The following is a 57,671-nucleotide window of genomic DNA, read 5'->3' as shown; positions in this document are numbered from 1 at the left end:
GTGAGGTAGCGGGGTTCACGGATGTTCCGAGTCCTGGTTCCCACCCGGGACGCAGGACCGACCCCTTCCTCCACTCCAGGCTGGTACGGCGCACCGCGGCGATCCTGATCCCGTGGCGACATTCGACGCGGCTGCGCGACGCTACGGGCCGGCGGCCGTACGGAGGCGACCGCCACGGCTGACCGGCCGGTGGGGTGGAGAGCGGGCCCACCTCCACCGTGCACCGCCTGCTCTCTCCGCGGCCAGGCCGTTGGGTTCAGCCGGGCATGGGGTGGTGCGCCCGGGCGAACTGCTCCACGACGGCGGCGCAGAAGGCAGGCAGGTCGGCCGGGCCGCGGCTGGTGACCAGCTGCCCGTCGACGACCACCTCCTGGTCGGCGACGACCTCCGCGCCGGCGTTGCGCAGGTCGGTGCGGATGCTGGGCCAGGACGTCAGGCGGCGACCGCGCACGGCGTCGGCCTCCGCCAGGGTCCACGGGCCGTGGCAGATCGATGCGACCGGTTTCCCGCTGGCCATGAAGTCCCTGACGAACTGCACCGCGTCGCGGTCCATGCGCAGCTGGTCGGGGTTCATGGTGCCGCCGGGCAGGAGCAGGGCGTGGTAGTCGTCGACGGAGGCGTCGGCGACCAGGCGGTCCACAGGGAAGGTTCCCGCCGCGTTGAGGTCGAACTGGCGGGCCTGGATCTCGCCGGGATGGAGCGAGACGATCTCGGTCTTCGCCCCTGCGCCCTGCAGCGCACCGCGCGGCTGGTCGAGTTCCACGCGCTCGACGCCGTCGGCGGCCAGAATCCCCACCCGCATCCCCCGCAGTTCCTGTGTCATGATGCGGCTCCCTTCACGAGTCGCTGGTTGTACGACACGAGTGGCAGGGACACCCGGCAGGGCCCGTCCGGATCCCTTTCCCGGACCGGGGACTGCAAGGCGCGGCCGAGGGTGCCCCGAGCGTGTATGCGCGCGCGACCAGCCGGAGCTGCCGTCCGGGTGGAGGACGACTTCGGTCCAGCCGTCGTCGCGGGCGTCGAGGTGCTGGTATCCGTCTGCTGCCTTGTTCATCGACACGCGCATCGAGGACTTCCTTCACCCTCTCGGCGCGCAATCCCTCATCTGCCTGCCCGAAACGGCATTCCGAATCCGAGGCCGTTGCGTGGGAGAAATCAGGCGTGATTTTCCCGGCCCAGGAGACCAGCCGCGCTGAGAGGGCAATCGCGAATCCTCGAGCATCTGCGGCGCGACCCCGGCCTCGACAAAGGCTCCCGTCTCCTTCCGGCCCCCGCCCGGCATGTCAGTTCAGATCGGTGACATGCACCGGGGCGCGACCGCTACAGCAGCCGGTCGAACACCGCGGTCACGCTGTCCCAGTGGCTGGTCTGCGGGTTCTTGACATCCGGGTACATGATTTTGAACGTCTCGGCGAGGGCGACGCTGAGACCGCCGATGATCTCGGGGTAGCGCTCTTCGGTCTCGTGGGTGGGTGTCCTGTCGAGGGGAGGGTGCGCGGCGAGCTGTTCCACGATCGGCTTCAGCTCGACCTCCTCGTCGAGCCGCCGGAACCGGTGGATGCTCTCCTGGAGGCCCTTGGTGATCGGTAGGTCCCACGGTTCGACGGTATCCCGGCCGTTGGCCTTGGCCGACGCCTGGCCGACGACCAGGAGGTCGTAGAGCTTGGCGTCGACGAAGTCGCCGTACCGCTTCAGGTCGTTCTTGTCCACGTCGAGGCCTGCGGCGGCGCGGAAGAACCTCTCGAACTTCGACACACCCATCACGGTCATGCCTCTCGCCTCCTCACCGGGAACCGGACGGCGTCGTTCGCTCCCGCCGGCGCCGCCATCGGCTGTTACCGGTCGAGATTCGCAGAGCCCGCCTGCTGAGCGCCTCCGCACCCGAGGCCGAAAAAGAACACCCCCTCCTACCCTGGCAGAGCAGCATGGAATGCGCAGGCATCCCCCGGTCAGCCGTACGGCCGTCCCTCTCGAACGCTCTCGACGCCGAACGGGCCGACCGGGCCGACCGGAAACGCGACGGCGGAAAAGCCGGCCGCGCCCCACAGGCACGGCGCCCTGACGCACATCCGGCAGACCGGCGACGGTGTCCCCTTTGCCGTGGCGGAGGCCGTCCGCACTTGTGCTCGGAGGTCCACGGAGCCCGCCGTTTTTCCGCCCGTCGGGAGCAGGCAGGGTGTGGCCCGGAGAAGGCGGAGCCCCTCACCCGTGCCACCCTGGAAACCCTGGCCGAGCGGCTCACCAGGGGTGAGGCGGAGGACCTCGCGTCCGAACTGCCCAAGCCGCTGAAGGAACCGCTGGTCTCTCCCACTCCGGAGGCCGAGCCCTTCGGACTCGACGAGTTCATCAATCGGGTGAGCAGGCGAGCAGGGGTGAGCCCGGACGAGGCCCGCGAGGGCGTACGGGCGGAGCTGACCACCCTGAGGGACGCGGTCAGTGATGGCGAGTTCCGCCACGTAATATCCCAGCTGCCCCGGGACTTCGAGGCTCTCGTCGGCGCCCCGGGCTAGAAGGAGCCATGACCGACGAGGTCGGCGCCACCATCGAGGACACGGAACCGGCCGTACTCACGGCGGCCACCGTCACACTGGTCGAGGGGCGGACGTTTTGCGTCTCGGGCAAGAGCCGGCCGCTTGAGGTCGATCACCAGAGTGCCGGCGCCCGCATCGGCCGCCCCCTCGACCGCCACACACAGTGCGGCGAGGCGGGTCGACGGGGACCGCAGCGAACCACCCATTCCGACGACGAGCGGGCGTGTCATCCTGTCAACTCCTTCAGAGCATCTCCAGGGGCGTGGGCCCGCTGGGTGGCGGGAACGCCTCGTCGAGGGCGTCGAGCGCCTCGGTGGGAAGGTGGAGGTCCACCGCGCCGCGGTTCTCCCGAACGTGGTCGGGTGATCCGGAACGCGGGATCGCGGTCACCCCCTGTTCCAGCACCCAGGCGAGTGCCACCTGGGTCGGCGTGGCTCCGAGGGCCCGGGCCACGGCATCCAGTGCCTCGACCTTCAGGAGCCGCCCCTGCTCGATCGGGGAGTAGGCCATGACCGTCACCCCGGCCTCGCGGCACCAGGGGAGAAGATCCCACTCGATGCCGCGCCGGGAGAGGTTGTACAGCACTTGGTCGACGGCCGAGGCGTCGCCACCGGGGAGGGTGGTCAGCTCGGCCATGTCGGCCACGTCCAGATTGCTCACGCCCCAGTAACGGATCTTCTCCGCCTCCATCAGGTCGGTGAATCCCGCCAGGGTCTCCTCGAGTGGCCACCGTCCCCGCCAGTGCAGCAGGTACAGGTCCAGCCGTTCCGTACGGAGCCGCCGCAGGCTGCCCTCGCAGGCAGCGACGGTGCCCTTCCGGTCGGCGTGGCCTGGCAGCACCTTGCTGACGAGGAAGACCTCCTCCCGGCGTCCGCGGAGGGCCTCCCCGACGAGTTCCTCGGTTGCGCCGTCGCCGTACATCTCCGCCGTGTCGACGACGGTCATCCCCAGGTCCACGCCCAGCCGCAGTGCGGCGATCTCCTGTTCACGCCGGGCCGGGTCCTCGCCCAGGTACCAGGTGCCCTGCCCGAGCGCCGCGATCTCCTCACCAGAGGGGAGCGCGATCGTTCTGGCCGATTCCGCAGACATCTCGGGCCTCCCGTCTGCCGCGGATCCGTGTCACGCGCACCCGCACCGGGTGCCCAGGTCCGCGCCTCCCAGACAACCGTGTCGCATGCGCCGCCGGGAGGTCAGGAGGGGCGAGCGGACTGCGCCGAGAGCTCGCCGGGACCGGGTGCGCGATCCCGCAACGCGACGACCACCGACACAACGGCGCCGCAGGAGAGGACCGTCGCGAAACCGATCATCGCGGTCTGCACGGCGAAGTGCCGCAGGGCGATGCTGAACAGGACGGAGGGCAGGCCCATTCCCAGGTACGCGACGACGAAGAACACGGCGAGGACCCCCGCGCGTGAGGCGGGCTCGGCCACTGAACCGGCACGTTCGACGCCTCCCTTGAACAGCAGCCCGGAGCCGGCTCCCGACAGGGACACGGCGACCAGGTAGAGCCAGAGCGCCGGATGGTGGAGGGCGACGGCGCACAGGACCAGCCCGACCGGGAAGACCACTGCCCCCACGGTCAGGAGCCGGGGCAGTGGGAGGCGGCCCAGCACCAGCTGGGCGGCCGCCGCGGAACCGAACATGAGGAAGGCCGCCAGGCCGACCACGAGGTGCGAGTCGGTGTGCAGGGTGCCGTGGAGCACGCTCGCCCCGAGGGAGGAGATCAGGCCGAGGATCGCGAAGGCGAAGGCGCCCAGCGCGCCGGCCGCGCCGAACGCCCGCCGGCCGCCGGGGCGCAGGACGAACCTGCTGGACGGTTGGGCCGCGGGCAACTCCAGGTCCACGGTCTCCGGGGTGCACAGCACCAGCGCCAGGCACACTGCCATGGCGAGCGTGAAGATCGCCTGGGCGGTGATCAGGGGCGCGGGAAGCCACTCGGCGGCGGCTCCGGCGACCAGGGGCCCTGAGGCCAGGCCGCCGAGGTTGGCGGCGGTGGCCACGATGCCGGGCAGCACCGAACCCGTCCGTTCCGGACGGACCTCGTGGTGGAGGTCGTGCAGGTACGTCGTCGCGGTCGAGGCCATCAGCCCCAGTCCGACACCGTTCAGGATCCTGCCCGCGATCAGCCCCGGCAGGTCCCGCCACACGATCAGTACGACCGACGCGACGATGCCGACCAGCAGCGCCGGGACGATGATGCGCCTCCGGCCGAGCCGGTCCGACAGGTGCCCCAGCCCTAGGAATGCGGCCGCTGCGCCCACGACCATCGAGGCGTACGCCACCGTGACCGTGGTCGCGCCGAAGTGGTCCCGAGCCTCGTACAGCGGCCACAGCGGGGTCGGCGCGGTGCCGAAGGCCATCAGCACGGTGAAAGCCACCGCCACGAACCAGAAGCCGGTCGTGTGCGAGGCACGGCGCCGGGCGGGGGCGCGGGGCGGCAGGTCGGCGGGAGCGGGTGCTGGAATCCGGTGGGTCGGGTCGTCGGGAGCGTCGGCTGTGGGACGGCTCAGCGGCGTCGGAACGGCAGGCAGGGGTACCCCTCCTCGGGCGGAAGCGGATGGCGCTTTCCATCCTCCTCACCAGCCAGAATCAGTGCCAACGAATGTTTTTGCTGGGCTCCAGCAATGCGAGTGATACTTCTGCTGTGGAGCTACGTCAGCTGGAGCACTTCATCGCGGTCGCCGAGGAGCTGAGTTTCACTCGTGCCGCACGCCGGCTGCACGTGGTGCAGTCAGGGGTGTCCGCCGCGATCCGCTCCCTGGAGCGCGAGCTCGGCTGCGCGCTGTTCGAGCGCACGTCGCAGCAGGTCCGGCTCACCGGGGCGGGCGCCTCGCTGCTGCCGGAGGCTCGGGCCACCCTGAACGCCGCCCAGGCCGCCCAGGACGCCGTACGCGCCGCACAGGACACGCTGCGCGGCACGGTGAACGTGGGGGCCATGGCCTCGGTCGAGGTGGTGGACCTGCCTGCGCTCCTCGGGCAGCTGCACGCGCGGCATCCGGCGATCGACGTCCGGCTGCGGCTGGCGACGGCCGGCTCGGCGGGACTGGCGCAGGCGCTGCTCAGCGGGGACCTTGACGTGGCCTTCCTGTCGCTGCCCGAACGCAAGCCCGCCGGGATCGACGCACGGGAGCTGGCCACCGTGCCGCTCGTCCTGGTGGTGAGCGCCGCCCATCCGCTCGCGCAGCGGGGAAAGGTGGTACTTGCGGACCTCGCGGGGGAGCCCTTCGTGGACTTCCCGCCGGGCTACGGCAACCGCGAGGTGGTCGACCGGGCGTTCGCGGCAGCGGGCGTCGCACGCCGGGTGGCACTGGAAGTGCCCGACATCGACATGGGGGCGGCACTGGTCCGGCACGGTCTGGGCATCGCCTTCCTGCCCGCGTTCGCCGTTGCCCGCACCCCCGGCCTGCACGTCCTGGACGTCCACGGCACCGTGCTCCGCTGGAGCATGCATCTCGGCACGTCGTCGACCCGGCGGCCCAGCTCGGCTCTGCGGGCGCTGCTCGACCTGGTCGACCTCCACGTCATCGCACTGTGACGCCCGGGCCGCGGCCCGGGCCTTCGTGTGCGCCTCACGCCATGACGGCCGCGAGGGACCGGCGATCCGCGGGTGTCACCCGGCGGGTTTCATGGCCTGGGAGAAGTCCGTTCCGAGCTGCGCCATCAGGTCGTTGAACTCCTTCTCGCTGATCGCCTCGCGGAGCACGGCCAGTACGGTTCGCACACCCCGGTCGGCCTCCTCCTCCTTGAGCATGGTGCGTTCGGCCACGCGCCGCACGCTGTCCTTGTGGCCGAACCGCTCGATGCGATCCGTGGTTCCCCGGCGCACCGCCTCCGCGAGGCCCTCGGGGAGCTCGGTGACCAGGTCCCTGGCCTCCCCCGGGCTCAGCCTGTGGGCCAGCGTCTCGAGCGTGGCCCAGGTCAGGTCCCCCGCCTCCTCCCGGCCCAGTCCGGTGCGCTCGGCGACGGTACGGACGAATTCCTGCTCATCCATGGGTCGTCCTCCTTCGCTGCTGTGTTGCGACGAACGGCGCGGACGCCCTGCAAGCCTGCCACGCCGGCCCGGCCCGCGCCCGCCCACGGACGGCGATGACCACGACTGCCCCCAGCCTGCCGTGACATGGGACCGGATCAGCACGTGTGAGCGGGTCCGGGCGTGGAAACCCGAGGGGTCCCGACTCCAGGGAGGCGTCATGGACGCCCATGTCACTGCCCAGGCAAGCCCCATCGCCACGGTCAACCCGTACACCGGTGAAAGGGTTCGTGAGTTCCCGGCGCTGAGCGACGAGGACGTAGGGCGCGCGATCGACGCGGCGCACCGCAGCTTTCCAAACTGGCGTGCCCGGTCGACGGCCGACCGGGGGGCCCTCGTGCAACGCGCCGGCCGGCTCATGAGGGAGCGCAAGGAGGAACTGGCGCACCTCCTGACCCTTGAGGTCGGCAAGCTGATCAACTCGAGCCGTGCAGAGGTCGACCTCGCGTCCGACATCCTCACCTACTACGGAGAGCACGGCCCCGAGCTGCTGGAAGAACGACCCCTGCCGGTGCCCGAGGGCACGGCCGTGCTGGTGAACGAGCCGCTCGGCGTCCTTCTCGGCGTTATGCCGTGGAACTTCCCGCTGTACCAGGTCGTCCGATTCGCGGGTCCGAACCTCGTCCTGGGCAACACGATCCTGCTCAAGCACGCGAGTAGCTGCCCCCAGTCCGCACTGGCACTCGAGCAGCTGTTCACGGATGCGGTTGTGCCGACCGGGGTCTACACCAATCTTTTCGTGCGGGGCAGAGACGTCGGGAACATCATCGATGACTCTCGAGTGCAGGGAGCGTCACTGACCGGAAGCGAGCGGGCGGGCGTGAGCTTGGGCGAGATCGCCGGCCGCAATGTCAAAAAGTCCGTCCTCGAGCTGGGTGGCAGTGATCCCTTCGTCGTGCTGGACGATCACAACCTCGAGCGCACCGTGTACGCCGCGTTCCTCGGCCGGATGGGCAACACCGGGCAGTGCTGCGTGGCGGCCAAGCGCTTCATCGCCCTTGCCGACGTCTACGACGCCTTCGTCACCGGGCTGCGTGACCGGATGAGCGAGGTGCAACCGGGAGATCCGGCCGACCCCGCCACCACGCTCGGCCCGCTGTCCTCCGAGGCCGCGGCCGAACTCCTGATGGAGCAGGTTCGTGACGCGGTGGACAAGGGAGCCACGGTGGTGCTGGGCGGCGGGCGGCCCGACCTGCCGGGCGCCTTCGTCGAGCCGACTCTTCTCACCGACGTCACACCGGACATGCGGGCCTACCGGGAAGAGCTCTTCGGCCCCGTCGCCACGGTCTACCGGGTCGCCGACGAGGACGAGGCCGTGGCGCTGGCCAACACCTCTCCCTACGGCCTGGGAGGCGCGGTCTTCGCCGCCGACCCGGAACGTGCTCGCGGAGTCGCGGACCGGCTGGAGGCGGGCATGGTATGGATCAACCACCCGACCGCGTCCCGACCGGAGCTGCCCTTCGGCGGCATCAAGCGCTCCGGCTACGGGCGCGAACTCGGCGACGTGGGCATCGTGGAATTCGCGAACCGCAAGCTCGTGCGCTACGTGGACGCCGACGCCCCGATCGAAGAAGTGCTGGGCTGACCTACGACGCCACTGCAGCGCTGCTGACACCACTCCCACAGGAGTTCCAGCGAGGCGTCAGCCGGGCCCGCCCAGCACGATCTTCCACACTCGGGTCGCCACCTGGAGGTTCAGCCGGTCCTCGACGTTCGCGAGGTCGTTGCCGCTGATGTCGCGGATGCGCTGGAGCCGATAGCGCAGCGTGCTGCGGTGGATCGCGAGGGATTCCGCGGTCTCGTCGTAGTTGCCGCCGCAGTCGAAGTACCGGGACAGGGTCTCCACCAAGGTCGCGTGGTGCCGGGAGTCGTAGTCGATGAGCTGCCCGAGCCACTCCTGTACGAACGTCTCCAGTTCCCGGTAATCGTTGCCGGGTCCCAGGATGCGGTAGAGGCCGAGCTCGTCGAAGAACGCCGTGCCGTAGCGCTCGCGGGAGTGGCGGCGCACGTCCAGGGCGCGCTGCGCCTCCTGGTAGTGGTGGGGGATGTCGTTCAGGGAGTCGGAAGGGGCGCTCACCCCGATCGTCCCGGACCGTGTTCCGGTCTCCCGGGCGAGCGCCTCGTACAGCGAGCGGGCGTGCGGCCTGTCGTCGGCGACCAGGACGACGTGGTCGGAGCGTCGGGTCAGCAGCGAGCGCATGCCCACGGCAGAGGCCGCCCGCCCCACGGTCTGTGCGAAGGAATCGTCGGCGGTCCGGTTCGACCACTGCACCACGACGACGTAGTGGCTGCGGTGCAGGTCGTGTCCGACTGCCTCGGACCGGGCGTAGGCGCTCGCCTCGTCCGTCCCTGCCAAGAGGTCGTCCACCAGCTCGCGGTGCAGCCTCAGCTCCACTTCCGCCAGATTGCGCAGGTGCGTCAGCTCCGGGGCGAGTGACGCGGCAGCGTGTTCCAGCGCGAGCACGGTGTGCTCGTCGGCCTCGTCCCGGGCATCGACCAGGGCCAGCACGCCCAGGATCTCGCCGTGCGGGCGGATCAGGGTGATCAGCCGGTCCCTTATCCGCACCGGCCCGGCCTGACGGGCGACGGCGTACAGCATTTCGTCCTGGCGCACTGGGTCCGGTTCGGGATAGGGGACGGGGCGGCTGGGGCCGGTCCAGGACCTCAGCCGACCGAAGCGGTCCTCGACCAGCACAGGTAGTCCAGTGAGCCCGTGCAGTGCGCGGGTGACAGCTTCCTCGCCGCCACCCGAGGCAGCGACGCCGGCCATGAGCGCGTGAACGGCTCGCTCGTAGCCCAGCTCGGCCACCACAGAGATCAGCTGCCGCTGGAGGGCTGTGCGTTCGTCCCTCAGTCGGTGCAGCTCCAGCGCGTCCTCGCGTCGGCGGCGATGTGCGAAAGCGACTGACAGTGCGGCAGCGGTGTGCCGGACGAGCGTGGCGAGCAGGGATCGCTCGGCCTCGGTGGGCCGGGAGCGGGACGTCACCACGAGGTAGCCGTGGAGTCCCTCAAGTCCGCGTAGCCCCAGGGCCCGACCCCAGGGCCTGCCGGGTACGGTCACGTTGCCGTCCTGCCCGGCCAGCTCCCGCACCCTCCGGCTCACGGCCGAGGCAGGCATCTGCCCGTCCCTTGGACTGGGGACCAGGTCGCCGCCCACATTGAGGTATCCGGCCTCGGCACTGTATGGCCCCGCGGCGGCTATGTGGTCCATGGCCAGGCGCAGAATCTCGACTTCGTCCAGAGTGCCGAACAGGGCGCGGGAGAGCGCGACCAGTTCGTGCAGGGCATGGTCGGCTGGGGTTCGAGCGGGCGGGCAGGGCCCTCCGCGCGCGGCCGTGGGGTCCCGCCCGGCGCTGCCCCGCGGAAGGCTGCCCTTCCGGTGGGAGTAGCGGTGGTGCAGGCTGGGCGCCTGACTGCCGACCATGGGACCACTCCGTCCCTCGAAGCCCTCAGAGAACCGCGCGGCATGTCGCGTACCCGCTCACGGGCCGGCTACCCGAGATGTGTGGATCCTTTCTCGCGTACTCGTGGGGCGACCGGACCTGTGCAAGTCATTACCCGCACCCGGGCGAGGGCGGAGTGCGGCGTCAGCCGCCGGCCACGGCGCGCACCGCCTCCTCGACCGGGGTGGACCCGCTGATCAGCTCGAGGATGCGCCCGGCGGTCCTGGGCTCGTGGAGCAGGGCTGCGAGCACCGCAGCCACGTCGTCGCGCGGCACCTGGCCGCGGTCGGTGTGCTCGGCGAGCGTGACGCGGCCGCTACCGGGGTCGTCGGTGAGCATCCCCGGGCGCAGAATCGTCCAGTCCAGTCCCGGACGGGAGGCGATGTCGGCGTCCGCCTCGCCCTTGGCCTTCAGGTAGGCGGCGAACACCGGGTCGGTGCCGGGCGGCGGCGGACTGTCCACGCCCATCGCGGAGATCACCAGAAAGCGGCGCATCCCGGCGCGCTCGGCCGCGTCGGCGAGGAGGATGGCCGCGTTCCGGTCCACCGTCTGCTTGCGGGCCGCGCCGCTGCCCGGTCCGGCGCCCGCGGCGAACAGTGCCGCGTCGGCGCCGCTGAGGTGGCCGGCCACCTCGTCCACCGAGGCGTGCTCCAGATCGCACACCACCGGTTCCGCGCCGTCCGCGCGCAGGTCGTCGGCGTGGTCCGGGTTGCGGATCAGCCCTGTGACGTTGTCGCCGCGGGCCGAGAGCAGCCGGGTCAGCCGGCGCGCGATCTTGCCGTGTCCACCCGCGATCACCATGTGCATGGGGTCATTCTTGCCACACGCGACCGCTCAGGCCGGGCTGCGGGACTGCCGCGGCAGGTCGCGTCCCGCGGTTGCCGTAAGGCCGGCGTACTCGCGCACCGCGCTGGTGTGCGAGACCACCCGGCCACCGGGTCGCGCCGCAGGTGCTCGGGGAATCGCGATCGCGATTCTGTCGTCAGGAGCGCGCGAGCCGGGCCGCGAGATACGGTGCGGTGGCGCTGCGGCGGGCCCTCGCCACCTTGGCCGGCGGACCCGCCGCGACCACCCGCCCGCCCGCGTCGCCGCCGCCCGGACCGAGGTCGATGACCCAGTCGGCGGTGGCGATCGTGGCCAGGTCGTGCTCGACGACGACGACCGTGTTGCCGGCGTCGACGAGCCGGTGCAGTTGGCGCAGCAGTAGCGCGATGTCCGAGGGATGCAGCCCGGCCGTCGGCTCGTCGAGCAGGTAGAGCGCGTGCCCGCGGCGGGCCCGCTGCAGTTCGGTCGCCAGTTTGATGCGTTGCGCCTCACCGCCGCTGAGTTCCGTCGCGGGCTGGCCCAGCCGCAGGTACCCCAGTCCCACCTCGCGCAACGTCTCCAGACTGCGGGAGGCGGCCGGGGCGGCGGACAGGAACTTGGCGGCGGCGTCGACGGACAGCGCCAGTACTTCCGCGATGTTCTTGCCGCGGTAGGTGACCTCCAGCGTTTCGGTGTTGTACCGGGCGCCTTCGCAGGTCGGGCACGGCGCGTAGGTGCCGGGCAGGAACAGCAGTTCCACCGCGACGAATCCTTCGCCCTGGCAGGTCTCGCACCGCCCTTCGGGCACGTTGAAGGAGAACCGCCCGGCCGAGTAGCCGCGCGCCCTGGCTTCGTCCGTCGCCGCGTACAGCTTGCGCACCGCGTCGAACATCCCGGTGTACGTGGCCAGGTTGGACCGGGGAGTGCGGCCGATGGGCCGTTGGTCGACCCGGACCAGCCGGTCGAACGACTCGACCCCCGACGCGTCCTGGACGTCGACCTCCAGCTGCGCCTCGTCGGGTTCCTCGGGCACGAGTCCGAGGTGGCCGCGGACGACCTCGGCGAGCACCTGCGTCACCAGCGTCGACTTTCCGGAACCGGACACGCCCGTCACCGCCGTCAGTACGCAGAGCGGTACGTCGACGGACACGTCACGCAGATTGTGGCGGGAGACCCCGCGCAGGTGCAGCCAGCCGTGCGGTGTGCGCGGGCGGTGATCGAGCGGCTGGGCGCGCCCGAACAGGTACTGGCTCGTGGCCGACTCCCGGACCCGCTCGAGACCGGCGACCGGGCCGCTGTACAGCACGCGTCCGCCGCCCTCGCCCGCGGCGGGGCCGATGTCGACCACCCAGTCCGCCCGCCGTACGACGTCCATGTCGTGCTCCACGACGAACAGCGAGTTGCCCGCCGCCTTGAGGCGGTCCAGCACGTCCAGCAGCGGTTCCGCGTCAGCCGGGTGCAGGCCCGCGGAGGGTTCGTCGAGGACGTAGACGACGCCGAACAGCCCCGAGCGCAGCTGGGTGGCGATCCGCAGGCGCTGCGCCTCGCCTGGCGACAGGGTCGTCGAGCGGCGCCCGAGGCTGAGATATCCGAGGCCCAGGTCGAGCAGTACGTCGACCCGCGCGACCAGATCGCCGCAGATCCGGACCGCGACCTCGGTCGTCTCCCCGGATCGGGCGGTCGAGGTGGTGGCGTCGGCCTCGGACCGCCCCGCGACGGGCCGCAGCAGCGCCAAGACCTCTGTGAGCGGCATCGCGTTGATCTCGGCGATGGAACGTCCCGCGAAGGTCACGGCGAGCGCCTCGGGCCGCAGTCCGCTGCCGTGACACGCGGGGCAGGGCACACTCCTGACGAACCGGAGCGCCCGTTCGCGCATCTTCTCGCTCTTGGAGTCGGCGAGGACGTGCATGACGTGCTTGCGGGCGCTCCAGAACTTGCCCTGGTAGCCGTAGTCGACGCGGTCCTCCTCCGGCTCGATGTACACGGAGGGCTGCTCGTCCGTGTACAGCAGCCAGTCCCGGTCCTTCTTCCTGAGCCTGCGCCACGGTCGGTCGATGTCGATCCCCAGGCCGCTCACGACACTGCGCAGGTTGGCGCCCTGCCAGGCGCCCGGCCATGCGGCGATCGCCCCCTCGCGGATGCTCAGCGAGGGGTCCGGGACGAGCAGGTCCTCGGCGACGTCGTGCACGACGCCCAGTCCGTGGCACTCCGGGCAGGCGCCGGCCGCGGTGTTGGGGGAGAACGACTCGGCTTCCAGCCGTGCGGCGCCGGGCGGATAGGTGCCGGCGCGGGAGTACAGCATGCGCAGCAGATTGGACAGGGTGGTGAGGGTGCCGACCGTCGAGCGCGAGCTGGGCGACCCGCGTCGCTGCTGCAGGGCCACAGCCGGTGGCAGTCCGGTGATCTCCTGCACGTGCGGTGCGCCGACCTGTTGCAACAGTCTTCGGGCGTACGGTGCCACGGACTCGAAGTAGCGCCGCTGGGCCTCCGCGTAGAGCGTGCCGAACGCGAGCGAGGACTTGCCCGAACCGGAGACGCCGGTGAAGGCGACCATCGCGTCCCGCGGAATGTCGACATCGATGTTCCGCAGGTTGTTCTCACCGGCGCCCCGGACATGCACGAAGGGGTCGGTCGCGTCCCTGTTCACCGTTCCTGATTACCTGATCGCGCCGGGAACCGCGCGACAGGCGCCGTCACCGGGCCCCGCTCCCGGGAAACCTTCGAGAGTGCTTCGCCGTTGATCCGTATGTGGGCGTGAAGGGGAGCCCCGCCGCGAGGCGACCGCCCTTCGCGCCCACTCTCGATCCGCCCCGGCCGGGGACCCCCGAACCAGTCGAAGTCTTCGCCTGTCCCCTGCCTGCGCACCTCCGGGCAGGACACCGAAGCGGGGTGTCCGGTGGCGCGGCGTGCGGTGCCGCCCGGGGTGGCGGCGCGGAGCTGGTGTTCGTGGTGGCGCACGCAACCGTGTGCCCGGTGGTGGGGCAGGTCCTGCACGGCGGAGCACGAGGAGACCTGACCGTACCGCCTGCACCTGCTGGCAGGGGCCAGCGTGTCACGCGGCGTCGGCGTTACCTCGGGGGCATCCTGTGACCACGTGCGATCGCGGGGGCAGCCGGCGATAAGGAGTCATGCGTGTGTCGTCTCAGGACGTTACGGTCGTGGCTCTTCTGGCGGATCCGGATGCGCCGACGGAGATCGCGCAGCGCATGGCCCAGATGCTTCCTGATCGGCTCGCCGACAGGTCACAGGGACGACGGTTCGACGTCGAGGTGGTCAGTGAGCCCTTCACAGCAGGGACCGAGGACCTGCCCACATTGACGCGCCGGATCATGGACCGCGGAAGTGAGGGGAACTGGGACATCGTCGTGGCCCTCACCGACCTTCCCCTGCACTCACACGGGCGCAAGCTCGTGGTGGAGCTGAGTCACGAACACGGCTTGGCGCTGCTGTCCCTTCCCGCGCTGGGGGGCTTCCGGCTGCAGACCAGGGCCCGGCAGGCCGTGGAAGAAGCCGTGCTCAGTTTGGCGGGCCCGCAGGCCACTGGGCCTGAGGGCCCTCCGGGAAGTCAGCCGCTGCGGGGGCCCTTCATCGGTCGTCTCGCGCCCATCCATCCGGGCCAGGTCGGTGAGGAGGAGATCGCCGATCTCCGGTACGTCGTCAGTGGGCCGCGCGGTTACCTGAGGGTGCTCGGCGGTATGGTCCGCGCCAACCGGCCGTGGCGCTTGGTGCCGGGCTTGTCGAAAGCCCTGGCGGCCGCACTCGCCACGGGAGCAGTCGCCACTGTGAACTCCACCATCTGGAACCTGGCCACCTACCTGAGCACGCCACGCCTAGTGATCGCCATGGTCGGGTCTGTCGGTCTCATGATCGGCTGGCTGATCGTGGACGCGAACCTGTGGCATCGAACGGATGAGGTTTCGCCGGAGGCGAGGAAGAGGGCCGCTCTCTACAACGCCTCGACGATCGTGACCGTGGGTATCGGGGTGATCGTCTGCTACGTGGGTTTGATGGTCATCAACGTGGTGTGGGCGCTGTTCATCCTCAACGACCGGGTGTTCGCCACCACGACACGAACCCCGCTGCACACCACGGAGTACTGGACCTTGTCCTGGTTCGTCGCTTCGGTCGCCACGGTGGGCGGCGCGCTGGGATCAGGCCTGGAGAGCGACGAGGCGATCCGGGCAGCCGCCTACTCCAAGCGCGAACAGGAGCGTCGCAGCGTGCTGCAGGACGACCACGGTGACTAGCGGGTGACCTCAGTCGGAGATGTGCCGTCGGTTGCTGATCGTCCGGATCCGGAGATTCCGCTGATCGGTCGGTGCGTGGTTGTTTCGCCTCGGGGGCTGACGGGGACCCGGAGGCAATGCCGCCGGAGCGCCGAAGCTCCGCCTGGCGGGCCGGCGGCACATGGTCGGTCCATCTCATCCGGGTGCACGGCCCGCAGAGGCGTGCCGGAGCCACGGACGCCGTCGCAGCATTCCGAGAGTCAGGCTCCTTGCGCCCTCTCCATCTCCGCCATGCCGCGACATCAAGGGAAGTCACCATGAAAGCAGCGGTATATGAAGGACCGCGAACGGTCACAGTGAAGGACGTACCGGACGCGAAGATCGAACACCCCTGCGACATCATCGTCAAGATCACCACCACCAACATCTGCGGTTCGGACCTGCACATGTACGAGGGCCGCACCTCGTTCGAGTCCGGCCGCACCCTGGGGCACGAGAACATGGGCCAGGTCGTGGAGGTCGGACCGGCCGTCCGCAAGGTCCAGGTCGGCGAGTACGTGGTCCTGCCCTTCAACATCGCCTGCGGCTTCTGCAAGCAGTGCGAGCAGGGTCTGACCAACTACTGCCTGACCATGCAGCCGGAACCCGCCCTCGCGGGAGCCGCCTACGGATTCGCCGACATGGGCCCCTACCAGGGCGGCCAGGCGGAACTGCTGCGCGTGCCCTACGGCGACTTCAACGCGCTGCGTCTGGGCGAGGACGCCGCCGAGCGGCAGACCGACTACGTGATGCTCGCCGACATCTTTCCCACCGGCTACCACGCCACCGAGATGGCCCACGTCAAACCGGGCGACCAGACCATCGTCTTCGGGGCCGGTCCCGTCGGGCTGATGGCGACCTACTCCGCCCTCCTCAAGGGCGCCGGCCGCGTCTGGACGGTCGACCACCAGCCCGACCGGCTGCGCAAGGCGGAGGAGATCGGGGCCATCCCGATCAACACCGCCGAGCAGAACCCTGCGGAGGTCGTCAAGGAGGCCACCCTCGGTCTGGGCGCCGACAACGGCTGCGAATGCGTCGGCTACCAGGCACACGATCCCCAGGGACACGAGGACGCCAGCCTCACGCTCAACGGCCTGATCGACTCGGTCAGGTTCACCGGCGACATCGGCGTGGTGGGCGTGTTCCTGCCCCAGGACCCCGGCGGCGCGGAGGCCCAGGGCGAGCTGGAGGCCCAGGGCAAGGTGCCGATCGACTTCGGGAAGATGTGGTTCAAGGGCCAGCACATGGGCACCGGGCAGGCTCCGGTGAAGAAGTACAACCGCGCCCTGCGGGATCTGATCGCCGGCGGGAAGGCGAAGCCGAGCTTCGTCGTCTCCCACGAGCTCAGCCTGGACGAGGCCCCCACCGCCTACGAGCACTTCGACGCCCGTGACGAGGGCTGGACCAAGGTGGTCCTGCATCCCAACGGACACGGCAACGGCCACAAGCGGTAAGAGATCCGGTGCCGCCGTGCCCCCTGCTTCCCTCGGACCGGGGGTGGCGATCTGCCCGTCCGCCGGACGGGGCTGGGGGCAATCGCCGCGCTCCGGCCGGACCTGAACCAACAACGATTGCCCGCGCTCCGGCCTGGAGGACGGACGGCGGACGCTCAGCAGTGTCCGCAGTGGCAGCACCACCTCCAGCGGCTGCGGCCGCCAGCCAGCGGGCCGTGGGGGAGGCTTCCTTGCACGAGGGCTGCCGCACCTCAACCAGGCCGACGCGACCCGGCAGGGCGTTCCGGCCAGGCGGACACCTGTGACGTGGCTGCGGGCCTTCGGGGAGGTCGTGCGATCCGGGCTCAAGATCGAGGAGACGCGGCTGGAGCCCCTGCTCGCGCTGCGCGCGGCCGCTGGGGTGGCGATCGTCGTCGGGCCGGCGCTGTGGCTGGTCTCCCCTGCGTATGCCGCGTCCGCCGCCCTCGGCGCCTACTCCGCGGGTGGGGCCACCTTCCAGCGCAGCTGGCGTCCACGCAAGGTGGTCGCGCTCGGCGCGGGCGCAGGTCTGGCGCTCAGCACCTTCGTGGGCTACCTGGCGGCGGGGCGATTCGTGACGTTCCTGCCGCTGCTGGCCGTATGGGCCTTTGCCGCGGGAATGGCGTGGGCCGTCGGATCGACTGCTGGGATCGTCGCAGCGACGACCGTGGGCAGCATGATGGTGACCATCACCTTGCCCACGAGCATCGGGCGAGCCCTGGAGCACGCCGGGATCATCGCACTCGGGGGCGTGACGCAGGCCGTGCTGATCTTGCTGTTCCCGATCCGGCGTTGGGGCGCGCATCGTGACGCGCTCGCCGACGCTCTGGCCGCAGTGGCGGACTACGCCCGCCGGTTGCGGCACGACCCGACCGCCCCGTTCGACCCGGAGCCGTTGATGACGGCCCGGGACGCGGCTGCCGTGACGCCGTCACAGGCCCGCACCCGTCCCCCCGTCCTGCACGGCCCCCGGGGACTCGCCGAGCGCATACGGCCGGTGGTCGCGGCGCTCGCCGACCCGGACGTGGGCGCCCCGGCGGAGGGACCCGGGCGGGACCGCGCGCGGGAGTTGCTCGACGCGGCCGCCGACGTCCTGGATGCGGCCGCTCGTTCGATCCGACGCGGCACTCCCGCCGAGGTGCGGCCCGGGAGCATGGACGTCCTGCGCGTCGACGAGGAGCACGAGGTGCTGGAGGGCCCCGCGCGGCAAGCCGCCGAGCGGCTCGTGGAACTGCTCGGCGAGGCGTTGGAGATCGCCGGGTGCGGCTGCGCGCCCGGGAGGACGCCCACGCCGCCCGGCCTCGCCGGCGCCCAGTTTTTGATGCGCCCGACCATGCTCCGGTTGGTCCCGGTCCTCGTCCGGACGGTCCGCCGTGAACTCCGCCGGGACTCGCCCATATTCCGGCACGCCGTCCGCCTGGCGGCGGTGGCCACGCTCGGCTATCTGATCGCCGCCCGGCTACCCCTGGGCCACGGCTACTGGGCACCCATCGCCTCGGTGATGGTGATGCGGCCGGACTTCCACCGGACGTACGCGCGTGCGGTGGCCCGTCTCGCCGGGACCCTGGCGGGGGTCGCGCTCGCCACCGGCATGGTGCGGGCCCTGGGCCCGGGCGCCCACGTGTCCGGCGCGCTGGCGGTGGTCTCGGCGGGCCTGTCGTACACGCTGATCCGGACCGGCTACGCCTACTCCCAGTGTTTCACTGCCGCGTACGTCGTCTTCCTGCTCGGCATGGGCGGCCAGGCATGGGAGCAGACGGTCCCCGAGCGGGTGGTCCTCACCCTGCTCGGCGGGGCCCTGGCGATGCTGGCGTACGTGGTGTTCCCCGCATGGGAGACGCCCAAGCTGCCGGGCCGACTTGCGGACTGGCTCGCTGCCAATGGCCGCTATGCGGCCGCGGTGCTCCGCAGCTACGCCGAACCGACCCGGGAGCATCACGCCGACATGCGCAGGGCACTGCTCGCAAGCAGGGAGGCACGTGCCGCCTGGCAGGAGGCATACGACCGCGCGAGGCAGGAACCGGTCCGCCCCAGGGGTCTGACATCGCGCGAGGCGCAGGAGGCGCAGGAGGCGCTCAAGCGGTTCGGCCGGGCGGCGATGCTCATGGAGAGCCATGTACCGCGGGCCGACAGCCGTTTCATCCCCGAGGCGGAGCGGTTCGCCGAGGCCCTCGAGGCGGACACCGAGCAGGCGGCAGTCGCCGTGCGCGAGCACCGGAACCCGGACTGGGGGCGCGTGGAGGAGGCGCTCCACGCGTGGGAGGGCGCCGCCGTCGGCAACGGGAGCCCGGTCGTGCGGCGCGAGGCGGAACTGCAAAAACAGGCCTTGGAGGACCTCGCGACAGCCGTGAGCCGCACCCCCCTGGAACGGGACGTCGGCTCTGCTCGCGAGGAGCAGCGGGTGCGGGCGGCCCTGGCTGCGGAAGGTAACGGATCAGGGCCCGCGCATCGGGGTGGGTGACGGCGCGGCGACAGAGAGCGCCGCACCTCCTGGAACGGAAAGAGTCTCCCGGCCGCGTCGAGACCGCGGCGTCAGCGGGCCGCACAGTGACAGTGGGCAGCTTCGCGGCGCGGTCCGAGCGACTGGATTTCGGCGATCTGCAGGTGCTTCGGCTTCGAACTCGATCGCCGCCTGCGCCCCTTCGCCGGCACGGTGCTCAGTATGGTCGCCCACCCCGGCGGCGCACTGGACTCGCTCACCCCGTCCCGCCCACAGGCAGCGTCATCCGTGCCGTCCGTCCTCGCCCTGGAATGACCGAGTTCAGCTTCCGCGATCCGAGACGGGGGATGATGTGCACGATGGGCGGCGCAGGACATGTCCGGTCAGCCGTCGGCAGGTGTTTCACGACTCACACCGACCCGTCGCCAACCCCCCTGACGGATGATCAGCCCGAATCACCGGGTGCGGATCCAGACGGTCTTCTCCCGGGTCCACTGGTCGAAGGCGTTGGTCGATTTCTCCGCGCCTCCGAACCCGGACTGTTTCCAGCCGCCGAAGGGTGTGGTGATGTCGCCCTCGCTGTAGGAGTTGACGGAGACCACGCCGGCCTGGACGCCGCGTGCCAACCTGAGGGCGGTGTCGAGGTCGCGGGTCCATACCGAGGCGGCGAGTCCGTATTCGGTAGCGTTCGCCAGGTGGATCGCCTCGTCTTCGGAGGCGAAGGTCTGGACGGTGACGACGGGGCCGAACAGTTCCCTGGTGAGCACGTCGCTGCCTTCGGGCGCGTGGGTGATCACGGTGGGCGGGTAGTAGGCCCCACGCTGCGGCAGGCCGTGCGGCAGCCCTCCGGTGTGAATGCGGGCTCCACCGGCCCGGGCGGCTTCCACCGCCGCCGCGACCCGGTCGAAGGCCGCCCGGTCGATCAGTGGCCCCACCTGAGTGCGAGGGTCCGCGGGATCACCGATGACCAGGCGCTTCGCGGCGATCGTGAACCGCTCCAGCACCTCGTGGGCGATGCTGTGGTGGACCAGGACGCGGGAACCGGCCGTGCAGTTCTGCCCCATCGTCAGGAATGCGGCCTCGATCATGTGGTCGATGAGCTCGTCGCCGTAGGCGAGCGCGTCGGACATCAGCACCTGGGGGCTCTTTCCGCCCATCTCCAGACAGACGCGTTTGAAGTTGCTGTCGGCCGCGTCCTTGAGGATGCGGCGCCCGGTTTCGGTGGAGCCGGTGAACGAGAGAGCGCCCACGACGGGGCTGCGGGCCAGGGCTGCGCCGGTGACGGAGCCGTGGCCGGTCAGGACCGTGAGGACCCCCTCGGGGAGGCCGGCCTCGGCGGCGAGTTCAGCCAGGTGCAGGGCCGAACGCGGGGTCGCCTCGGCGGGCTTGACCAGCAGGCAGTTGCCCGCGGCGAGGGCGGGACCGGCCTTCCACGCGGTCATGGCCAGCGGATAGTTCCAGGGCAGGATCGCCGCCACCACGCCGATCGGCTCCCGAGTCATCAGGCCCAGGCTGTCGTGTCCGGTTCCGGGTGCGATCCTGCCGAACACTTTGTCAGCCGCTTCGGCGAACCAGCGGATCGACTCGACGGCGCCGGGCACATCGCCGGTGAGGCACTCCGTGATCGGCTTTCCGGCGTCCTCGCTGTCCAGCCGGGCCAGAATCCCGGTGTCGCGTTCCATCAGGTCGGCGAGCCGCAGCAGCACCGCGGCGCGTTCCCGGACCGGCAGCTGCGACCACACGCCGGATGCGAGGACCTGCTCGGCCCGCTCGGCCGCCTTGGCGACGTCTTCCGCGCTCGTGGCGGGCACAGTGGTGATCAGCTCCCCGGTGGCCGGGTTGACGACCTTCAGCGTGGCGGGGCTCTCGGCTGCGGTCATTTCTCCTCCACCAGTTCCCAGCGTCCGTCGACCCGCCGGGCCAGTCCCCGGCGGCGCAGATCCTCGAGATAGCGGGCCATGCCGCGCTCCCCCCTCTGCCGGAACAACGGGAACACCTTCGGCAACAGGTTCGGCGCCAGCATCGCGAGCCGGACCAGACGGGACTCTCCGGTCCGGGGGTATGCCTCCAGACGGGGCTTGTCGAGCAGGGCCACCACGGCCGCCACGACGTCGGCGGGCTGCTGTGGCGGGTCCTGGAACTGCATGGAGTTCCCGCCGTCCACGGCTTCCTGGCGCAACATGCGGGTGTCGGTCGCCGACGGCAGCACCGATCCGGCCAGGATGCCCTTGCTCCTCAGGTCGAGCCCGATGGCGAGCATCGCCCCGCGCAGCCCGAACTTCGAGGCCGTGTAGATCGGAGTCTCGCCCAGCGGGAAGATCCCGCCGAGGGAGACGGTGGTGACCACGCGGGCGTCCAGGGACGCCCGCAGCAGCGGGATCGCGATCCTGGTGGCGACCAGTGGCGAGATCAGGTTGAGGGTGATCTCCTTCTCGATGCTCTCGACGCTGCGCACGTCGAAGCGTTCGGCGCTGGTCATTCCGACGTTGTTGACGAGCACGTCGAGGCGGCCGTACGCGTGGGCGACCTGATCGAAGAGGTGCTCCACCTGTGCCCGGTCCACCAGGTCGCAGCCGATGGCTGTGTGTCCGGCGCCGGGAAGCTCGGCGGCGACCTGCTTGGCACGGGCACCGTCGATGTCGACGACCACGCAGCGGGCGCCCCCGGCGGCGAAGCGACGGCACATCGCGCTGCCGATCCCACCGGCGCCGCCGGTCACCAGCATGACCTTGTCATGGAAGTCGAAGCCGCTCATGACACCGTCTCCACGTCCCGCAGGGACCGCACGCGCGGCGGTCGGCCTTCGGTGCGCCAGCCCATCTCGGCCGCGATCCTGACGAGGTGCTTCACGAGGGCCCCGCTGTCGACGTAGCCGGTGTGCCGGGGCGAGTCGACGAACTTGATGCCGCCGGACAGGTCCGGGCGGTCGGTACGGATCATGCCCCCGAATCGCTCCGCGTTCGGCAGCCGGTGCCGTGCGTCGTGGATGTGCCCGGCGATCAGCTGGGCCTGGGTGTCGAAGAGCCGGTACGCGCCGGAGTTGGTCTCGACGAAGCCGACTCCGAACAGGCCCTGGTGCTCGCGGGAGAACGACGACAGGTACAGGTCGGGGTGCTGCTCGTCGCCGAAGTACTTCTGCGCGACCGGCACCTTGTGGACGTAACCGGTGGCCAGCAGGATCAGGTCGAAGTCGTCGCGGGTGCCGTCCGTGAAGTGGACCGTCCTGCCCTCGGTGCGGGCGATCCCCGGCTTGGCGGTGATGTCTCCGTGCTGGAGGTGGTGGAGCAGCATCGAGTTGATCGTGGGGTGGGTCTCGAACAGCTTGTGGTCCGGCTTCTGCAGGCCCAGGCGCGTCGGGTCGCCGTTGAGGATCCTCAGGAGGGTGCCGAAGACCCGCTGCGCCAGCCACATCGGCAGGTGCGGCCCGTCATTGGCGATGGTGTCCACCGGCCGGCCGAAGAGGTGCTTGGGGATGAACCAGTAGCCGCGGCGCATGCTGATCACCGCGTGGTCGGCGCTGCGGGCCGCGTCGCAGGCGATGTCGCAGCCGGAGTTCCCCGCTCCCACGACCAGGACCCGCTTGCCGCGCAGTTCCTCGGCGCTGCGGTAGCCGATCGTGTGGCGGACCTCGCCGGTGAAGTTCCCCGGCAGCTCCGGGATGTTGGGGTGCCACTGGGAACCCGTGCACACCACGACCTGGCTGTGCACGGTTCGCTCTCCGTCGGTCCGGGTGACCGCCCAGGTGCCGTCGGCGTTCTTCTCGACGCTTTCGACCTCGACACCGAACTGGATGCGCTCCGTCAGCTCGTAGGCGTCGGCGAAGGATTTCAGGTACGAGAGGATCTGCCGGTGCGGGGGATAGTCTGCGAATTCGTCGGGCATGGGAAATCCTCCGAAGCCCGAGAGAGTCTTGCTGGAAATGAAATGGGCCGACTCGTACATCGGGCTGCCAGGGTTGTCGATGTCCCAGATGCCTCCGGGCCCAGTGTGCCGCTCGAGATGCGTGTACGGCAGGTCCCGCTCCATCAGGGCTCTGGCGACCGCCAGCCCGGCAGGACCCGCTCCGATCACGCACGTGTCGTACTGAACATTTCCCATGAACCAGATCCTTCTTTCCAGCCGTTCACCGCCCCATTCCTGAAGGGCTGAAGGGAACTTATTCATCTGCAATGCAACGGAAAACGGTCCGTGCGGTCAGAGAGGGGGCTCGGGCGGCCAGATGCTCGCCGCCCACGCACCGACCACGCTGCCTGCGAGGCGTCCGGCTCCGGCTGCGGTGCGCGGGCGCGGGCGCGGTTTCGCGGGCTCGGCAGAACCCGGCAACGGCTGCGCGCGGCCTACGCCGTGAACCGGTGGTTGAAGGATCGTGCGGTCGCCAGGATCGCGAGGACCAGTGCGGCGGGGATCGCGTAGGCGAGTCGGAAGTGGCCGGTGGACCCGAGGACTCCGCTGGCTGCCCCGCCGGCGAGCACACCTGTGTAGTTGAAGACGTTCATACGGGCCAGGACCGCTTCGGCCGCCCCCGGTCGCAGACGTCCGGCGGACGCGAGGCACAGGGGGACGAGTGCGGAGACCCCCAGCCCGGTGCACGCGGCGGCCAGGACCGCGTACGGCCAGGCGGGGGCGGCTGCCAATCCCGCCAGCGCCGTGGCGGTGAGCAGAGTGGCGGCACGGACCACGGCCACGGGGCCGATCGTGCGTACGAGGTGGTCGGCGCAGGCCCGCCCGGTGACGGTGCCGATCTGATAGGCCGCGTAGGCCAGGGGGGCGATGGACAAGGCGGTGTCCAGTGTCTGGTGGAGATAGAGGGTCGACCACGACGAGACCGTGGAGTCGATGACATAAGCGACCAGGAGGACAAGGCCGAACGGGGCGAGTCTCACCCACAGTCCGCGACCGAGCACGACGGACTCCTCGTGGTCGGACACGGCGAACGTCGAGTCGGTGGGAAGCGCGTGAGAGCGGACGCTCAGGGCGAGGGCCAGGACGAGGCCGGCCTGTGCCGTCAGGGTGTACTCGGCGGACCAGCCGAGGTGAGCCGTGCCCGCCGTGAGGAGAGCGGCCGCGACGCCTGCTGCGCTCCAGGCGGCGTAGAAGGAGGCGAAGATGCTCCGGCCGTAGTGGCGTTCGACGGCCGCGGCCCGGGTGTTCGCCGACACGTCGATGCACCCGAGCGCCATGCCGAACAGCCCGTAGGCCACCGCGGCCAAGGCCCGGTCGGGAGCCCAGCCGATCAGCAGCAGAGCCGCGGCGGTCGCCACGACGGCGGCCCGCATGGCGGCGACCAGCCCCAGACGTCGGATCACGGCCAGTCCGGCGAAGCTGCCGACGCCCGCGCTCAGCGCGACGGCCACGACGAGCACGGTCATCGTCAGCGGAGAGAGCGCGAGACGCTCCTTGACAGCGGGCACCGTAGTGGACACCGCGGCCACCGATGCTCCCTGGGCGGCGAACACCGTCGCCACGACCCGTCGGGCCGCCGCAAGCGGGCTCCGGCGCACAGATCGTCGCCGAGCCGGCGTCTGAAGAGGTGCAGTCATGATGAGCCTTCGTTTCTTGGGCCCTCACGCCGGTATCCCGTGCGCCACGGACGGCTGGGCGGGCGGGTTTCCGCACAAGGTAGGGAGGGCGAAAAGGCCCGGTGCAGCGCGCCAGAGGCCGAAACAGGGGCTTCGGCGGCCACGCCCGCGACAGGCGAGGCCCGGCTGCTTACAGTGAAGCGAGAAACGCCCTGGTGAGAGGGAACGCGATGCCCGATGCTCCCGCCCCGGTCACTTCTCCTGGAACGAGCCGCAGCACCTCGGCCACCATCGCGCCGAACATCCTCCGTTACCTCGCCCGGGTCGCCGGCGAGTCCGGCGTCGACCTGCAGCCGCTGCTGACCCGGGTCGGGCTGGACCCGACGGTGATGGGCTCCGCCGCCCTGCGGGTCTCCTACCGGCAGGGCAGCGACGTCATCCGCCAGGCGGTGGAGCGGACCGGGGACGAGCACCTGGGGCTGCGCGTGGGCGCGGCGCAGCACCTGACCGCGTGGGGGCTGATCGGCTTGGCCATGATGGCTGCCGACACTCTCCAGGACGCCATCGAGGCCGGCGTGCGCTATCAGAACCTATCCGGGGCGATGACGGTGTGGTCGGCCCGCTGGGAGGACGCCGGCTACGTGTTGCGCGCCGATCTGCCGGACCCCGCACTGGATCCGACCGTCGCCGTCTTCCTGATCGAGGAGGCGTACTCCAGCGTCGTCACCCTCACCCGCCTGAGCGTCGGCGCCGCATTCGCCCCCCAGGCGGTCGAGTTCGCCTTCCCCGCCCCGCGCGACACGCGCCCGTTCGACGAACTGTTCCGCTGCCCACTGCGCTTCGACGCTGCAGGCAACCGCATGGTGATCCCCGCTCGGTGGGCCCGTGCGACCATGCCGGGGCGGGACCCCATCACCTGCGCGTCGGTGCTCGACGTGCTGGAGGAACAGATGGCGTCACGGCGCGACCAGCAGGACCTGCTCGAGGTGCTGGAAATCTCCATCGCGCAGAGCCTTCCCGCCGTCCCCTCTTTCCTCGAGCAGGCCCGCAGGCACGCGTCCAGCGAACGCACTCTGCGCCGTCGCCTGGCCGAGTGCGGCACCACCTACGAGGCGATCGTCGACGGGGTGCGCCGCGAGCAGGTCGAACAGCTGTTGCGACGATCGGAACTGACGCTCCGTGACATCACACGCCAGGCCGGCTTCGCCGACGTCAGTGCACTGCGGCGGGCGGTGCGCCGGTGGCACGGAGTGACCCCGCTCGAGTTGCGCACCGCACTGCTGGAGCGGGAGGTGCCCACCGGCCGACGCCACACGTGACGCCGTCGCCGAACGCCGACCGGCAGCGGAGACCTGCCCGGAGGCCGTACGGTCTTCGAAAGCCACCGCTCCCACCCGGCGCGCCCGCGTCGAACGGCTCGCCGAAGCACTCGCCGCTCTGGCCGCCACAGCATCGCCGAGAACTTCGACGTGTTCGAGTTCGAACCGTTAGACCGCCCTGGGCCACGGCCCTGCTCACCCCTGGCGAAGGCCCTCGGCCAGGGCGGAGCGGTAGTACTCCAGCCGGTCCGCGTCCTCGTCGACGAACTCGAGAATGTCGAACACAGCCTCGACGTCTCCGGACACGGCCTCCGCATACAGCACCAGGATGCCCTCACGCACCGCGGCTACGCACTCCTCCTCCAGATCGGGGCGACCGGCCTCGACCTCGCTTCGATGCGACTCCCCTGTCACGAGGAACTCCAGCATCCCCAGGAAGTGGCCCCTGACGGAGTCGTGCAGATCCTCCCCCAGCGCCGTGAGCATCACCGGCACGGCATGCGGGGCCACCTCGAAGAGCATGCTCTGCACCTCGAGGTGGTTCTCCAGCGTGTGCCCGATGGTCTCCTGCCTGCTGCGGGCTTCCAGGAGCCTGCTGAACGACTCCGCCAGATGCGCACCCGACTGCCCGCAGCCGCAGCGCAGTGCGGACCAGTCGTGGCGTCGCAGTTCCAGGATCGATGCCCTCATCACTGCCCAATCATCCATGGTCCCTTGGGGTCGTAGATGACACTGTGGACGAAGTTGTCAGCGGGATAGTTGCCCTGGCAGGTCGTGCAGATCTCCTTCTCCTGGAGAATCTTGCCGTTCCCGTCGTCGAAGTCCTCCCGCCGGATCGCCCTGGTGAAGACGACGTCGTCCGCGTCCCAGCCTGTGTGGTCGAGGATGTTCGGCTCGGCGCAGCTGCCGTTGCCCGAGCAGCCCACCGCGATGTCCCCCGTCTTCTTGTGCACGGCGGCCGTGTAGGTACGGGACTTGGCCTTGCCCGTCGCCCTTTCCGCCGCCTCGTACCGCAGACCGGTGGCTTCCGAGATACGGTCGTCCATGTTCCAGTTGCCCTGGGCCCGGTGGACCGTGATCGTGGGCTGGAACTTGCCCTTGTTGCCTCTGGTGCCCTTGCCCGCGGCGCAGTTGTGAACGAGGGTCGACGTCTCGCCCGCCGCCACGTAGTACGTGTGCGCCGTGTCGACCGTCAGGTTGTAGACCGCCGCCTGTTGCGTCCATGCGCTGACCGCTTCGACCTGGACCCAGGTACCGGAACCCGTCTGGAGCCACTGGCCGGGCTTCAGCTCGCCGGCCTTCAGCCACTTCTTCAGGTCCGGGACCCAGAAGGGGTGGCCCGCGGTCGCCGTGACGGTGTCCGTCGCGTGGCCCTTGTCGCCGTCCGTGTCGATCGTGAGCTTGACGAGGTTCTTCGTGCCCTTGCCCTTGATCGTGTCGGTGACCTTCTCCTTCGAGGTCTTGCCGGTCGTCGGGTCGGTGGCGAGGACCTCGTCGCCCTCCTCGACCTTCTCGATCGGTTTGCGGCTGCCGTCCGCCATCACGACTTCCGTACCGGGTACGAAGCTGTTGCCGCTGGCGAGAGACGCCACGTCGCCGGCGGTCGAGACGCATTCCGCCACCGACTCGGCCTCTTCGAGGACCTTCTTGCCCTTCTCCGCCGCCTTCGCGATCTCGTCCGCGTACTTCGCCGCCTTCGCCGTCATCCGTCCGGCCTTCGCCGCCCGGACCGCCGCCGCGCCGGCGCCGCCGAGGACGATGCCGCCCACGGTCGCCGCCGCCCAGGCGCAGGACTCCATGTCGCCCGTGGTGACGCAGTTCTTGATGTCGTTGAAGCCGGTGACGTCGCCGACGATGTTGCCGACCGTCTTGACGTCGTCCCAGACCTCGCCCCAGTCGACCGCGTCCGAGACGCTCTCCACGACGCTCCCGACCTGCTTGACGACCTCGTCGCGGATGGCGTCCGCGGCCTTGGCTGCATCGGCGACCACCTGGACGGCCGCGCCGACGACGATCGCCGGAAGGTTCGGGTCGGCGGTGACGATCGCCTTGCCGACGGCGATCAGCGGCTTGGTGGCCGCGAGGATCGCCGGGATCGGGTTGTGCTGCGCCGCGAAGGAGGCCGCCTGCCTGGCCTTCTTCGTGATGTAGACCTTGGCCTGGTAGGCCGCCCTGGCGGCCTGTCTCGCCTTCTCACGGGCCCACTCGGTGATGCCCGTCTTCTGGCCGACCCACTTGACGGCGTTGACCGTGGCGTCGACGACCGTCTTCAGCCCCGACTTCCGGTACACCCAGCTGGCAGCCTTGCCGACGTAGCTCAGCGCCAGCTTGAACGCCGCCCCCGGGTTGTTCCACGCCCACTGCACGCCGTGCCAGACGGACTGGGCGGTCTTGGAGACCCAGTGCGCGCCCTGGCGGAGCTTCTTGCCCGTCCAGCTCACGGCCTTCTTGCACCAGCCGCAGCTCGGCCAGTGGCCGTCCGGGTCGGTGTAGTCCAGCGGGGCGCCGGCGCCGTAGGTGTAGCGGTTCGCCAGGATCGAGGCGCCGGAGCTGTAGATGTAGGAGTCCTGGGAGTCGAAGGTGCCCGTCCCCGGGTCGTACCAGCGGGACTGCATGTCGACCTGGTCGGTGTCCGGGTCGGTCCAGCCGCCCTGGTAACCCACGTTGCCGTGCATGTCGGCCGTGCCGAGCACCCGGCCGAACGGGTCGAAGGCCGTGGACTCGTCCAGGGCGGTGGCCGCGCCGTCCGCCGCGGACATGCTGCCGACGACGTCGCCGTGCTTGTCCTCCAGCGTCAGCCGGGCCGCACCTCCGCTCTCGGCGATCGACAGGAGTTCGTCCGCCGCGCCGCGGCCGTACGTGGAGTTCTGGTCCTTGACCGGGTCGGGTGCGAAGCCGGCGTAGGAGAAGTCCACGCCGTTGCGAGCCGCGACACGGTCCAGCGAGTCGTACGTGTACTGCGTTCCGGACTCGCCCGCCTTCACCAGCCGGTCGAAGGCGTCGAAGGTGAAGTCCTCCTTCAGACCGGAACTGGTGCGCGACGCGAGCGTGCCGCGTGAGGTGTAGTCGTACGTGTAGTCGCCGTCGGACAGCAGCCGGTTGCGCTCGTCGAAGGTGGCGGTCTTGCCGCCGTTCTTCACACGGTTGCCGCTGTCGTCCCAGCCGTACGCCGTCGTCGTGCCGCCGGCCGTCCAGGAGGTGAGGCGGCCGGCGTAGTCGTAACCGTAGGTGTTGGTCCCGGCCTTGGCGGTGCCCGTCGTGGTCTTCGACGTCAGCCGGTCGTCGGTGTCGTAGCCGTAGTCGGTCGACGCCATCGTCTGGCCGGCGCTGTTCTTCAGCGTGTCGGTGTCGAGCCGGCCCAGGTCGTCGTAGGTGAAGCTGCGGGACTGGCCCGCGCCGTAGTCGACCTTCTTGACCGCGCCCGATCCGTCGTAGGTGTAGCTCTGCCGCACACCGGTGAGCGGGTCGGTCGCCGAGGTGAGCTGCTGCTTGGCGTAGCTGAAGCTCGCGGTGCCGGCCGCGTCGGTGCGGCTGGTGAGCAGGCCGTCGCTGTCGTACTGGTACGTGGCGTCGCCGGACGGGCCGGTCGCCTTCAGCAGTGAGCCCCGGTCGTCGTACTCGTAGGTGTCGTCGCCCTTCGGTGAGGAGGCCTGGACCAGCCGGCCCGCCGGGTCGTACCGGAACCGCTTCTCGGGGGTCGTCACGTCGGCACCCGTGCCGGTCTCGCGAACCAGTTGCCCCGCCTTGTCGTACTCGCGCTCGCGGACCACGTTGCCCGGCGCGGTGAGCTTCACGGGCTCGCCGTCGGCGTCGTACGCGGTCGTCCAGGTACGGGCTGCCGGGGACGGGTCGCGATCGGTCGCCGGCTCGATCACCGACTCGGCGAGACCGAGCGTGTTGACGGTGTAGATCGTCGAGTTCCCGCGGCCGTCCGTGTAGCGGGTGCGGTTGCCGAGCGCGTCGTAGCCGAAGGACGTGGTGATGGACTTGGTGTCGGAGACCGGCTCGGTCTGGGTGGTCAGCCGGTTGAGGGCGTCGTACGTGTACGTCGTCGTACGGTTCAGCGGGTTGGTCGACGTGACCAGGTTGCCCGCCTTGTCGTAGGTGTAACTGACCTTGCGCAGCTGGCTGTTGGCCGGGTCCAGGTCCTGGTCCTGGACGAGCTGGCCGAGCTGGTCGTAGATCTTCGCGGAGGTGCGGCCCATGCCGTCCGTGCGGCGCACCTCGCGGCCCGAGGCGTCGTAGCCGAGCTGGGTGACGGCGCCGCTGGGCTCCTGCAGTCTGGTCAGCTGGCTGAGGCTGTCGTAGGTGAACTGGCTGACGGCGCCGCTCGGCGCGGTCTGCTTCACCACGTTGCCCGCGTCGTCGTACTCGTTGCGGGTGGTGAAGGCGCCGGGCTGCGGCTTGCGCTCGATCTGGGTGGTGGTGACCGGGCGGTCCAGGTCGTCGTAGGTCGTCTCGGCGCGGGCACCGCTGGGGTCCGTGACGGACAGCACCTCGCCGGTACGGGTGTACGTGTACTTCCACTGGCCCCGCTCGTCGCCCGTGCCGACGGGCACGTCCTTGACGGTGAGCCGGTTCTGGCGGTCGTACTGGAACTTGGTCACGCGGCCGAGCGGGTCGGTGCTCTCGGTGAGGTTGCCGAGCGCGTCGTAGGTGTTGGTGACGGTCGGGGCGACGGTCTGCGTGGAGCCCGGCGCGGTGTAGGAGGGCGCGGTCGCGGTGGTCACGCGGCCCAGCCGGTCGTAGGCGGTGCGGTTGACGTTCCCGAGCGCGTCGACCGACTCCGTGACCGCACCGAAGGTGTCGTAACCGGTGAAGGTGGTCGGCCGCGAGGTGGCGGGCGTGCCGCCGCCGGACTCGGTCTGCACGGCGGGCGCGGTGACGGAGACCGCCCGGCCCAGCTCGTCGTAGCCGTACTCGGTCTTGTTGCCCGCCGGGTCCGTCTTGGAGGTGGTGAGCCCGCGGTCGTCGTAGGTGTAGTCGGTGGTTCGCGAGTCGGTGCCGTTCTCGACCGTCTCGTGAAGGACGTTGCCCGCGTCGTCGTACTCGTAGCGGACGGAGTCGCCGCTGACGCTCACCGGCCAGGGGACGTTGGACGGGGAACCGCTGGAGGCGGTCGTCAGCACGTTGCCGGCGGGGTCGTAGGTGTACGTCGTGCGGCGCGCGAGTCCACCCGGGTCAACGACCTCGGACTTCACCCGGCCGACCGGGTCGTAGGTGTACTCGGTGACGAGCTTGCCGCCCGCGGTCGTCTCGGTGAGGACGTTGCCGGCGCCGTCGTAGGTGTCGGACTCCACGACGATGTCGCGCTTGGTGCCGTCGGGGTTGTGGAAGTCCTTGAGCGTGATCGACTTGACCAGGTCGTCGCCGTAGTACTGGTACATCAGCGAGCGGCCCATCGAGTCCGTGTGCCGGGCCAGCCGGCCGCCCATGTCGTAGGCGTACGACTGCAGGACGGTGTAGCTGTCGTCGCCGCCGTCGTCGTCCCAGTCGCGCAGCCGGGTCTCGGCCAGCATGTTGCGCGCGGTGTAGACGTAGTCGAAGTGGTTGCCGTTCGCGTCCACCATGGACGTCTTGTTGCCGAAGACGTCGTAGGTGTACGAGGTCTCGTTGCCCTCGGCGTCGGTGACCAGCTCAGGACGGCCGTGGTCGTCGAGGCCGAAGGTCATCACCCGCGCGGCGTCGCCGCCCAGCAGGTCGCTGATCTCGGTGCGCACCACGTTGCCGTCGGCGTCGTAGTCCGTGGTGGTCCGCTGCTGGTGCCTGCCGGAGGTGACGGCGTTGGTCGCCGCCGGGTCGGTGAGGGTGTGGACCCGGGAGAGCTTGTCGTAGGTGAACGTCGACGTCGTTCCGGCCGGCTGGGCGTCGGTGACGACGGTCTCGGTGAGCTTGCGGCCCAGTGCGTCGTACGTGTACTTGGTGACGCCGCCGGACGGGTCGGTCACCCAGGCCAGGTCGCCGTTCTTGTAGTACTGGTAGCGGGTGATCTTGCCGCGTGGGTCGGCGGTGGTGAGCGGCAGGCCGGTGGGCGTGTTGCCGCCCCCGATGGCCGGCTCGGTACCGGTCGTGTACGTGTTTCTGGCCGTGCCGCCGTCGGGTGCCGTCTGGGTGAGCAACGCACCGCTGGTGTTGTACGTGTACTTGGTGAGGTAGCGGTTGTCGGTGGGGCCGGTCGAACGGCCGTCCCGGGTCTCGGACGGCTGGTCGGCCCGCAGGTCGAAGTCGCCGCTCGGCGTCGGGTAGGTGGTGTACGAGGTCTGGCAGTCGCCGGCCGAACGGCAGGTCGTCCGGCTGGTCACGTTGCCGCGGTCGTCGTAGCCGAGGGTGACCTTGTCGCCGTTCTCGCTGGTGATCCCGGTCTGGAAGCCGTTGTCGTCGTACTCGAAGGAGCGGATGGCGACGCCGTCGACCGGGTAGCGGATGAAGTCCGGGCCGTCGCCGCCGTTACCGGGCGGATTGGTGCAGAAGGCCGGGTCGCCCGGGTCGGGCTGGGTACAGACCTGCCCGGGGTCGGTCGGCGACGGGGACGGGGCCTTGGTGACGGACTCCCGGGCGCCGAGCGCCATCGGCTCGCCGTAGCGCAGCAGCCGCGAGGACAGCCCGTCGTACTCGTAGAAGTACGGGGCGTCCATCGGGTCGCGCACCTCGACGGTGCGGCGCAGGTCCTTGTCGTTGCCGAAGACAGCGGGCGTGCCGATCTTCCACGTGCCGCCGTTGCGGTCGGTGTACTCCTGGACGCGGTCGCGGTTGGTGTCGTACTGGACCTCGGAGGCGATGCGGCCGCTGGGCAGCGTCGTCTTCGTCAGGACGTCGGCGGTGCGTCCGCCCTCGCGGTAGTGGGCGGTGACGGCCGCCGTGCCCAGCGGGTGGTGGTAGACGGCGACGTCGTCGACGGTGCCCGCGAAGGACTTGGCGGCGGTGGAGCCCCAGCCCGGCCAGGAGGCGGGGGTGGTGGCGTAGGCGGCGCCGATCTGGTTGTAGGTGAGGTTGGTCTGCAGCGGCTGCTTGCCCGTGAGGGTCCCGGAGAGCTTGCCGTCCAGATAGAGGCTCTGGGTGGAGCCGGACATCGACAGCGCCGCGTGGTGCCACTGGCCGTCGTTGACGTTCTTGGTCATGTCGGTGATCGGCCCGGCGGTGCCGGTCCAGAACTGGCCGCGGAGCTTTCCGTCGGTGCCGACGTACAGCATCGGGACACCGGTGCCGGGCGTGGTGCCCCAGGCCTTGTCCTGGTACCCGACGAGCGGGCCGCCGACGCCGCCCGCGATCGTCTTGAACCACACCTCGACCGCTGCGTCACGGCTCTTCTTCAGCGTGCCGGCGGGCAGGTCGACGCGTGAGGTGGTGCCGTTGAAGGACGCGGCGGTGCCGGGGTCGCCGGTGATCGCACCGGCGGCCTTCAGGGTGACGTTCTGGTAGGTGCCGCGGTCCTTGCCGAGGTTGGCCTCGTTGGCGCTGTTCGCCGCGGTGCCCTCCTCCTCGCCCAGGCGCCAGTAGGACTCGGGGCGGGAGTCGAGCACGGTGGTGGCGTAGTGGCTGCCGGTGCCGTAGCCGTACTGGGTGCAGCCGTTCAGCGGGTCGCAGACCTTGTCGAGCAGATCGCCGGTGTAGCTGTACGTCCAGGTCAGCGGGGCACCGTCGACGGGGGTCGTCTGGACCCTGGTGACGTGCGCGCCGGTCCAGGTGAAGGTCAGCGAGCGGGAGGTGCGGTTGTTCGTGGCGGTCGCGAGCTTGCCGGCGCTGTAGGTGTAGGTGACCGAGTTGGAGTACGCGTCGGTGATCTTGGCCAGGAGACCGGTCGTGCTGAAGTCGTACGTCGTACCGGACTTGTCCTGCAGCGCGTAGGTGTCGGCCGTGGAGTCGAAGGTCAGCTTGGCGAAGCGGCCGGGCGGCGGGGCGTACGTCCCGTCGGCGTTCTTGCCGAAGCGGACGTCCTGGCCGTCGGGGTAGCGGATGACGACGTTGCCACTGCCGTCGTCGTCCGGCGTGAGCCGCATGTCGAAGCGCGTCGTCCAGCCGGCGCCGAAGGCGAGGTCACGCCGCGGGTCGAGGCTGTTGTAGGTACGGATGAGCGTCAGGTCGGGACCGACGCCGGCGAGGGACGCGTCGGTCGCGCTGGAGGTGAAGTTGCCGACGTTGGGGTCGAACTCCTTGCCCTGTGCCTGAGAGAGCCGCGAGGTGATCTCGGGCTGCGGAACGGCGGCGACCAGCGCCACCTGCTGGGTGGGCACCTCGTTGGACGCGTCCTTGACGAAGCCGCGCCACAGATAGGTCTTGCCCCACTTCAGCCGGCCGGAGGGCACCGGGTAGGCCGAGCTCGTCTGGTAGGCGGAGGTCGTGCAGGCGGTCGGCTTGCCGTCCTTGTCCGCCTCGCAGATCTCGAACTTGTACTGGAGCGAGGAGCCGGGGGGCGCGTCGATGTCGACGCCGGCCGCCCACAGCTGCGGGGTCAGGGTCTGGGCCTGGTAGCCGTTGGGCGGGAACTGCTCCTTGACCACCGGCGCGATGTCGAAGACCTGGATGGTCAGCCGGCCCGGCGGCACCTGCTCGTCGGTGAAGACCTTGCCGCCCTGACGCACCATCGTGAAGTCGAGCATGTAGACGCCCGGCGGGAGCGCCTTGATGGTGGCGTCGACCGTCGCCTTGGCACCGTGGGCCACGTTGCCGGTGAGGTTGCCCGCACGCTGCTGCGTGACCAGCTTGCCCTTCTTGTCGTAGGCGCGGTAGGCGAGGTAGTAGGTGGACGGTGTCCAGGTCTCGGCGCCCTTGTTGGTGACGGCGACCTTGACCTGCCCGGCCTGGTTCTGCAGTACCGGCGGGTCGGGGACGGGCTTGGGGAAGCTGTAGGAGGCGTTGTACGGGGAGTGCGTGACGTACAGCTTGGGCGGGTTGGCCGAGGCGTGGCCGGTGAACTTCTTGAACGCGAGCGAGTCGGTGGCCGAGGCCCGCAGGGACAGGCCGTAGTTGGCCTGGGTGCCGTTGACCCAGCGCTGCACCAGGTCGCGGCCGCCCTTGCCGAGGTCGAACAGCTCACCGGCGGTGGGGCAGGCGGACTTCGACTGGCCGAAGCCTATGTAGCCGTAGGCGAAGGACTTCGACGCGAGGGCGCCGCCGACCGAGGGGCCGGGGTAGGCGGTGCCGGTGCCGGCGGTCCACGACTGGGTCACCGGGTGGACGGAGACGGAACGCGGCTTGCAGGAGGCCGAGTCGAAGTTCACGACCTGCAGCTGCACACCGAAGATCTGGTGGTACCTGAGCTCCTCGTCGAGGCCGGGGAAGCCGAGGTAGGCGGCGGAGGCGCCGTCCGGGCCCTTGCCGACCTGCAGTTCGCTGGAGCCGACGACGGAACCGCCGCTGCGGACCGTCATGGAGGTGGAGGCGGACGTGGTGTCGACGGAAGGGTCGATGTGGACGGGGTAGGCACGGGCGGGGTCGGCCAGCCAGTCCCGGTCGACGGTCATCTTCAGCGCCTGGCCGCCGTCCCGCTCGACGAGTTCGTACGACACGGCGTGTGAGACGGCGTGGGCGGCGTCCTCCATGAAGCCGGCCGGGATGGCGGCGCGGGCACGGCCCTTCGCGTCGGTCAGCAGAATCGATCCGCCGTCGGCTCGGGCGGTGAGGCCCTTGAGGTGGAGCGGGAAGAGGAAGCTGTTCGGGGCGGTGGCGGACTTCAGGACGAGGGTCTCCTTGACCCCGCCGGCGTGCGAGTCCAGCCAGAGGTCGGTCCCGGGGAACACCTGCTCGTAGGTGACGCGGGCACCGTCCGCGCTGCCCGCCACGGAGGCGGCGCCGCTCAGCCCGTACCCGAAGGACTCTCCGGACGGCAGGGTGACGGAGGCGAGCCGGCCGGCGTCGGCCCGGTCGGCGAAGCGCAGGGCCACGGAGTCGGCGGCGTTGGCCCAGCCGCCGTCGTCCTCGACGAGCGAGGTGTTGATGGTCCGCCAGACTCCGCGGCCGTCCCGATAGTTGATGGGGTCGGTGGAGATCTCGCTGGTGCGGGTGCCGTCCTCGTTGGCGTACGTACGGCTGCGGGCGTCGCGCTCCGAGACGATCTCTTTGCTCGTCCTGCGGTCGAAGCCCTTGATCTTCGCGGGGGCCGGGGCGGTGACCTCGACCGCGTTCTTCCGCGCCGCGGGCCGTGCGGCCGGCGGGCTCTTCAGCGGGTACTTGGCCCGCAGGGACCGCGGCGCGTCGTTGTTGCGCCCACCGCCCGCCAAATGGCTCAGCCCCTCGGCACTGCCCCAGCGCTGGCCGGGACCCTTGGCGGCGGCCGGCTCCTCGGGGAAGAGATGGATCCCGACGCCTGCGACGGCGAGCGAGCCGACGGCGATGACCGTTGCCACGGCGAGCGCGATGGCCTTGCCCCAGTGCGAACGCAGAAGCCTTGGCATGAGTAACGAGCGCGCAAGTGTCCGGTACGCCGGCACGGTCCCCCCACAGAACGAACGAATGAGCAGGGGAAGACTGTCGGATCGCCATGCCCATGTCGACTGGATGTCGAGACCATTCACCTTGGCGTGATCATTACGTGATCATTACCTTCGGAATCGACACGTGATTTTCCCGGGGAGCCCGCTGGTGGCGCCGGTTTCAGGGCGCAGGGCTCCACCGGGAGGCGACATGGGTTCTCCCTGGGGTTTCATTCGGCGTAAATGCTGCTGGAGTTCACGTGGCGTTCACTTGACGCTTCAGGGGGCGCCGAACCGCCCCCAGGTTGGTCGCCGAATTGATGTGCCGTCAATCTGCAGTGCAGGACTGACTGTTGAGACCATCCGTTTACCTTCAAGATTTTTATTGTAGATCTTTGTTCACCTGGTTGAAACGGCAGCGTTCACCGTCAGACTCTTAATGTCCATGTCATGAACCGGATTTCACCTCGCACACTCATCTCCGCCACTGCTCTGTCCACGGCCCTGGCGACCGCCCTTCCGCTCACCGGCGCACTGCCCTCCGCCCCCGCAGCGGCCGCCGTATCGCTGACCTGTGGCTCCAGCGGGGCCACCTACACGCTGGACTCCGCCGGCAAGCTCAGCAGAACCGACATGCCGGACCCGGCGGTCGGCAACGCCCTGCCCGCCGGCACCACCATCGACACCACCTGGACCGGCTACGGCCACATGCTCGCCGGCCCTGGTGCGACCTTCTACGGCATCAAGTCGGACGGGCTGTACTACAGCCACCGGATCAGCTCCAGCAACACCTGGGACGTCCACCACCGCAAGATCAGCTCCAGCTTCGCCCAGTTCAGGGCCGCCGACCGGATCGACGACATCACCGTCGACCGCGGCGGCTACATATGGACGCTCTCCGGTGCCACCAACGACCTGCGCTGGTACCGCTACGACGCGACCGCCAACGAGTTCGTCGAGGGCAGCGGCAAGATCGTCGACATGGGATGGAACTACGACGCGATCTACGCGGGCGACCGCGGTGTCATCTACGGCCGTGACGCGACCGACGGCAAGCTCTACCGCTCGCGCTACGACTACACCAGCCAGCGCTGGATCGAACGCCATGTGCTGGAGTCCGCCGCCGACTGGAGCGACACCAAGTTCATGCCGTCGTACGGCGGTGACACGCTGTTCCGCGTCAAGGGCGGCGGCGCGGTCGCGTACTACCGCTTCGACGAGGACACCCGCGACTGGCCCGTCTACAACAAGCAGGTCGAGGCGTCCGGCTGGGCCGGTTACGTCTCGGTGTCGGCGGGGCCCGACGTCTGCAAGCTCAACGTCAACCACACGCCCGCTGCGACGCCGGTGCCGCTGCAGTCGTACACCCCCAACTCGGTCATGCAGGCGTCCGACGGCAAGCTGGAGCTCGCCTACACCGACAACATCGGCCGCCTGGTCCACGGCCGCACCGACCCGGCCGACATCAACGGCGCCCAGTGGACGGTGATCTCCGGCCAGGAGGCCTTCACCGGCCGGCCCTCGCTGTCCGCGCACACCGACGGCCGCGTCGTCGTCACCGCCCACAACACCTCCGGCAGCGTCTGGCAACGCAACCAGACCGCCGTGAGCAGCGCCGACTGGGGCAACTGGATCGATCTGGCCGGCGCCATGCAACAGGACGCCGTCACCGGCAAGACCCCCACCGGTCTGATGACCCAGTTCGCCGTCGACGCGAGCGGCAAGCCCTGGTACCGCATCCAGCAGCGCGCCAACGTGGACTTCATGGGCTGGATGCCGCTCTCGGGCAGCGGCTTCACCGGCCCCCTCACCGCCGTCACCGTGCGCGACGGTATCCAGATCTTCGGCAGGAAGGCCGACGGCACCCTCTCCACCGCCCTGTTCAAGGAGGGAGGCACGCTCTCGGCGTGGACCGGAATGGGCACCCAGGCCATCACCGGCACGCCGTCCGTCATCGTCTACCCCGGCTACCGCATGCGTGTCTTCGCCACGGACGCGAGCGGCAACGTGGTCACCACCGCGCAGACCGCCGAGGGCGGGGCGTACGGAGCCTGGGAGACCCTCGCCGGCATCACCGCGCAGGGCTCCCCCAGCGCCGTGGTCTCCCCGCTGACCGGCCTCACCGAGGTCGTCGTCCGCGGCGCCGACGGCTACGTCCACAACACCGGCGAGACCGCACAGGGCAGCGGCGCCTGGCGCGCCTGGCAGCAGGTGAGCTTCGAAGCATCGGCCACCGAGCCGACCGCCTTCACCTACACCAACCCCACCGGTCCGACCTGGGCCTACACCTTCCGTACCGCCGACAACCAGACCCGCATCTACCAAGTCCAGCAGACCTCTTCGCTCAGCGCGATGCGCGCCGCGGCCGACGCGCCGGACTTCCAGGGCGGCAAGCTGCCCACCCCGCCGGCCAAGTGATCACACCGTAGAGGAGGCCGTGGCGGCCCGACGGCCGTCACGCCCCGCCTCCACCGCCGCCCGCTCCGCCCCGCCTCCTGCCGCGCTGTCGGCACCGGGACGGGGCGGGCCGGCGGCGGTCTGCTCACGGCCAGGTCCCCCGTCGCGGGTCCGCACCGCACCAGAAAGGTCTGCACCGCCGTGTCCCGGCTACGCCTACGCGCCCTCGGCGCCGCCCTCGTCACCCTGCCCCTGATCCTCCTCGGAGCCGTCGCTCCACCCGCCGCCGCCGGAGGTACCCAGCCGTCGGCCGACGGCCTCATCGGGACCGAACAGATCCTGTTCCGCTCCGGAACCGCCGGATACGGCTGTTTCCGCATCCCCACGATCGTCCGTACGAAGGCGGGCACACTGCTCGCCTTCGCCGAGGCCCGCCGCTCGCCCTCCTGCGCCGACCGGGGTGCCATCGACATCGTCGTCCGTCGGTCCACCAACGGCGGCCGCACCTGGGGCCCCATCCGCGTGGCGCTCGCCGGCAGCGACACCGATCCGGAGACGCCCTACACACGCGGCAACCCCTCACCCGTCGCCGACCTGCGTACCGGCGACGTCCACCTGCTCTCCACGTCGGAACCGGCCGAGCCGGGCGGCAAACGGCTGCCTCGAGTCCAGCGCAGCACGGACGACGGGCTGACCTTCGGCGCACCGAAACCGCTGCCGCGGCTGGCGGACCCGCAGGACGGCTGGTTCGGCACCGGCCCCTCGCACGGTATCCAGCTCAAGCGCGGCGACAAGGCAGGCCGGCTGGTGGTGGGGGCGTACGAGTCCCCACCACGGCCCGGTCAGGACCCCCAACTCGTCGGTGTGCTCTACAGCGACGACGGCGACGAGTGGTTCGCGAGCGCCACGGCCGACTCCGCCGGGCCCGGGATGGAGCCGGGCGAGCCCACCGTCGCCGAACTCGACAACGGGAACGTCTACATCAACGCCCGCAACAACAACGGCTCCTCGTCCGGGCACCGTACGCACGCCGTCAGCACCGACTCGGGCGCGACCGTGCCCGCGCAGCAGGTCGTGCCCTCGCTGACCACGCCCGAGGTGCAGGCGTCGGTCCTGGCGCTGGAGCAGACCTACCGGGCCACGCCCGGCGACACGCTCGTCCTCTCGGCGCCCTCGCACCCGACGGACCGCCAGAACATGCGGATCCGCTACTCCACCGACCGCGGCACCACCTGGCACGACGCCGCGCAGATCAACGCCAAGCGGGCCGGGTACTCGGACCTGGTCGAGCTGACCGACGGCGAGATCGGCCTGGTCTACGAGGGCGGCGACGGCTTCTCCGCGGCCAACATCTACTTCAACCGCTTCACCCCGGCGGCGGCCGGCGTGCCGGGTACCTTCACCGGCGCGGTGCACCCGCAGGCCTCCCGGGCCGCGGGCCGCACCACCCCGGACAGCACGCCGAACGCGAACGACGCCTATCTCACCGGGAGTTCGACGCTCGCGGGCGGCCGCTGGGGCCAGGGGCTGGCCCTCGACGCCACCGGTGAGTACGCCGACGTGCCGTACGCGCCGGGAATCGACCCGGGCGACGGCGACTTCACCTACTCGCTGTTCTTCAGGTACAAGGCGCAGCCCGGTGAGACCCAGCAGAGGGTACTGCTGTGGGCCTACGGGTACGGCGCGACGAAACCGCAGGTGTGGGTGCGTGCCCAGCCCGGCCAGAACCGGCTGTACGCCTGGGTGCAGGGCACCGGCGGCACCGCCTCCGTCGCACTGACCGACCCCGGTCCGTCGACCGCCTTCGGCGACGACGCCTGGCACCATCTGACGCTGGTGCGCAACGGCGGACGGATCACGCTCTCGGTCGACGGCACGTCCTCGGCGCAGGCCGGCGGGGTGGCCGGGTCGGTCAGCGCGGACCGCGTCGATGGTGTCGACGGTATCCGGCTCGGGGCCAAGCCCGACACCGCGGCCGGTGACCCCTTCACCGGCGGCCTGGACGAGTTCCGTGTGTACCGCAGCGCGTTGACGGATGCCCAGCTCGCCGAGTTGCGTACGGCGAACGCGGCCCCTTCCGTGGACGGTTCGCTCGGTGTGCGGCTGCCGTTCCAGGTGGTCGACACGGCCGATGTGCCCGCGCTGGCCTCGGTCGCGATCGAGGACGACGTCTCGGGGCACTGCGCCGACGGCACCCTTCTCGGCGGGGTGCCCGGTGAGGTGGCCGGCCGGATCGGCAAGGGCGCGATCTCGGTCTCGGCGTCCCGGCCTGGCGTCGAGGTCCCCTATCTGCCGGCCCTCGACGTCGGCTCCGGCGACTTCACCTACGCCCTGTGGTTCCGGCACACCCTGACCGAGACCGACGCGAACGCCGCGCTGTTGTGGGCCTACGGCTCGGTCTCCGGCGCGCCCTCGCTGTGGGTGCGCGCGCAGCCGTCCCAGAGGCGGCTGCTCGCGTGGGCCGAGACGCCCGCGGGTGCGGTGCAGGTGGCGCTGACCGACCCCGGACCGTCGGCCGCCTTCGGGGACGGCGCCTGGCACCTGCTCGCGGTGAGCCGGAGCAGTGGCACCCTGCGACTGAGCGTGGACGGGACCACGGCCGCCGAGACGACCGGACTGTCCGGCGCGCTCACCTCCGCGGCGACACCGGAGGGACTGCGGGTCGGCTCCAAGCCGGGCAACCTGGATGTGTTCACCGGCTCCCTGGACGAGGCCCGGCTCTACAAGCGGGCGCTGACGACGGACGAGCTGACGAGGATCGCGCAGTCCGCCGTCGGCTCCGGGGGCGGCTACCCGGCCGACAGGCCCGCCCTGTCGTGGTCGATGGAGAACGGCCACACCGAGGCACACCAGGTGGTCAGACCGGCCGCGGGCCCGGCGACCCCCGATTCGTCGGTGCACTGCAACCACGCCTTCGTACGGGGCGGAGCCCGGCCCGCGACCTCGGCGGGCGGCGGCCGGTTCGGCGCCGGGCTCGCGCTGGACGGCACGGACGACTCGGTCGAGGTGCCGTACGGCGCGGACGAGGCCCTCGGCTCCCGTGACTTCACCGTGGCGACCTGGATGCGCTACTCGGCGAGCCAGACGAGCGCCAACCAGGTCGTCCTCTGGGCGTACGGCATCGGCAGCACCGATCGGCAGCTGTGGCTGCGGGCCCAGCCGGGCCAGGACCGGCTCGCCGCCGTGCTGCAGACGGACACGGGCACCACCACCGTCTACGCCGCCGACGGCAGCGCGGCCTACGCCTTCGGTGACGGCGCCTGGCACCATGTGGTGCTCGAGCGCACGAACGGAAAGCTCAGCCTGTCGGTGGACGGTGGAACGCCCGGCGAGGCCGCGGCTCCGGTCGGCTCGGTGACGTACGAGGACGGCTTCGCCGTGCTCGGTCTCCATCTGGGGGCCAGGCCGGACGGCTACGACCGGTTCAAGGGCTCCCTGGACGAGTTCCGCCTGGTGCGGCGCGCGCTGACGGCGGATGAACTGACCGCCCTGCGCACGTCCAACACGGACACCGGGACCGCCACCACCGTCCGGCTCTCCTTCGAGACGCTGTCGCCTCAGCCGTACGCCCGGATGTGAGCCGGATCCGCCGGACCTTCTCAGGAATGCGCAATCGCCGCCGGTCGAGCGGGCGAGGCCCGCTCGACCGGCGGCGGGGCACTGGGTTCACAGCCTCAGCCCGCGGCTGATCGCGAAGTACCTCCACGGTCGCCTGGGACGTGGCAGCGCCCGGCAAGCCGCACTGTGCCGGTCACGGGAGGCGCGTTTTGGCCAGTACCCGGCTCCTTCCGGCCACGACCTCGGGCCGCAGCAGGTCGGCGAGCGTCTCGGCCGGCAACAGACCTCGTTCCAGGACGAGTTCAGCGACTCCGCAGCCGGTGGCGAGGGCCTCCTTGGCGATCTCGGTGGCGGCCGCGTACCCGATGTGCGGGTTGAGGGCGGTGACCAGGCCGATGGAGTTCTCCACGCTCGCGCGCAGCGCCTCGGTGTTGGCGGTGATGCCGGAGACGCAGCGCCCGGCGAGGGTGAGGCAGGCGCGCTCCAGGTGCGTGATGCTCTCGGAGAGGGAGTGCAGGATGATCGGCTCGAAGGCGTTGAGCTGGAGCTGGCCGGCCTCGGCGGCCATCGTGATGGTGACGTCGTTGCCGATCACCTCGAAGGCGACCTGGTTGACGACCTCCGGGATCACCGGGTTCACCTTGCCCGGCATGATGCTCGAACCGGCCTGCACGGGCGGCAGGTTGATCTCGTTCAGCCCCGCGCGCGGCCCGGAGGACAGCAGGCGCAGGTCGTTGCAACTCTTGGACAGCTTGACCGCGATCCGCTTGAGCACGCCGGACATCTGCACGAAGGCGCCACAGTCCTGAGTGGCCTCGACCAGGTTGGCCGCGGTCACCAGCGGCAGATCGGTGATCTCCGAGAGGTGGCGCCGCGCGGACTCGGCGTATCCCGCTGGAGCGTTGAGCCCGGTGCCGATCGCCGTGGCACCGAGGTTGATCTCGTGGATCAGCTCCACCGCCTCGGCGAGTCGGCCGCGGTCCTCCTCGATCATGACCGCGTATGCGGAGAACTCCTGGCCCAGCGTCATGGGCACCGCGTCCTGCAGCTGGGTGCGGCCCATTTTGAGGATGTCGCGGAACTCGACCGCCTTGGCGGCGAAGGCGTCCTGGAGCACGGACATGGCCCTGAGCAGACCGTGCACCGCGCACACCGTCGCGATCTTGACGGCGGTCGGGTAGACGTCGTTGGTGGACTGGCCGAGGTTGACGTCCTCGTTGGGGTGCAGGTGCCGGTACTCACCCTTCCGGTGGCCCAACAGCTCCAGGGCCCGGTTGGCGATCACCTCGTTGGCGTTCATGTTCGTCGACGTGCCGGCACCGCCCTGGAGCACGTCGACGACGAACTGGTCGTGCAGCTTGCCGTCGCGGATCTCCCGGCAGGCCGCGACGATGGCGGCCGCCTTCCTCGGTTGCAGCAGGCCCAGTTCCTCGTTGGCGAGGGCGGCGGCCTCCTTGACGGCGGCCAGGGCGTCGATCAGGTGCGGGTAGGCGGAGATCAGCGTCCCGGTGATGGGGAAGTTCTCCGTGGCGCGCAGGGTGTGGATGCCCCAGTACGCCTCGGCGGGCAGGTCCCGGTCGCCGAGCAGGTCGTGCTCGCTGCGGGTGGCTTCGGCGGTCATGGCGGTGCGGGCCTTCTCTCGGAGCAGGTTCAGGCGTGGGGTACGTGGGTGCGGCAAGCAGCGAAACCGGGGGGAGAGATGTGGAGACCGAGGACCACACCGCAGCCGACGGCCATCGGTCGCCCCGGCGGGCGTCCCCCGGGGAGAGAGGCGGTGAGGAACTGCGGGGACGTCCCACGACCGCTTCCCGGAAAGTCCCCGCAGTGTCACCGCCGTCGGCGTCGGCTCAGAGCAGCTTGTCCTTCGCCTTGTAGTAGGCGCCGCCGAACGGCAGGAACCAGGCGGTGCCGTTGTAGAAGGGGACAGGGACCTTCGGGAAGCCGAAACCGCGCAGCGGGTTGGCCTCGGGCTTGCCGTCCATCATCTCGGCGACCGCGCGGCCCATGTACGTGGCCATCTGGACGCCGTGACCGCAGTAACCCATGGAGTAGTACAGGCCGTTCACCTCGCCCGCGTGCGGAACGCGGTCCCAGGAGAAGCCGACCATGCCGCCCCACACGTAGTCGATGCGCACCCCGGCCAGCTGCGGGAAGATCTCGGTCATCTCCCGCTTCAGGATGTCTCCGCTCTTGATGTCGGAGGCGGGGTTGGAGGGGGCGAAGCGGGCCCGGCCGCCGAAGGCGAGGCGGTTGTCCGGCGTGAGGCGGACGTAGTGGCCGACGTTCTTGTGAGCGACCAACAGACGGCCGTTCGGGATGAGCTCCTTGGCGCGCGCCTCCCCCAGCGGCTCGGTGACGATGATGAAGCTGCCGACGTTGATCAGCCGCTTGCGGAACCACGGCATCGACTTGTCGGTGTAGGCGTCCGTCGCCGCCATGACCTGCTTGGCACGGACGGTGCCGTGCAGGGTCTCCACCAGGAAGCCGCCGCCCGGCAGGCGGGTGAGACCGGTGGCGGCGTTGCGCTCGTGGATCTCGGCGCCGGCCCGCTCGGCGGCCTCGGCCAGGCCGCCGACGAACTTGCCCACGTGCAGGCCCGCGCTGAGCGGGTCGAGCAGGGCGCCGTGGTAGTAGTCCGAGCCGAGCTCGGCTCGCAGTTCGCCCTTGCTCAGGACGACCGTCTCGTGGCCGAAGTTCTCGGCCAGGTCGCGCTGCTTGGCCCGCAGGCCCTCGAAGTGCTGGGGCTTGCAGACCAGGCCGAGGCGCCCGGAGCGGTTGAAGTCGCAGTCGATCTGCTCCGTCTTCGTGAGGCCCTCGACGACGTCGACCGCCTCGCGGAAGGCGTTGTACAGCTCGAGGGCGCGCTCCTGGCCGTAGCGCTTGCGGGCCTCGGCGGGACTGATGGTGATGCCCTGGGTGCACATGCTGCCGTTGCGCCCGGAGGCGCCCGAACCGACCTTGTCCTTCTCGACGAGGACGACCCGGGCACCCTTGCGGGCGGTGTGGTAGGCGGTGGACAGCCCGGTGAGGCCGCCGCCGATCACCACCACGTCCGCCTCGTCGGGCAGGTCCTTTCCGGATCGGTCGGGCAGGGTGGGGGCTGTGTCCAGCCAGTAGGGGATCTGCTTCATGGCGTGCGTCCTGTCGTGTTCTCTGTCCTGTGTCGCCGTTCGGCCGTCGCTCAGCAGCCGAGAAGCTTCGGCAGGCCCGACAGGTCGGGCAGCTCGTCGTAGGGCTGGTAGTCGGCGCTGCCGGGGCGGCCGTAGCGGTTGATCCACACCCGGCGCTTCAGACCGAGGTCGCGGGTCGGGATGTGGTCGTACTCCCAGCCCTGGGCGGTGTGGATGACCTGCGAGGGCTCGACGCCCATGGTCCTGAACGCGTGCTTGAAGGTCTGCCGGTCCGGCTTGTAGGCGCCGGCCTGCTGGGCGGTGATGACGTAGTCGAACTCGACGCCGATGTTCTTGACGTTCCGCGCGATCAGGTTGTCGTCGCTGTTGGAGATGATGGCGATCTCGTACTTGGTCTTCAGCGCGCGCAGGGCCTCCGGGACCTCCGGGAAGGGGCCGAAGGTGGGGACGGCGTCGACGAGGGCCTCGCCGTCGGACTCGCGGTACTCCAGGCCGTGCAGACGCATGGCGTTCTTCAGGCTGGAGGGCAGGATCTCGTGGTAGGGACGGTAGGCCTCCAGGACGGCCTGGAAGCGCATGACGCGGAAGTCGTCGAGGAACTCGTCGACGTCCAGGTTGTCCAGGTCCAGGCGGCCGGAGTCGCCGAGGATCTTCAGGGTGGTGGGGCCGAGCTGGAAGTCGATCAGGGTGCCGTAGGCGTCGAAGGTGACGATCTCTCGCATGGTGTTCAGCCTCGATTCACAGTGTCAGCAAGGGGAGGTGGTGGCTTCAGACGACGCGTTCGCCGGGGGTGACGATCGCGTCGAGTGCGGCCAGATCGGCCGTGTCGGGGATCCAGTCGGCCGCCGCCGCGTTGGCGGTGACCTGCTGGGGGGTCATGGCGCCGCAGATGACGGAGCCGACGGCGGGCAGGGCCGCCAGTCCGCCCACGGCGACCTGGAGGAGGGACAGGCCGCGTTCGGCGCCGTACGCGGTGAGCGCCTCCACGCGGTCGAGCGCGGCGTCGGTGAGCCAGCCCTGCCGCCAGGACAGGCGGCTGCCGGGCGGGGGAGCCTCGCCGCGGCGGTACTTGCCGCTGAGCAGGCCGTTGGCCAGCGGGTAGTACGGGAGGAGACCGACGCCGTGGCGCAGGCAGGCGGGGATCAGGTCGTTCTCCGCGCTGCGGTCGAGCAGGTGGTAGCGGGCCTGGGTGGACACGAAGGCGCCGGTGAGCTCCTCGGCCGGCAGGTTGGAGCAGCCGATGTACCCGACCTTGCCCTCGTCGACCAGTTCCAGCAGGGCGGCGATCGTCTCCTCCAGCGGGGTGACGCCGTCCGGCTCGTGGTACTGGTACAGGTCGATCCGTTCGGTGCCGAGCCGGCGCAGGGACGCCTCGACGGCGTACCGGATGTAGGGGCGGGCGCCCCGCCGGCCGTACAGGTCGGCCTCGCGCCCCATCTCCATGCCGAACTTGGTGGCCAGGACGACATCGTCCCTGCGCCCCTTCAAGGCGGCACCCAGGAGCCGTTCGCCGTCGCCGCGCGAGCCGCCCCGTTCGCCGGACCCGCCGTACATGTCGGCGGTGTCGAACAGGGTGATCCCGGCGTCGAGGGCCGCGTGGACGACCGCCTTGGTGCCCTCCTCGTCGAGGCGGGAGCCGAAGTTGTTGCCTCCGAGGCCGACGACGGAGACGGTCGGTCCACGTTCGCCCAGGGTGCGGTACCTCATGACCGGCTCCCGAACCCGATGCAGACGTTCTTGGTCTGCGTGTAGCTCGCCAGGGCCTCCAAGCCCTTCTCCCGGCCCCAGCCGCTGTGCTTGTAGCCGCCGAAGGGCAGCTCGACCCCGGTGCCGACGCCGGTGGCGTTGACCGAGACCTGGCCTGCCCGGATGCCCTCGGCCAGGCGCATCGCCTTGTCGATGTCGCGGGTCCAGACGTAGGAGGACAGGCCGTAGGGGCTGTCGTTGGCCATTTCCAGGGCCTCTTCGGCGTCGTCGAACTCGATGACCGTGACGACGGGGCCGAAGATCTCCTCCCGGGCGCAACGGGCCTGGTTGGTGAGGCCGGTGAGGACCGTCGGCTGGACGTAGTACCCGTCAGCCAGTTCGGGGTCGGACGGGGCGCCCCCGCCGACGCGGACCGTCGCGCCCTCCTGCCGTGCCAGGTCCAGGTAGCCGAGCACCCGGTCGCGCTGCCGGGCGGCGACGAGCGGACCGATGTCCGGGTCGGTGAGGCCGGGGCCGACGCGCAGGGCGGCGACCTTCTCGACGAGCCGGTCGAGGAACTCCTCGGCGCCGCGCTGCAGGAGCAGCCGGGTACCGGCCGAGCACATCTGTCCGGCGTTGCTGAACGAGGCGCCCATGATCGCCTTCAGTGCCAGGTCGTAGTCGGCGTCGGCGAAGACGATGAACGGCGACTTGCCACCCAGTTCGGTGACGGAGGGCACCACGTTGGCGGCGGCGGCCTGGGCGACCTTGATCCCGGTGGGCACCGAGCCGGTGAAGGTGACCTGGTCGATGTCCGGGTGGCCGGCGAGGGCCGCGCCGGTCTCGCCGTCGCCGGGGACGACGTTCAGCACGCCCGGTGGGAGACCGCACTCCAGGGCGATCCTGCCGATCTCCAGCGGGGTGAGGGGCGCCTCCGGGGACGGCTTGAGCACCACCGTGCAGCCTGCCGCCAGTGCCGGGGCAGAGCCCCGAGCGGTGTTCTGGAGCGGGTAGTTGAACGGGATGATCTGGCCGGAGACACCGATCGGCTCGCGGACGGTGTAGTCGATCAGACCGGGGCCGAGCGGGATCGTCGTGCCGCCGAGCTTGTCCGCGACCCCCGCGTAGAACTCGAAGTAGCGGGCGGCGGCCTCGACATCGGCCTTCGCCTGGCCGAGCGGCTTGCCGACGTCCTGGCTCTCCAGGCGGGCCAGCCGTTCGCCCTGGTAGCGGATGGCCTCGGCGATCCGGTACAGGATCCGGCCCCGGTCGGCAGCGCGCATCCGGGCCCACTGGGGTGCCGTGAACGCCGCGCGGGCGGCGGCCACCGCCCGGTCCACGTCGGCCGGACCGGCCAGCGCCACCTGGGCGATGGCCGTCCCGTGGGACGGGTCGAGGACGGTGAAGGAGCGACCGTCGGCGGCGGGGGCCTGCTTGCCGTCGATCAGCAGCTCGGTCAGTTCGAGTGCGCCCGTCATGGCCGGATCTCCCCCAGCACCTCGCCGAAGATGACGACCTCGTCGCCGGGGCGCACCGTGCGGATCCGACGCACCCAGAGCACGATGCCGTCCTGCGGGGCGCTGACCTCTTCCAGCGTGTTGCCGTAGTGGTCGGTGATGGTCGCGATCAGATCGCCTTCCTTGCAGGTCTCCCCCGGCTCGGCGCGGGCGACGAAGAAGCCGCCGGCGGCGGAGCGGGCGAAGGTGCCGGAGACGGTTGTGTAGGTGTCCCGCAGCTCGGCCTCGCCGTCGATCATGCCGAGGCTGCGCAGGATGTTGCGGATCGAGTTCATGTGGTGCCCGACGTTGGTCTCGCGGTACGTGGCGCCACCGCACTCGATGGTGATGGCCGGCTTGCCGGCCGCGAGAACGGGGTGGCGGACCGTGCCGCCCCACTTGCCGCCCTTCCAGACCAGCTCGTGCCCGGCGGCCAGGGCCAGGTCCGTCGCCAGGTCCTCGTAGCCGCCCTGGAGGATGACCAGCGGGGCGATCTCGCCGTAGGCGCCGCCGGTGTGCAGGTCGACCACGGCGTCGACGGCGGGGACCACCTGCTCGACGAAGGTGGCGGCCAGACGCTGCGAGTACGAGCCCTCCGCGTCACCCGGGAAGATGCGGTTGAGGTTGAGGTGGTCGATGCCGCTCGCGCGGGCGGCCGCCTCGAACGCCGGGGTGTTCATGCAGGGGATGCCGACGACGGTGCCCCGCAAGGTGCCCGTGTCGATCTCGGCGAGGACGCGCCGGATGGCCTCCTGGCCGTCGTACTCGTCGCCGTGCACGCCCGCGTCCACGCACAGGACCGGGCCGTCCTGGGCGCCGTTGACGACGATCAGCGGAATGCCGAGGTCCACGCCGTAGGTGCTGGTGCCGACCGGGATGAGGCCCTGGGCGCGCTCGCCCGGGGCGACGGTCAGCGGACCGATGGAGTACATGTCGTTCCTTTCAGAAAGCATGTGCGAAAGCAGATGTCAGAGGCGGGCGGACGCCTCGGCGAGGGTCTCCGCAAGGGTGTCGGCGATACGGTCGAGAAGGGCGCGGTCGCTGATGAGCGGGGGCGCGATCTGGACCAGCGGCGCGGAGCGGTTGTAGACGCGGGCCAGGAGCCCGGCCTCGCGCAGCCGGCGCGGGATCAGGTCGGCGATCAGGTCGGTCCGAGCGCTGTCGCTGAAGCCGCCGTCGTCGAGGTCGCCGACGAGTTCGCAGGCGTAGAAGAAGCCGGCGCCCCGGACGTCACCGACGATTCCGAGGTCCGCAAGGGAGGCCATCCGTCGCGCCAAGTGGTCCTGGAGGCCAAGGACGTTGTCCAGGATCCGGTCCCGCTCCATGATCTCCAGGCTGCGCAGGGCGATGGCCGCGCTCAGCGGGTGCCCGGCGAAGGTGTAGCCGTGGTTGAGGACCGCGCCGGGCTGGTTGATGACCTCGACGACGCGGTGGCTGACCAGGGTTGCCCCCATGGGCGCGTAGCCGGCGGTGATGCCCTTGGCGACGGTGACGATGTCCGGACGGGCGCCGTACCGGTCGCCGCCGAACCACTCCCCCAGCCGCCCGAACGCGGTGATGACCTCGTCGGCGACGAGCAGGAAGCCGTAGCGGTCCGCCAGGGCGCGGAGTCCCTGCCAGTAACCGGTCGGCGGGGTGATGCAGCCTCCGCGGTTCTGCACCGGCTCGGCGATGAGCATCGCGATCGTCTCCGGGCCCTCGGCCAGGATCGCGGCCTCCAGCTCGGCGAGCAGGTGGGAGGTGTAGGTCGCGTCGTCGGTGTACTCGGGAGCGAGGCCGAAGCGGTTGGTGTTGGACACGAACCGCGTCTCGATGGCACCGGGGCCGTACGGCTCGCGCAGCCCGGGGTCGTCGGTGAGCGACAGGGCGCCGATGGTCAGCCCGTGGTAGGCGCCGCGCCGGGCGATGGCCTTCACCCGCCCCGCTTCGCCCCGCAGGGCGTGGTACCGGCGGGCGATCTTCCAGGCGGTCTCGACGGCCTCGGCGCCGCCGCCGGAAAAGAAGGTGTGCTCAATGTCGACGGGCGCGATCCGGGACAGCCGTTCGGCGAGCTCGATCGCCGCCGGGTGGGCGGAGGCGGACCACAGTGGGCTGAAGCACAGCTCGCGCAGTTGCTTGTCCGCCGCCTCGGCGAACTCGCGGGCGTAGGTGTGGCCGAGCTGGCAGCAGTACAGGCCGGAGAGGCCGTCGATGTAGCGCCTGCCGTCGGCGTCGTCGACGTACGGCCCTTCGCCGCGCCGGACGACGAAGAGATTCTCGCCGTCCGGCCCGAGCGAGCCGTTCGGGGTCATGTTGAGGAGCAGGTGTCTGGCCGCGGTGGCGGACATCTCCCCGGCGGGGGTGCGGGTGCTGGTGGTCATGACGCGGTCTCACTTCCGGCGGGCAGGCCCACACCGGGCTCGGTCGGCAGCAGGCCGTCCTGCTGTCCGGAGCCGCTGAGCCTGCGCACCACGGCGACCAGGGCGAGGGCGACGACGGCGATCCCGATGAGGATCGCGCTGACGGCCGTCACCGACGGGTCGACGTCGTACTGGAGGACGTTGAACACCTGGACCGGCAGGGTCACGGTGTCGACGGAGGACAGGAACTGCGCGATGAAGAACTCGTCGAAGCTGGTGATGAAGGAGAAGATCGCGGCGGCGACCAATCCGGGCATGGCCAGCGGGAAGGTGATGCGCCGCGCGACGGTGAGGCGACTCGCGCCCATACTGGCGGCCGCGTCCTCGAGGCGTTCGTCGATGCCCTTCAGCGTGGCCATGAGGATCATCACCGCGATCGGTGAGGCGAGCACGGTGTGGCCGAGGGCGATGGCGATCGGGCTGCCGAGCATCGAGGCCGGTTCGAAGAGCAGGAACAGGCCGAGCGCCATGACGACCTGGGGGATCACCAGCGGGGCCAGGACCAGGCCGTAGACCGCCGTCCTCAGCGGCAGCTCGCTGCGGACCAGGGCCGTGGCCGCCGTCAGGCCCAGGAGGAGGGAGAAGACAGTGGTCAGGCAGGCCACCAGAACGCTGAGCGACAGCGCGGCCGGCCACTTGCTGCCGTCGGCGAACAGCACCTTGTACCAGTCGAGCGTCCAGGAGGACGGCGGGAAGGAGCCGAAGGCGTCCTTGCCGAAGGAGGTGACGACGATGACGACGATCGGCAGCACCAGGAAGAGCAGGATCAGCGTGGACAGCACCGTGAGAGTGATGCGTCCGGCCAGGGTGGAGCGCAGCTCGGTCATGACCGCGCACCTCGGTTCCGGTACGCCTCGCCCGCCGATTTCAGCAGCCTGAGCAGCAGCAGTCCGGCGAAGGTGAGCAGCAGCAGGATGATGCCGAGCGCCGAGGCCCCGTTCCACTGGTCCTGCTTCATGACCTGGGTGTCGATGAGGGAGGCGACCATGGTCTGCTTCGGACCGCCCATGAGGGCGGGCGTGATGTAGTAGCCGAGGCAGAGGATGAAGCACAGCACGCCCGCGTTGATCAGGCCGGGAGCGACCAGCGGCACGTAGACCCGGCGGAAGATGGTGATCCGGCCGGCGCCCATGCTGGCCGCGGCGGCCATCAGCCGGCGGTCGATCCCCTTCATGACCGCGTACAGCAGCAGCACGGTGTACGGCAGCATCACGGAGGTGGTGCCGATGACGACTCCCAGCTCGTTGTAGAGCAGCTGGAAAGGGGCGCCGGGGACATGAAGTGCGGTCAGAGCATTGTTCACGACGCCGTGTTCACCGAGCAGGATGATCCAGCCGTAGGTGCGCACGAGAGCGCTGATGAAGTGCGGGACGACCACGATGACCATCACCAGCCCCGCCCACAGGGGCTTGAGCCGGGACACCGCGGCAGCCAGGACGAAGCCGACGACCAGGCTGAGCAGCGAGGTCTCGGCGGAGATCCGCAGGGTGGTGAGGAGGATCTCCAGGTTGGCGCCCTGGAAGACGTCGGTGTACCAGTGGAGGGTGAAACCTCCGCTCTCGCCCTTGAGGCTCAGCATCAGCGTGCTGAAGATCGGGTAGACGAAGAGGATCAGCAGGTAGAGGACCACGGGTGCGGCGTTGAGCAGGCTGAAGCGGGTGCGGCGGTCGGACAGCGCGCGGCCCAGTCGTTTCCTGCGGGGCACCGGGGCGATGGAGCCCGGTGCCGGAGCGAGTACGGCCACCGTCCTCACCCCCCGTCTTCCGTGTCGGCGAACACGCTGACGTTCGAGGGGTCCGCGGCGAGGTCCACGCGCTCGCCGAGGGCCGGGGCGCGACCGGCGGGCAGTTCCAGCCGTACGAGGTCGGTCTCCTCGCCACCGAGGGGCCGTACGGTGACCCGCACGAGGGTGCCGACGTAGGTGACCGTCTCGACGGTCCCGGTACAGAAGCCGGCGCCTGCGGGACACAGGAAGAGCCGGCCGGGCTGGACCGCCGCGCGCACCCGTGCGCCGCCCGGGGCGGTCTGCGGGCGGGCCTTGAGCAGGCCGCCGGTGTCGAGGCGTACGAGCACATGGTCGGTGGTCTGTTCCTCGACGCGGCCGGGGAGGAAGTTCGCCGCGCCGAGGAAGTCGGCGACGAAGGGGGTGCGGGGGCGCTCGAAGAGCTCCTGCGGGGTGTCGAACTGGTCGATCCGCCCGTCCCGCATGACCGCGATGCGGTCGGAGAGGACGAGGGCCTCTTCCTGGTCGTGCGTCACATAGATGACGGTGAGGCCGAGTTCCTGCTGGATGCGCTTGATCTCGGTCTGGAGCTGGTCGCGCAGCTTCTTGTCGAGGGCACCGAGCGGCTCGTCCATGAGGATCACCGGGGGCCGGTAGACCAGGGCCCGGCACAACGCGACGCGCTGCTGCTGGCCACCGGACAGCTCACGCGGCCGGCGGCGGGCCATCTTCGACAGCCCGGCCATCTCCAGCGTCTCGCCGACCCGGCGGCGCTGCTCCGCCTTCGGCACACCGCGCAGTTGCAGCGGGAAGGCGACGTTCTCCCACACCGTCATGTGCGGGAAGAGCAGGTACTGCTGGAAGACGAAGCCCAGGCCGCGCTTCTGCGGGGCCAGGCGGGTCACGTCGTTGCCGCCGACGACGATGCTGCCGGAGTCCGGCTCGCAGAACCCGGCAATCATCATCAGGGTGGTGGTCTTGCCGGAGCCGGAGGACCCCAGGAAGGTGACGAACTCACCCGCCGCGATCTCCATGGAGACCTCGTCGACGGCCGTCACTCCCCCGTACGTCTTGCGAAGTCGCGTCACGGACAGGGGCTTGCCGCTGCCGGCCAGCGCCGTGGTGGCGGCCGGCGACAGCTCGGGCATCACGTGGGTCTCAGGCATGCGTCCACTCCTGCCAGCGCTTGGCCACCACGTCGTCGTTCTCGGCCCACCACTCGACGTCCATGTCGAAACCGGTCTTCAGGTGTTCCGGGGAACTGCCCAGGTTCGCGGCGATGGCCGGGGAAAGCTTCTTGTAGGCGGCGGGAACCGACGGGGCCATCGGGTACAGCTCGGCGTACGCCGCCTGCACCTCGGGGCGCAGCGCGAAGTCGATGAGCTGGTATGCGGCGTCCAGGTTGGCGGCGCCCTTGGGGATGCCGAAGGCGTTGCTCTGCCTGCGGGCGCCGTTCCACTGGTAGGCGAGCGGCGAACCCTGCTTGATGAGGGCGTCGAGGCGGCCGTGCCAGACGTCCGAGGCGACGACCTCCTTGCGGCCGAGCAGGACGCCGGGGAGGGCTCCGGTGTCCCAGTACTTCTTGATCGATCCCTTGATGTGGTCCAGGGACTTGAAGGCGCGGTCCAGGTCCAGGGGGTACAGCTTGTCCAGCGGCACCCCGTCGGCGAGCAGGGCGAACTCCAGCACGGGCCGGTCCGCGTCCAGGCCCTGGAGGGCACGGTCGCCAGGGAACGCCTTTACGTCCCAGAAGTCGGCCCAGGAGGAGGGTTTCTTCCCGCCCCAGACGTCGGTGCGGTACGCCATGACGCTGGCCCAGTAGTTCTTGCCGATGGCGTTGGGGGTGATCAGGGTCTTGGCGATGCCGGCGTTCTTGAAGTTCTTCAGCCGGTCGTAGTCCAGGTCCTCGGTGGCGCCCTCCTTCTTGAAGCGCAAGAAGTCGGACATGGAGTCGTCGATGACGTCGAACTGCGGGCGGCCCTGCTGGATCTGGGCGAGCATCTGCGCGTACTGGATGTTCACCACCTCGATCCGGATACCGGTCTCCTTGGTGAACGGCTCGTAGATCGCCTTCTGGTTGGCGTCGCCGTACGTGCCGCCGCTGTCGCGGACGACCAGCGTCTTGGAGTTCTTGCCACCGCCGGCGGCGACGGACCGGCTGGTGCCGGTGCCGCAGCCGCTGAGGGCGCTCGCGGCGGCGACACCCGCCGTGACCCCGCCTATTCCGCGCAGGAACAGTCTGCGGTCGATCCGGGCATCTTTCATCGTGTGCCTCCTGATGGGCTGGCCGAGGGGAGCGGCCGGGGGAACGTGGGTAGGGGGCGGCTGGGAGGGTGTCTAGGGGCGGTGATCCGTCTCGTCGGGTGCGGCGCCCAGGCCGGGGGTCCGTAGGGTGTCGTGTCGCCGGGCCGTGTCGGGGTTCCACGGGACGGCCAGGGCGGCCAGCTCGTCGCCTTGGGTGACGGTGAGGCCGTGCATGGCGTAGAAGATCCGCCCGTCGGCCGGGGCGTGGACCGTGTGCTCACGGCCGTCGGCCGGGTCGACGATGCGGCCCAGGAGGTCGCCCTCCGCGACTTCGTCGATGACGTCGGCGTCGAAGGAGAACTCCGGGTACCACAGGCCGGTGGCCTCGGCGGTGACTCCGGCGGACCAGACCCACTCCCGGACCGGCGTCGGGTCGGAGTCGTCCGGGTCCAGCACGCCCAGGTGGCGTAGTGCCCGGAGCAGGCCGTCGACGCGGCGGCGGGCCGTGGCGCCGTCACGCTGTCCGAGCTCGCCCACCTCGACGAGGACCGCCGAGATGCCCCGGCGGGCGGCGGCCGCGTGGCTGTTGCCGCCCTCGGCCTTCAGGCCGAGGATGACGTCCTCGACACCGAAGGACCCGGCCAGTTCGGCCGTCGCCTTGTCGAGGTCCGGGTCGCCGGTGAGGCGGTAGCCGACGAAGTCCCGCAGAACCTGGTCGATGCCGCCGCAGTGCAGGTCGACGTAGACGTCGGCGCCGTCGACGAGGTGGGCGAAGAGCCAGGCGGCCAGGCGCTCGGTGGGGCCGCCGCCGGGGTCGCCGGGGAAGACGCGGTTGATGTTCACGCCGTCGACCGGGGAGACGTTGAGCCGCCCCTGGTACACGGCGGGAGGGTTGGCCACCGGACAGACGATCACCTGTCCGCGCACGTCGCCGGGTTCCAGTAGGGCCGTCAGGCGCGCGGCGGCGTCGATGGGCGTGAACTCGCCGCCGTGCACACCCGCGGTGATGACGACCCGGGGGCCGGGGCGGGTGCCGTTGACCAGGGTCAGCGGGATGTCCACGGTGAGGGTGCCGAGGTCGGCCCGGACGGTGCCGCGGGCCTTGGTGCCGGGCCGGGCATCGAGGGAGCCGACGGAGAGGGTGGTGTTGTTCATGGTCATGCCTCCGTGCGGCCGACGGTGGAGATGAAGTCGACGGGCTGCGGCGAGGCGCCGTCCAGGGCGAGGTCGGCCGCGATGTCTCCGAAGGCGGGCGAGAGCTTGAAGCCGTGGCCGGAGAAGCCGGCGAGCAGGATCACGTTCTCGGCGCCGGGGAGTGGGCCGACCAGTGGACGGCTGCTCTCGGTGTAGCCCTCCATGTAGACGGAGAGGCGGGTCGGATCCGGGTGCAGATCCGGCATGTGACGGCCGATCAACTCGCTGAAGATCTCCAGCTCCTCCGGCTGCACCGTCCGGTCCAGCTGGTTGGGGTCGCCCGCAAGCCGGTGCAGGGCGCGGGAGAGACCGAGCTTGACGGAGATGCCGTCCGGGGACGGCAGGCCGTAGCAGTGCGTGGGTGCCGTACGGATGAAGGCGGGGCGCTCCTCGCCGAACCAGGCGTCGGTGGTGGGCACGTACCAGGCGCTGACGAGGCGGCGGACCTCCACGTCCCACGGCAGGTCGGGCAACAGGTCGTTGACCCAGGGACCGGGGGTGACGACGGCGGTGTCGAAGCGTTCGCTGCCGGCGTCGGTGCGGACCTCGACACCGTTCGCGACGGGGACGATCTCCCGGACGGTGGTGTAGCGGTGGATCACGGCGCCCAGCTGCTGGGCGCGGCGGGCGGCGGTCTGGATGGTCAGCTCGGGGCGGATGAAGCCCGCGCGGCGGTCGAGCACGGCCGCGTCGCCGTCCTCGATCCGGTACTGCGGGAAGCGCTTGGCGAGCGACTCGGCGTCGAGCACCTCGTGGTCGAGGTCGTGCTCCGCGATGGACTCCAGGACGGTGGCCATCTGATGGTGCTCCGTCGGGCCCATGAGCAGACACCCGGTCAGGCGGCGCAGCTCGCGGCCGGTGTCCTGCTGGAGCTGCTGCCAAAGGGCGTCGGCGTGCTTGAGCAGCGGGACGTAGCGGGAGTCCTCGAAGTGGGCGCTGCGGAAGATCCGGGTCTCGCCGCCTGCGGCGCTGCGGTCGTGGCCCGGGGCGAACCGGTCGTAGCCGACGACCTCGGCGCCGCGGGCCGCCAGCCGCCAGGCGGCCTGGCTGCCCATCGTTCCGACGCCGACGACGGCGACACGCTTCCTGGCAGCTGACACAGGACTTTCCTTTCGTATCGCCGGGGCGCATGCTGGCCCCCCGACGTGAGGCTGTTCGATTCGAGGTGGTTTGGACGGGAGCCGGGCCTTTCGGAAGCCCGTGCCTCGCACCGTCGCGTCTCGGAGTTCCGGCTCACATCGTCGGGATCTCCGGCGAGCCATGCCACATTGTGGAACGCTGTGCTAGAATCTGGCACAGAGAATGGCAGTGGCCCAGAGGGGAGTCAAGAGGGTGTCCAGCAGTAATTTCGAGGATTAACAGGGGGAAACCGGATGGAAATGAAGAGCGTCACCAGGTCACTGCGGATCCTGGAGGCGGTCGCCCAGCATCAGCCGGTCACCGTCGGGGAGTTGACGAAGCTCTTCGGACTTCCGAAGTCGACGGTGCAGCGCACCCTGGTCACGCTCAACGAGGCGGGGTGGCTCCGGGCGAACCGCAGGGACACCACCCGCTGGGAGATCGGCGCCCGTGTCCTCGCCGTACGGCCCGCCGCCCTCCAGGGATCCAGCC

Annotated in this window: 38 protein-coding genes and 1 pseudogene; 11 read left to right on the top strand and 28 right to left on the bottom strand. The window is 70.3% G+C overall.

Annotation, left to right across the window (positions count from 1 at the left end; all coding sequences use genetic code 11):
- Nucleotides 1-256: 256 nt before the first annotated feature.
- Together SY2F82_RS32625 and SY2F82_RS32620 are read right to left on the bottom strand one after the other, a co-directional pair.
- Nucleotides 257-823, bottom strand: a complete 567-nt coding sequence (locus tag SY2F82_RS32625; RefSeq protein WP_200421919.1) for a type 1 glutamine amidotransferase domain-containing protein — start codon at nt 821-823, stop codon at nt 257-259.
- Nucleotides 824-1,320: 497 nt separating this feature from the next.
- Complete coding sequence (locus tag SY2F82_RS32620; protein WP_200421920.1) at nt 1,321-1,770, bottom strand: DUF1931 family protein; 450 nt, start codon at nt 1,768-1,770, stop codon at nt 1,321-1,323.
- A 350-nt stretch (nt 1,771-2,120) separates the two neighbouring features.
- Here SY2F82_RS32620 and SY2F82_RS32615 point away from each other — a divergent pair, with 350 nt between their 5' ends.
- Nucleotides 2,121-2,510: a DUF2267 domain-containing protein gene (locus SY2F82_RS32615; RefSeq protein WP_200421921.1), complete on the top strand. Its 390-nt coding sequence runs from the start codon at nt 2,121-2,123 to the stop codon at nt 2,508-2,510.
- On the opposite strand, the gene SY2F82_RS32610 is transcribed toward SY2F82_RS32615, so the two are convergent.
- The 3 genes from SY2F82_RS32610 to SY2F82_RS32600 form a co-directional block, all read right to left on the bottom strand.
- On the bottom strand, nt 2,507-2,761 hold the full coding sequence (locus tag SY2F82_RS32610; protein WP_200421922.1) for a hypothetical protein: 255 nt from the start codon (nt 2,759-2,761) through the stop codon (nt 2,507-2,509). The two genes, SY2F82_RS32615 and SY2F82_RS32610, sit on opposite strands and share 4 nt — an antisense overlap.
- A 13-nt stretch (nt 2,762-2,774) precedes the next feature.
- Nucleotides 2,775-3,620: an aldo/keto reductase gene (locus tag SY2F82_RS32605; RefSeq protein ID WP_200421923.1), complete on the bottom strand. Its 846-nt coding sequence runs from the start codon at nt 3,618-3,620 to the stop codon at nt 2,775-2,777.
- 101 nt (nt 3,621-3,721) lie between these two features.
- Complete coding sequence (locus SY2F82_RS32600) at nt 3,722-4,909, bottom strand: MFS transporter (protein ID WP_236041836.1); 1,188 nt, start codon at nt 4,907-4,909, stop codon at nt 3,722-3,724.
- Between the two features lie 266 nt (nt 4,910-5,175).
- Here SY2F82_RS32600 and SY2F82_RS32595 point away from each other — a divergent pair, with 266 nt between their 5' ends.
- Nucleotides 5,176-6,066, top strand: a complete 891-nt coding sequence (locus SY2F82_RS32595) for a LysR family transcriptional regulator (RefSeq protein ID WP_200421925.1) — start codon at nt 5,176-5,178, stop codon at nt 6,064-6,066.
- A 75-nt stretch (nt 6,067-6,141) separates the two neighbouring features.
- Here the strand turns inward: SY2F82_RS32595 and SY2F82_RS32590 are convergent, their stop codons facing one another.
- Nucleotides 6,142-6,522 carry a DUF2267 domain-containing protein gene (locus tag SY2F82_RS32590; protein WP_200421926.1) on the bottom strand — a complete coding sequence of 127 codons (381 nt, stop codon included), beginning with the start codon at nt 6,520-6,522 and terminating at the stop codon, nt 6,142-6,144.
- A gap of 199 nt (nt 6,523-6,721) precedes the next feature.
- Here SY2F82_RS32590 and SY2F82_RS32585 point away from each other — a divergent pair, with 199 nt between their 5' ends.
- Nucleotides 6,722-8,146: an NAD-dependent succinate-semialdehyde dehydrogenase gene (locus tag SY2F82_RS32585; RefSeq protein WP_200421927.1), complete on the top strand. Its 1,425-nt coding sequence runs from the start codon at nt 6,722-6,724 to the stop codon at nt 8,144-8,146.
- Between the two features lie 57 nt (nt 8,147-8,203).
- On the opposite strand, the gene SY2F82_RS32580 is transcribed toward SY2F82_RS32585, so the two are convergent.
- The 3 genes from SY2F82_RS32580 to uvrA all read right to left on the bottom strand — a co-directional run bounded on the left by SY2F82_RS32580 (nt 8,204) and on the right by uvrA (nt 13,455).
- Nucleotides 8,204-9,985: a CdaR family transcriptional regulator gene (locus SY2F82_RS32580; protein ID WP_200421928.1), complete on the bottom strand. Its 1,782-nt coding sequence runs from the start codon at nt 9,983-9,985 to the stop codon at nt 8,204-8,206.
- Between the two features lie 163 nt (nt 9,986-10,148).
- Nucleotides 10,149-10,811, bottom strand: a complete 663-nt coding sequence (locus SY2F82_RS32575; protein ID WP_200421929.1) for an SDR family oxidoreductase — start codon at nt 10,809-10,811, stop codon at nt 10,149-10,151.
- Nucleotides 10,812-10,986: 175 nt separating this feature from the next.
- Nucleotides 10,987-13,455, bottom strand: a complete 2,469-nt coding sequence (gene uvrA, locus SY2F82_RS32570) for an excinuclease ABC subunit UvrA (RefSeq protein ID WP_200421930.1) — start codon at nt 13,453-13,455, stop codon at nt 10,987-10,989.
- A 481-nt stretch (nt 13,456-13,936) separates the two neighbouring features.
- Between uvrA and SY2F82_RS32565 the strand changes: the two genes are divergently transcribed.
- The 4 genes and pseudogenes from SY2F82_RS32565 to SY2F82_RS39265 form a co-directional block, all read left to right on the top strand.
- Nucleotides 13,937-15,055 (top strand): hypothetical protein, encoded by a 1,119-nt coding sequence (locus SY2F82_RS32565; protein ID WP_200421931.1) that lies wholly within the window; start codon nt 13,937-13,939, stop codon nt 15,053-15,055.
- Nucleotides 15,056-15,351: 296 nt separating this feature from the next.
- On the top strand, nt 15,352-16,527 hold the full coding sequence (locus tag SY2F82_RS32560) for a glutathione-independent formaldehyde dehydrogenase (protein WP_200421932.1): 1,176 nt from the start codon (nt 15,352-15,354) through the stop codon (nt 16,525-16,527).
- A 301-nt stretch (nt 16,528-16,828) separates the two neighbouring features.
- Complete coding sequence (locus SY2F82_RS32555) at nt 16,829-19,006, top strand: FUSC family protein (RefSeq protein WP_200421933.1); 2,178 nt, start codon at nt 16,829-16,831, stop codon at nt 19,004-19,006.
- 62 nt (nt 19,007-19,068) lie between these two features.
- Nucleotides 19,069-19,279 (top strand): annotated as a pseudogene (locus SY2F82_RS39265) (short-chain dehydrogenase); the annotation flags it as partial.
- A gap of 161 nt (nt 19,280-19,440) precedes the next feature.
- Here SY2F82_RS39265 and SY2F82_RS32550 read toward each other — a convergent pair.
- The 4 genes from SY2F82_RS32550 to SY2F82_RS32535 form a co-directional block, all read right to left on the bottom strand.
- The gene (locus SY2F82_RS32550; protein ID WP_200421934.1) at nt 19,441-20,865 is read right to left on the bottom strand and encodes an aldehyde dehydrogenase family protein; all 1,425 of its coding nucleotides are present in this window, start codon (nt 20,863-20,865) and stop codon (nt 19,441-19,443) included.
- Nucleotides 20,862-21,740, bottom strand: coding sequence for an SDR family NAD(P)-dependent oxidoreductase (locus tag SY2F82_RS32545; RefSeq protein ID WP_200421935.1), 879 nt, complete (start codon nt 21,738-21,740; stop codon nt 20,862-20,864). Before SY2F82_RS32545 ends, SY2F82_RS32550 begins: the two co-directional genes overlap by 4 nt.
- Entirely contained in the window at nt 21,737-23,083 is a 1,347-nt protein-coding gene (locus tag SY2F82_RS32540; protein ID WP_200421936.1) for an NAD(P)/FAD-dependent oxidoreductase, read from the bottom strand. Before SY2F82_RS32540 ends, SY2F82_RS32545 begins: the two co-directional genes overlap by 4 nt.
- 239 nt (nt 23,084-23,322) lie before the next feature.
- The gene (locus SY2F82_RS32535) at nt 23,323-24,525 is read right to left on the bottom strand and encodes an MFS transporter (protein WP_200421937.1); all 1,203 of its coding nucleotides are present in this window, start codon (nt 24,523-24,525) and stop codon (nt 23,323-23,325) included.
- 209 nt (nt 24,526-24,734) lie between these two features.
- Here SY2F82_RS32535 and SY2F82_RS32530 point away from each other — a divergent pair, with 209 nt between their 5' ends.
- Nucleotides 24,735-25,823, top strand: coding sequence for an AraC family transcriptional regulator (locus tag SY2F82_RS32530; protein ID WP_200421938.1), 1,089 nt, complete (start codon nt 24,735-24,737; stop codon nt 25,821-25,823).
- A gap of 195 nt (nt 25,824-26,018) precedes the next feature.
- On the opposite strand, the gene SY2F82_RS32525 is transcribed toward SY2F82_RS32530, so the two are convergent.
- Entirely contained in the window at nt 26,019-26,513 is a 495-nt protein-coding gene (locus SY2F82_RS32525) for a hypothetical protein (protein WP_200421939.1), read from the bottom strand.
- On the bottom strand, nt 26,513-36,214 hold the full coding sequence (locus SY2F82_RS32520; protein WP_200421940.1) for a polymorphic toxin-type HINT domain-containing protein: 9,702 nt from the start codon (nt 36,212-36,214) through the stop codon (nt 26,513-26,515). Before SY2F82_RS32520 ends, SY2F82_RS32525 begins: the two co-directional genes overlap by 1 nt.
- 468 nt (nt 36,215-36,682) lie before the next feature.
- On the opposite strand from SY2F82_RS32520, the gene SY2F82_RS32515 reads away from it, so the two are divergent.
- Nucleotides 36,683-38,650, top strand: a complete 1,968-nt coding sequence (locus SY2F82_RS32515; RefSeq protein WP_200421941.1) for a tachylectin-related carbohydrate-binding protein — start codon at nt 36,683-36,685, stop codon at nt 38,648-38,650.
- Between the two features lie 180 nt (nt 38,651-38,830).
- The gene (locus tag SY2F82_RS32510; RefSeq protein WP_200421942.1) at nt 38,831-42,208 is read left to right on the top strand and encodes a sialidase family protein; all 3,378 of its coding nucleotides are present in this window, start codon (nt 38,831-38,833) and stop codon (nt 42,206-42,208) included.
- A gap of 172 nt (nt 42,209-42,380) precedes the next feature.
- Here SY2F82_RS32510 and aspA read toward each other — a convergent pair whose 3' ends face one another.
- The 13 genes from aspA to solA form a co-directional block, all read right to left on the bottom strand.
- A complete protein-coding gene (gene aspA / locus SY2F82_RS32505) occupies nt 42,381-43,808 on the bottom strand; it encodes an aspartate ammonia-lyase (RefSeq protein ID WP_200421943.1) in 1,428 nt (475 codons plus the stop codon).
- A 226-nt stretch (nt 43,809-44,034) separates the two neighbouring features.
- On the bottom strand, nt 44,035-45,318 hold the full coding sequence (locus SY2F82_RS32500; RefSeq protein WP_200421944.1) for an FAD-binding oxidoreductase: 1,284 nt from the start codon (nt 45,316-45,318) through the stop codon (nt 44,035-44,037).
- Nucleotides 45,319-45,368: 50 nt separating this feature from the next.
- Nucleotides 45,369-46,040, bottom strand: a complete 672-nt coding sequence (locus SY2F82_RS32495) for a haloacid dehalogenase type II (protein WP_200421945.1) — start codon at nt 46,038-46,040, stop codon at nt 45,369-45,371.
- Nucleotides 46,041-46,086: 46 nt separating this feature from the next.
- A complete protein-coding gene (locus SY2F82_RS32490) occupies nt 46,087-47,025 on the bottom strand; it encodes an aldo/keto reductase (protein WP_200421946.1) in 939 nt (312 codons plus the stop codon).
- Nucleotides 47,022-48,482 carry an aldehyde dehydrogenase gene (locus SY2F82_RS32485; protein WP_200421947.1) on the bottom strand — a complete coding sequence of 487 codons (1,461 nt, stop codon included), beginning with the start codon at nt 48,480-48,482 and terminating at the stop codon, nt 47,022-47,024. Before SY2F82_RS32485 ends, SY2F82_RS32490 begins: the two co-directional genes overlap by 4 nt.
- A complete protein-coding gene (locus SY2F82_RS32480) occupies nt 48,479-49,453 on the bottom strand; it encodes a succinylglutamate desuccinylase/aspartoacylase family protein (RefSeq protein WP_236041838.1) in 975 nt (324 codons plus the stop codon). Before SY2F82_RS32480 ends, SY2F82_RS32485 begins: the two co-directional genes overlap by 4 nt.
- A gap of 15 nt (nt 49,454-49,468) precedes the next feature.
- On the bottom strand, nt 49,469-50,860 hold the full coding sequence (locus SY2F82_RS32475; RefSeq protein WP_200421948.1) for an aminotransferase class III-fold pyridoxal phosphate-dependent enzyme: 1,392 nt from the start codon (nt 50,858-50,860) through the stop codon (nt 49,469-49,471).
- Nucleotides 50,857-51,726, bottom strand: a complete 870-nt coding sequence (locus SY2F82_RS32470; RefSeq protein ID WP_200421949.1) for an ABC transporter permease — start codon at nt 51,724-51,726, stop codon at nt 50,857-50,859. Before SY2F82_RS32470 ends, SY2F82_RS32475 begins: the two co-directional genes overlap by 4 nt.
- Nucleotides 51,723-52,643, bottom strand: coding sequence for an ABC transporter permease (locus SY2F82_RS32465; RefSeq protein WP_236041839.1), 921 nt, complete (start codon nt 52,641-52,643; stop codon nt 51,723-51,725). The genes SY2F82_RS32470 and SY2F82_RS32465 overlap by 4 nt, the downstream gene beginning before the upstream one ends.
- Nucleotides 52,644-52,648: 5 nt before the next feature.
- Nucleotides 52,649-53,788: an ABC transporter ATP-binding protein gene (locus tag SY2F82_RS32460; RefSeq protein ID WP_200421950.1), complete on the bottom strand. Its 1,140-nt coding sequence runs from the start codon at nt 53,786-53,788 to the stop codon at nt 52,649-52,651.
- Nucleotides 53,781-54,887, bottom strand: a complete 1,107-nt coding sequence (locus SY2F82_RS32455) for an ABC transporter substrate-binding protein (protein WP_200421951.1) — start codon at nt 54,885-54,887, stop codon at nt 53,781-53,783. Before SY2F82_RS32455 ends, SY2F82_RS32460 begins: the two co-directional genes overlap by 8 nt.
- A gap of 72 nt (nt 54,888-54,959) precedes the next feature.
- Nucleotides 54,960-56,021 (bottom strand): succinylglutamate desuccinylase/aspartoacylase family protein, encoded by a 1,062-nt coding sequence (locus SY2F82_RS32450; RefSeq protein ID WP_236041840.1) that lies wholly within the window; start codon nt 56,019-56,021, stop codon nt 54,960-54,962.
- Nucleotides 56,022-56,023: 2 nt separating this feature from the next.
- The gene (solA, locus tag SY2F82_RS32445) at nt 56,024-57,160 is read right to left on the bottom strand and encodes an N-methyl-L-tryptophan oxidase (RefSeq protein WP_200421953.1); all 1,137 of its coding nucleotides are present in this window, start codon (nt 57,158-57,160) and stop codon (nt 56,024-56,026) included.
- 279 nt (nt 57,161-57,439) lie between these two features.
- Between solA and SY2F82_RS32440 the strand changes: the two genes are divergently transcribed.
- Nucleotides 57,440-57,671 (top strand): helix-turn-helix domain-containing protein (locus SY2F82_RS32440; protein WP_200422882.1); only part of this gene is annotated, 232 nt, incomplete at its 3' end.

It is taken from the genome of Streptomyces sp. Y2F8-2 (assembly GCF_014905555.1).
GTDB classification, from domain to species: domain Bacteria; phylum Actinomycetota; class Actinomycetes; order Streptomycetales; family Streptomycetaceae; genus Streptomyces; species Streptomyces cynarae.
This window is presented reverse-complemented; position numbering and strand designations above follow the sequence as displayed.

Excerpts from the sequence above, each read along its gene's own strand:
- SY2F82_RS32500 (WP_200421944.1), bottom strand. The coding sequence starts at position 45,318 with ATGAAGCAGATCCCCTACTGGCTGGACACAGCCCCCACCCTGCCCGAC.
- SY2F82_RS32490 (WP_200421946.1), bottom strand. The coding sequence starts at position 47,025 with ATGAGGTACCGCACCCTGGGCGAACGTGGACCGACCGTCTCCGTCGTC.
- SY2F82_RS32535 (WP_200421937.1), bottom strand. The coding sequence starts at position 24,525 with ATGACTGCACCTCTTCAGACGCCGGCTCGGCGACGATCTGTGCGCCGG.
- SY2F82_RS32590 (WP_200421926.1), bottom strand. The coding sequence starts at position 6,522 with ATGGATGAGCAGGAATTCGTCCGTACCGTCGCCGAGCGCACCGGACTG.
- SY2F82_RS32605 (WP_200421923.1), bottom strand. The coding sequence starts at position 3,620 with ATGTCTGCGGAATCGGCCAGAACGATCGCGCTCCCCTCTGGTGAGGAG.
- SY2F82_RS32540 (WP_200421936.1), bottom strand. The coding sequence starts at position 23,083 with ATGGGAAATGTTCAGTACGACACGTGCGTGATCGGAGCGGGTCCTGCC.
- SY2F82_RS32565 (WP_200421931.1), top strand. The coding sequence starts at position 13,937 with ATGCGTGTGTCGTCTCAGGACGTTACGGTCGTGGCTCTTCTGGCGGAT.
- SY2F82_RS32495 (WP_200421945.1), bottom strand. The coding sequence starts at position 46,040 with ATGCGAGAGATCGTCACCTTCGACGCCTACGGCACCCTGATCGACTTC.
- aspA (WP_200421943.1), bottom strand. The coding sequence starts at position 43,808 with ATGACCGCCGAAGCCACCCGCAGCGAGCACGACCTGCTCGGCGACCGG.
- SY2F82_RS32580 (WP_200421928.1), bottom strand. The coding sequence starts at position 9,985 with ATGGTCGGCAGTCAGGCGCCCAGCCTGCACCACCGCTACTCCCACCGG.
- SY2F82_RS32485 (WP_200421947.1), bottom strand. The coding sequence starts at position 48,482 with ATGACGGGCGCACTCGAACTGACCGAGCTGCTGATCGACGGCAAGCAG.
- SY2F82_RS32450 (WP_236041840.1), bottom strand. The coding sequence starts at position 56,021 with ATGAACAACACCACCCTCTCCGTCGGCTCCCTCGATGCCCGGCCCGGC.
- SY2F82_RS32515 (WP_200421941.1), top strand. The coding sequence starts at position 36,683 with ATGAACCGGATTTCACCTCGCACACTCATCTCCGCCACTGCTCTGTCC.
- SY2F82_RS32475 (WP_200421948.1), bottom strand. The coding sequence starts at position 50,860 with ATGACCACCAGCACCCGCACCCCCGCCGGGGAGATGTCCGCCACCGCG.
- SY2F82_RS32520 (WP_200421940.1), bottom strand. The coding sequence starts at position 36,214 with ATGCCAAGGCTTCTGCGTTCGCACTGGGGCAAGGCCATCGCGCTCGCC.
- SY2F82_RS32550 (WP_200421934.1), bottom strand. The coding sequence starts at position 20,865 with ATGACCGCAGCCGAGAGCCCCGCCACGCTGAAGGTCGTCAACCCGGCC.
- SY2F82_RS32625 (WP_200421919.1), bottom strand. The coding sequence starts at position 823 with ATGACACAGGAACTGCGGGGGATGCGGGTGGGGATTCTGGCCGCCGAC.
- SY2F82_RS32525 (WP_200421939.1), bottom strand. The coding sequence starts at position 26,513 with ATGAGGGCATCGATCCTGGAACTGCGACGCCACGACTGGTCCGCACTG.
- SY2F82_RS32610 (WP_200421922.1), bottom strand. The coding sequence starts at position 2,761 with ATGACACGCCCGCTCGTCGTCGGAATGGGTGGTTCGCTGCGGTCCCCG.
- SY2F82_RS32460 (WP_200421950.1), bottom strand. The coding sequence starts at position 53,788 with ATGCCTGAGACCCACGTGATGCCCGAGCTGTCGCCGGCCGCCACCACG.
- SY2F82_RS32480 (WP_236041838.1), bottom strand. The coding sequence starts at position 49,453 with ATGCTTTCTGAAAGGAACGACATGTACTCCATCGGTCCGCTGACCGTC.
- SY2F82_RS32575 (WP_200421929.1), bottom strand. The coding sequence starts at position 10,811 with ATGCACATGGTGATCGCGGGTGGACACGGCAAGATCGCGCGCCGGCTG.
- SY2F82_RS32545 (WP_200421935.1), bottom strand. The coding sequence starts at position 21,740 with ATGAGCGGCTTCGACTTCCATGACAAGGTCATGCTGGTGACCGGCGGC.
- SY2F82_RS32585 (WP_200421927.1), top strand. The coding sequence starts at position 6,722 with ATGGACGCCCATGTCACTGCCCAGGCAAGCCCCATCGCCACGGTCAAC.
- SY2F82_RS32455 (WP_200421951.1), bottom strand. The coding sequence starts at position 54,887 with ATGAAAGATGCCCGGATCGACCGCAGACTGTTCCTGCGCGGAATAGGC.
- SY2F82_RS32620 (WP_200421920.1), bottom strand. The coding sequence starts at position 1,770 with ATGACCGTGATGGGTGTGTCGAAGTTCGAGAGGTTCTTCCGCGCCGCC.
- SY2F82_RS32560 (WP_200421932.1), top strand. The coding sequence starts at position 15,352 with ATGAAAGCAGCGGTATATGAAGGACCGCGAACGGTCACAGTGAAGGAC.
- SY2F82_RS32470 (WP_200421949.1), bottom strand. The coding sequence starts at position 51,726 with ATGACCGAGCTGCGCTCCACCCTGGCCGGACGCATCACTCTCACGGTG.
- SY2F82_RS32530 (WP_200421938.1), top strand. The coding sequence starts at position 24,735 with ATGCCCGATGCTCCCGCCCCGGTCACTTCTCCTGGAACGAGCCGCAGC.